The following is a 56784-nucleotide window of genomic DNA, read 5'->3' on the forward strand; positions in this document are numbered from 1 at the left end:
CTGGTAGACGATCTTCTTGGTGCCCAGCTCGCAGCTGCCCACCACCTGTCCGCTCGCCGTGGCGGCGGCATCGACGGTGACGACGCTGAAGTTGGTCACGCCCGAGGCGGCGATCTTGGCCTCGATCTGGGCGCGCAGCGTTTCGCAGTTGCTCAGGCTCGGGTTCTGGGCATGGGCGCTGCCGGCGGCCATGAGCAGGGGCCAGGCGGTGGCGGCAACAGCAAGCCAATGGCGTTTCATGAGGGGCCTGCCTTTCTTTCTTGCGTGCAGTGGGGGCGGGAGAAATCGGAGTCTAGTCGTGCACAAAGACCAACGGCCCGCCGCGCGAGCGACAGGCCGTTGGTGTGGGCACTTCCGGGCCTGGTCAGGCCCGGGAGGCGCAACGCAGCGGAATCAGACCGCCGGTGCCAGCACCGCGTTCAGCGTGGCGCTCGGGCGCATCACGGCTTCGTACTTCTTCGGGTCGGCCAGGTAGTAGCCGCCGATGTCCACGGCCTTGCCCTGCACGGCGGCGAGTTCGTCGACGATCTTCTTCTCGTTGGCGGTGAGCGTCTCGGCCAGCTTCTTGAACTTGGCCTGCAGGTCCTTGTCCTCGGTCTGCGCGGCGAGTTCCTGGGCCCAGTACATGGCCAGGTAGAACTGGCTGCCGCGGTTGTCCAGCTGACCGGTCTTGGGCGACGGGTTCTTGTTGTTGTCCAGCAGCTGGCCGGTGGCGGCGTCGAGCGTCTTGGCCAGGATCTTGGCCTGCGCGTTGCCGGTCTTCAGGCCCAGGTCTTCCAGGCTCACGGCCAGCGCGAGGAATTCACCCAGCGAATCCCAGCGCAGGTGGTTTTCTTCCACCAGCTGCTGCACGTGCTTGGGGGCCGAGCCGCCCGCGCCGGTCTCGTACATGCCACCGCCGGCCATGAGCGGCACGATCGACAGCATCTTGGCCGAGGTGCCCAGTTCCATGATGGGGAACAGGTCGGTGAGGTAGTCGCGCAGGATGTTGCCGGTGGCGCTGATGGTGTCCAGGCCGCGCACGACGCGCTCCAGCGTGTAGCGCATGGCGCGCACCTGGCTCATGATCTGGATGTCCAGGCCCGTGGTGTCGTGCTCGTGCAGGTACATCTTGACCTTGGTGATCAGCTGCGCCTCGTGCGGGCGGTAGGCGTCGAGCCAGAACACGACCGGCATGCCGGAGTTGCGCGCGCGGTTCACGGCCAGCTTCACCCAGTCGCGGATCGCGGCGTCCTTCACTTGGCACATGCGCCAGATGTCGCCCTTCTCCACGTCTTCGCTCATCAGCACTTCGCCGGTGTCCAGGTCGGTGATGTTGGCCACGCCGTCTTCGGGGATCTCGAAGGTCTTGTCGTGCGAGCCGTACTCTTCGGCCTTCTGGGCCATGAGGCCGACGTTGGGCACGGTGCCCATGGTCTTGGGGTCGAAGGCGCCGTGCCACTTGCAGAAGTTGATGATCTCCTGGTAGATGCGGGCAAAGGTCGATTCGGGCATCACGGCCTTCACGTCCTTCAGGCGGCCGTCGGCGCCCCACATCTTGCCGCCGTTGCGGATCATGGCGGGCATGGAGGCGTCCACGATCACGTCGTTGGGCGAGTGGAAGTTGGTGATGCCCTTGGCCGAGTCGACCATGGCCAGCTCGGGGCGGCCTTCGTGGCAGGCGTGCAGGTCGCGCTTGATCTCGTCCTGCGTGCTCTGGGGCAGCGTGGCGATCTTGTTGTACAGGTCGACCATGCCGTTGTTGACGTTGATGCCCAGCTCGTCGAACAGCTTGCCGTGTTTCTCGAAGGCTTCCTTGTAGAAGATCTTCACGCAGTGGCCGAACACGATGGGGTGCGAGACCTTCATCATGGTGGCCTTCACGTGCAGCGAGAACATCACGCCGGTCTTGTGCGCGTCTTCGATTTCCTTTTCATAGAAGGCCAGCAGCGCCTTCTTGCTCATGAACATGGAGTCGATGATCTCGCGGTCGAGCAGGGCGACCTTGGGCTTGAGCACGATGGTCTTGCCGCTCTTGGTGAGCAGTTCCATCTTGACGTTGCGGGCGCGGTCCAGGGTCATGGACTTTTCGCCGTGATAGAAGTCGCCGCCGTGCATGTGCGAGACGTGCGAGCGCGAGGCCTGGCTCCACTCGGCCATGCTGTGCGGGTTCTTGCGGGCGTATTCCTTCACGGCGCGGGGCGCGCGGCGGTCGGAGTTGCCTTCGCGCAGCACGGGGTTCACTGCGCTGCCGGTGCACTTGTTGTAGCGCGTGCGGATGTCCTTGTCCTCGTCCGAGGTCGGGTTCTCCGGGTAGTCGGGGATCTTGTAGCCCTTGCCCTGCAGTTCCTTGATGGCCGACTTGAGCTGCGACACCGAGGCGCTGATGTTGGGCAGCTTGATGATGTTGGCTTCAGGCTTGAGCGTGAGCTTGCCCAGCTCGGCCAGGTTGTCGGGCACCTTCTGGTCGTCGCTCAGGAACTCGGGGAACTCGCCCAGGATGCGGGCGGCCACCGAGATGTCGCTCGTCGTCACGTTGATGCCGGCCGGAGCCGTGAAGGCGCGCACGATGGGCAGGAAGGCGTAGGTCGCCAGCAGGGGCGCCTCGTCGGTGAGGGTGTAGACGATGGTGGGTTGCTTCGTGCTCATGCGCTTGCTTCCGTAGGTTCTGGGTTGTCGAGAGGGCTGAAATTTCATTGGGCGAAATGGACTTTCGCCGGAGCCCCCCATTGTCGCCCGGTCGGGCCGGGGCGCGGCCGGAGAAACCCCGATGACCCCTCTGCCAGGGCTTCCCGCGATGGCTACCATTGCGCCCCATGAAAAAGCTGCCTCTTGCCGGGATCGTCGGTCTTCTCGCGTCGCTGCTGGCCGGCCCCGTGCTCGCTGCGCCTGCCGCGCAGGTCTTCGTTGCCGTCAAGACGCCCGAGGCCGTCGACGCCATGTGGCGCGCTCACCTGTGCGCCTTGCTGCCGCAGCCCTGCGATGCGCAGGCGCTGAAGCTGCACCGCCCGCGCGACGGCGCCGCGCCCGACGACTACCTGCTCACGTCGGAAAAGCCCCTGGCCATGGCGCGCCTGAAGCACGACGCCGGCACCGGTGGCTGGCAGCTCGCGCAGCTGCACGATTTCTCGACCTACGTGGCCTCGCAGCAGCGCGACCGCCCCAGCACCGACCCCGAGCTGCACCTGGCCCTCGCGCCGGTGCTCTACCCGCTGGCCGAAGGCCGTTGGGCCGTGGCCGTGACCCAGCACGAATCGGAAAACTATTCGGGCGGCGGCGCGTCCTATGTGACGGCCGACTTCGTGCCGCTGGACACGCCGCCCGGGCAGCGCGCCAAGGCCGCGCGCGAGAGCATCCCGTACTGGTGCTCGCGGTCGATCCGTGCCTGCTTCAGCGAGAAGGAATACAAGACCTCGAAGCACTGCCACGACGAAAGCCGCGGCAGCCTGCGCATCGCCTACGACGCGCCGGCGAAGGCCGGCGGTCCCTACGTGTGGCGCTACACCTGGCTGCAGAGCGAATGGCCGGCGCACACGGGGCCGGCCGGCAACAAGCGCACCAGCGTCGACTTCACGGACGACAGCGCCCGGAAACCAACCGCCTGCGACGGCGGGCTGCAGTAGGCAGGCAGCAGACTGCGGCTCAGTGCCGCGGCACCGTCACCGCGCCCACGTGCAGCGTGCGTCCCGCGCCCAGCCCCGCCATGACCAGCACCACGCCCAGGCCGACGAACAGCCACGCCGAGGCGCGGAAGCTGCCGGTCCAGCCGTGCAGCAGCCCGGCCAGCAGCGGGCCGAAGGCCGCCACCATGTAGCCCACGCCCTGCGCCATGCCCGACAGGTGCGCGGCGATGTGCGAATCGGGCGAGCGCAGCACGATCATCGTGAGCGCCAGCGCGAAGGTGCCGCCCTGCGAGATGCCCAGCACCACGGCCCAGGTCCACATGCCGCCGGGGGCGTCCAGCGGCGCGAACAGCATGGCCAGCATGGCCGCCACCGTCATCGCCGAGAGCACCACCGCCAGCGCACGCTGGTTGCGCAGCTTCACGGCCAGCGCCGGCACCACGAGGCAGGTCACGACCTGCGTCATGACCGACAGCGACACCACGTAGCCGGCCATTTCGCCGCTGAGCCCGCGCTCGCGCAGGATCGGCGCCAGCCAGCCCATCACGATGTACGCCAGGGCCGACTGCAGCCCCATGAAGAAGGTGACCTGCCAGGCCAGCCGGTCGCGCCACAGGCCGCGCACGGTGAAGCCCGACTCGCTGGCCACCGGCTTGAGCGGCAGCGCCTGCGGTGCCCAGATGAACGTGACCAGCGCGGCCGGCACGGCCCACATGGCGAGCGCCAGCGTCCAGCCGCCGCCCAGTGCGTGCTCCAGCGGCACCGTGAGGCCCGCGGCGCTGGCGGCGCCGCCGCACACGGCCATGGTGTACAGGCCCATCATCAGCGCGGCCTGCTTGGCGAAGTCGCGCTTCACCAGGCCCGAGAGCAGCACGTTCGACACCGCGATGCCGCTGCCCGCGATGGCCGAGGCCAGGAACAGCAGCGGGATGTTGCCGGTGCCGCGCAGCACCGTGCCCACGCCGATCAGCACCATGCAGCCCAGCAGCGTGCGCTCGGTGCCGAAGCGGCGCCCGAGCCAGGGCGCCATCGGCGCGAACACGCCCAGGCAGACGATCGGCAGCGTGGTCAGCAGGCTGGCCGCGGTGGCCGACAGGCCGGTGGCGCGGATGATTTCCGGCAGCACCACCGACAGGCTGGCGAACACCGGCCGCAGGTTGAAGGCGATGAGCACCACCGTCAGGCCGAGCAGCAGCCGGCGGCCCCGGCTGGGGGTGGGTGTGGGGCGCGGCGCGGGCAGGCTGTCGACTTCGGCGTCGATCAGCAGTTCTTCGGCGCCCGATGGCGCCGCCTGGGTGCGCGCCGTGGCAGCGGCACCCGTGGGCAAGGTCATGGCGCTCATGCGGTGCCCAATGCGAGCGCGTTGAGCGTCGGCGCCATCAGCTCGCGCACGGCGGCGGCGGCGCGCTCGGGGTCGCGGCTGGCGATGCCTTCGACGATGGCGCGATGCGCCGCCTCGTCGGGCTCGGGCAGGCTGGCGCTCAGCGTGCTGGCGATGGTTTCCTTGATGTAGCCGGTGATGAAGCGGCAGGTCTCGACCAGCGCCAGGTTGCCCGACACATCGACGATGGCCAGGTGAAAGGCCAGGTCGCGCTCGATGAAGGCCGCGCCGCCGTCGGCCAGGTCGGGCTGGCCGCGCTTGTCGAGCAGGGCGTTCAACCGGCGCAGGTCTTTCGCGGTGTGGCGCACGGCGGCGAGCCGGGCGGCTTCGACCTCGAGCGCGCGGCGCACCTCGAACTGGTCGCGCAGGCTGGCCAGGCGCAGCTTCTGCAGGCTGGCCGAGGGGTCGAAGCCCGAGCGCACGTAGGTGCCCGAACCCTGCCGCACCTCGAGCAGGCCGCGCGAGACCAGCGTCTTCACCGCCTCGCGCACCGTGCCGCGGCTCACGCCCAGCAGCTGCGCCAGCTGGGGCTCGATCGGAATGCGCGAGCCGATGGGCCAGCGACCCGCCGCGATTTCGGTGCGGATGCTGTTCGCGGCGGCGTCGGCCAGGGAGGTGCGGGGCGGTTGGACGAGCATGGGATCAGGGCGGCTTATTCATTCAATGATTGGATGAATTTAACCATTGTCAAAAAGACGCGGTCGGCGGGAGGGGCATGAGGCGGCGCGGCGGGGTGCCTGGCCGCCCGCTTTACCAGCTGCCCGAGGCGCCGCCGCCGCTGCTCGAACCGCCGCTGTCCGAGGAGGACGACGACGACGAGGAAGACGATGATGAACTGCTGCTCCAGCCGCTGTCGTCGTCGTCGCTGCTGCCCGATTCCCAGACGCCGGGCGGCAGGAAGCCGATCAGCATCGAGAAGAACGCCGCCAGCCCAATGGGAATCCACGAGGTGTCCGGTACCGGGCCGGGCGAGGTGATGTGGAACACGTAGCCGCAGATGCCAGCCACGATGACCAGCCGGACGACGAAGCTGATCACGCTGCGCTGAAAGGTGTTGACCATGCAGCGCACGATGATCACCGCGAACAGCGTCACGCCGCCGATGCACAGCGCCCACAAAAAGCCCCACCAGAAGCGGTCGGCGCCGACCGTCCACGCGATGGCGACCAGCGACGCGATCACGAGCACGAAGCCGCCCATGAAGATGGCGGCCGTGCGCGACATGCCGCAGAGAAAGCCCAGGCCGTAGCCGAAGATCGCCGGCATCGCCAGCACCAGCGCGATGGCCGGATTCAGCAGCGCCGCGCCGGCTGCCAGCGGGCCGGCCCCGAGCAGGCCGAGCACCAGGCGAAGGTCGCGTGGGGCAGGGCGCGCACGCGCCGGTTCGGGCTTCATTGCCGCCAGGGCGTCGGCCCAGGGTTCGGGGCCCGCGCCGGCGTTGCGCCGACCCTTGCGTTTTTTCTCTTCGGCACGCCGCGAGGCCGAGCTGCCGCGCGGCGGGTCGCGCTCGATGCCGCGGCCGTGGTAGATGCCCAGGCCCAGGCCCCACAGCACCACGCCCAGCAGGCCCCAGCCTTCGGGCGTGACATGGCCGCCGCTCGTCAGGCTGGTGACCTTCTCGTCGTCGGGTGCGGGGACGGGTGCGGCGGCGTGGTCCACGACGATCTGCTGCGACTCGGGTGCGACAACGCCCACCTCGCCGTCGAGCAGCCGCGCGAGCGCGCCCACGGCCGCCTGCACGCCGCCGGCGAAGTCGCCCTCGCGAAAACGCGGCGCCATCTCGCGGTCGATGATGCGGGCCGCCTGGATGTCGGTCACCGTGCCTTCGAGCCCGGTGCCGACCTCGATGCGCATGCGGCGGTCTTTCTGCGCCACGAGCAGCAGGATGCCGTCGTCGGCGTCGCTGCGGCCCAGCCGCCATTTGGCGAAGACGCGCGTGGCGTAGGCCTCGATGGTGTCTTCGCCCGTGGTCGGCACGATGAGCACGGCGAGCTGGGCCTGGGTGCGGCCCTGGATGTCGGCGATCTGCGCGCGCAGCGCCTCGGCCTCGCCGGGCGGCAGCGCCTGCGCGAGGTCGACCACGCGCGAGCTCATCGGCGGCACCGGCACGGGCTTGGCCTGCACGGCGCGCGGGCCGGCCAGGCACAGCACCAACAGCAGCAGGCCCAGGCACAGCGACAGCCAGCGGGGCATGGACAACGGCGCGTTCGTCGGCGCACTCGTCGGCGCGTTCATCGGCGCGCGCCCTTGGCCGCCACCACGCCCGCGCCGCGCACCTCCACCCGGCGCTGGTCGACCACCTTGCCGCTGGCGTCCACCAGCTCGATCAGGTGCCGGCCCGGCCACGGCAGCCACTGCGCGCTGTTGCCGCGCGCGTGGAACTTGCCGTCGATGCGCCACTGCACGCCGCGCCCTTCGGATTCGAAGCGCACGCGCTGGCGCTGCGGCGGAATGTCGGGGTCGAGCGCCAGGATCGTGCCGTCGGACGGCGCCGTGATGCGCGCCGAGGCGGCGTCGCTCGCCATGCCGGTGTCGAGCGCGAACAGCGGTTGCTCGGTGCCCTGCAAGAACCATTCGCTGCGCGCCGCTTCGAGCGGGTTGCCGTCGGCGCCCGGGCCGAAGCTCACGCGCGCCTCGACCAGCCCGGCGGGCGGCGCGGGCGCGCGGCTGGGTTCGCGTGCGTGCAGGAAGCGCATCACCTCGGCCCACACGGGCGCGGCGCCGCTGGTGCCGCTCACGTCCCACATCGAGGCGCCGCTGGCGTTGCCGACCCACACGCCGACCGTGTAGCGCTGCGACCAGCCCACGGCCCAGTTGTCGCGCATGTCCTTGCTGGTGCCGGTCTTCACGGCGGTCCAGAAGCGGGTCGAGAGGATGCTGTCCAGGCCGAAGGTGCGCGTGCGCGCGTTCGGGTCGGACAGGATGTCGCTGACGATGAAGGCGGCGCGCGGGTCGAGCAATGGCGCGGCTTCAATGGGCTTCGCCTTGGTGGCCGGGGCAGGGCGTGGCGTGAGCGTGGTCGCCCCGAAGCGTCCGCCGTTGGCCATCATGCGGTAGGCATTGGCCAGCGACAGCAGCGACACCTCGGCGCTCCCGAGCGCCAGGCTGTAGCCGTAGTAGTCGCCGCTCTCGCGCAGCGGCAGGCCGGCGGCGCGCAGCTCGCGCGCGAAGGCCTCGGGCGACACCATCACCAGCGTGCGCACGGCTGGCACGTTGAGCGAGGCGGCCAGCGCGGTGCGCGCCGACACCGGGCCCTTGAAGCGGCGGTCGTAGTTCTGCGGAATGTAGAGGCCGCTGGCGGTGCTGATCTGCGCCGATGAATCCTCGATGAGCGAGGCCGCCGTGATGCGCTTCTCGGCCAGGGCCTGCGCGTACAGCAGGGGCTTGAGCGTGGAGCCGGGCTGGCGCAGCGCGGTCACGCCGTCGACCTCGGCGGCCTGGCTCAGCGGGCCGGAGGAGCCGACCCAGGCCAGCACCTCGCCGCTCGCGTTGTCGAGCACCACGAGCGCGCCGTCTTCCACGTGGCGGTCGCGCAGCTCGCGCAGGTGGCGCTGCAGGCTGTCGAGCGCGTAGCGCTGCAGCGGCGCGCGCAGCGTGGTGCGCACGCTGGTGGGGGCGGTGGCTTTTGCATCCCCGGCATCACGCAGTTCGCGCAGCACCCGCCGCGCGGCATGCGGCGCGATGCCTTCGTTGGGCTCGAACGCGCGCCGCTGCACCACGGCGCTGGTGAACATGTCGAGTGCCTCGCAGTCGGTCTTGGCGCCGGGCTCCATCACGCGCAGCACCTCGCAGGCGCGCTGCGCCACCAGCGCGGGGCGGGCGTTGGGCGCGCGCACCAGCGCGGCGGCCACGGCGGCCTCGCGCGCGTCGAGCCCGCTCGGGGCCTTGCTGAAGAGCGTGCGTGAGAGCGCGTCGATGCCGACGATCTCGCCGCGGAAGGGCACCGTGTTCAGGTAGGCCTCGAGGATCTGGTCCTTGCGCCAGCGGCGCTCCAGCTGCGTGGCGGCCACGGTCTGGCCGATCTTCTGCGTGAAGCTGCGCCCGCCCGCCGCGCGGCGCAGGTCGTCGTCGAGCAGGCCCGCCAGCTGCATGGTGATGGTCGAGGCGCCGCGCGTGCGCGTGTTCCACAGGTTGCCCCAGGCCGCGGCCGAGGCGGCGCGCCAGTCGACGCCGCTGTGTTCGTAGAAGCGCTTGTCCTCGCTCAGCACCATGGCCGCGCGCAGCGCGGGCGACACGTCGGCCAGCGCGGTCCACTGGCCGCGCCGTACCGTGGGGTCGGTGCGCACGCGCTGCAGCAGCTCTCCCTGGCGGTCGAGCACGGCGGTCTCGGAGGAACGGGAGTCGCGCTTCACCTCCTCGAAGCTGGCCAGCGCCCAGGCCGAGGGTGCGGCGGCTGCCGTCAGCAGGACCACGGCCAGGGTGCGCCGGGCGGTGGAAGAAAACGAGAACGCAAGAGGCATCGCAGCAGACGGGGCCGCGGGGCGGCAGGCAAAGCGGAGACGGCCCATTCTCCGCCATGCCTTGCGGGGCTCGCCCACGGGCGCGTCAGGTGCCGACGTACGCCGCGAGATGCTGTCCTGTGAGCGTGGCGCGCTTTGCGATCAGATCGGCCGGCGTGCCCTCGAAGACCACGCGCCCGCCGTCGTGGCCGGCGCCGGGGCCCAGGTCGATGATCCAGTCGGCGTGCGCCATCACCGCCTGGTGGTGCTCGATGACGATGACCGACTTGCCCGCATCCACCAGCCGGTCGAGCAGGGCCAGCAGCTGCGCCACGTCGGCCAGATGCAGGCCGGTGGTCGGCTCGTCGAGCACGTACACGCCGCCCTTCTCGGCCATGTGCGTGGCCAGCTTGAGCCGCTGGCGCTCGCCGCCCGACAGCGTGGTGAGCGGCTGGCCCAGGCTCAGGTAGCCCAGGCCCACGTCGGCCAGCCGTTGCAGGATGGCGTGCGCCGCCGGCGTGCGCGCCGGGCCCTCGCCGAAGAAGGCCGTGGCTTCGGTCACCGGCATCGCGAGCACCTCGCTGATGTCGCGCCCGCCGAAGCGGTGTTCGAGCACCGAGGCGTGGAAGCGCTTGCCCTCGCACTCTTCGCAGATGGTGGCCACGCCGGCCATCATCGCCAGGTCGGTGTAGATCACGCCCGCGCCGTTGCAGGTGGGGCAGGCGCCCTCGGAGTTGGCACTGAACAGGGCCGGCTTCACGCCGTTGGCCTTGGCGAAGGCGTTGCGGATCGGGTCGAGCAGGCCGGTGTAGGTGGCCGGGTTGCTGCGCCGCGAGCCGCGGATGGCGCCCTGGTCGACCGCCACCACGCCCGCGCCGGCGGGAATCGATCCGTGCACCAGCGAGCTCTTGCCCGAGCCCGCCACGCCGGTCACGACCACCAGCACGCCCAGCGGAATGTCGACATCGACGTTGCGCAGGTTGTGCGCCTTGGCGCCGCGGATCGGCAGCGCGCCGGTGGGCTGGCGCAGTTTTTTCTTGAGCGCGGCCCGGTCGTCCAGGTGCCGGCCCGTGAGCGTGCCGCTGGTGCGCAGCGCTTCCACGCTGCCTTCGAAGCAGACCGTGCCGCCCGCCGATCCCGCGCCGGGGCCGAGGTCGACGACATGGTCGGCGATGGCGATGGCCTCGGGCTTGTGCTCCACCACCAGCACCGTGTTGCCCTTGTCGCGCAGGCGCAGCAGCAGCTCGTTCATGCGCTGGATGTCGTGCGGGTGCAGGCCGATGGTCGGCTCGTCGAAGACGTAGGTCACGTCGGTGAGCGAGGAGCCCAGGTGGCGGATCATCTTCACCCGCTGTGCCTCGCCACCCGAGAGCGTGCCCGAGGGGCGGTCCAGGCTCAGATACCCGAGGCCGATTTCGACGAACGAATCGAGCGTGTGCGCCAGCTTGGCCAGCAGCGGCGCCACCGAGGGCTCGTTCAGGCCGCCGACCCACGTGGCGAGGTCGCTGATCTGCATCGCGCAGGCCTCGGCGATGTTGAGCTTCTTGATGCGCGACGAACGCGCCGCCTCGCTCAGCCGCGTGCCTTCGCACTCGGGGCAGGTGGTGAAGGTCACGGCCCGTTCCACGAAGGCGCGGATGTGCGGCTGCATCGCCTCGACGTCCTTGGCCAGGAACGACTTCTGCACCTGCGGAATGAGGCCCTGGTAGGTGAGGTTGATGCCGTCGATCTTGATCTTGGTCGGCTCCTTGTGGAGCAGGGCGTCGAGTTCTTTTTTCGTGAACTTGCGGATCGGCTTGTCGGGGTCGAAGAAGCCGCAGCCGTTGAAGATGCGCCCGTACCAGCCTTCCATGCTGAAGCCCGGGATGGTGAGCGCGCCTTCGTTGAGCGACTTGCTGTCGTCGTAGAAGGCGCTCAGGTCGAAGTCCGTGACCGCGCCCCGGCCTTCGCAGCGCGGGCACATGCCGCCGGTGCGGCTGAAGGTCTGTTTCACGGTCTTGGCCGCGCCGCGCTCCACGGTGATGGCGCCGGTGGCCTTCACCGAGGGCACGTTGAACGCGAAGGCGCTGGGCGAGCCGATGTGCGGCTTGCCCAGGCGGCTGAACAGAATGCGCAGCATCGCGTTGGCGTCGGTCGCGGTGCCGACGGTGGAGCGCGGGTCGCCGCCCATGCGCTCCTGGTCCACGATGATCGCGGTGGTCAGGCCGTCGAGCACGTCGACCTCGGGCCGCGCCAGCGTCGGCATGAAGCCCTGCACGAAGGCGCTGTAGGTTTCGTTGATGAGCCGCTGCGACTCGGCCGCGATGGTGCCGAACACCAGCGAACTCTTGCCCGAGCCCGAGACGCCCGTGAACACCGTGAGCCGGCGCTTGGGCAGTTCGACGCTGATGTCCTTCAGGTTGTTCACGCGCGCGCCCTGCACGCGGATGAGGTCGTGGTGGTCGGCGGCGTGCCTGTTCTGCGTGTTTTTCGCTTCCTTCTTCGGTGCCTTGCTGCTCATCGGGTCTTTCTCTGGAAGGGACACGGGGCCGCCACGGCGGCGGCGCCCGTGCAGGAGGTCAGGGGGCTGCGGCGCCGGCGGGCCGGCTCAGCGCGTCTGCTGGATGCGGATCAGGTTGCCCGCCGGGTCGCGCACCGCGCAGTCGCGCACCCCGTAGGGCTGGTCGGTGGGCTCCTGCACGATCTCGGTGCTGCGCGCCTGCAGGCGCTCGAAGGTACCCTCGAGGTCGGGCGTGGCCAGCAGCAGCGAGGCGAAGGTGCCCTTGGCCATCATCTCGGCGATGGTGCGGCGCTCGTCGTCGGTGAGCCCGGGCGTGGCGGCCGGCGGGTACAGCACGATGGAGGTGGCAGGCTGGCCGGCGGGGCCGACCGTGATCCAGTGCATGCCGCCATAGGCGACGTCGTTGCGCACCTCGAAGCCGAGGGTGTCGCGGTAGAAGGCCAGCGAGGCCTGCGCGTCGGTGTGCGGGAGAAAGCTCGAATGGATGCTGAGATTCATGATGGCGAGGGTCCGTGGTTGTGTCGGGCCGTCATGCTAGGTGCGAGGCGGGGTTTCGCGCTTCTCGATTCCTGATCGGCCGTGTCACTTGTTTCGCCACGCACGCCGGCATGCCCGCCGTCGCCTGCGCCGCCTCGCGCCGGTAGACGCCGGGCGACACACCGACCAGCTCCGTGAAGCGCGTGGTGAAGGTGCCCAGCGAGGCGCAGCCGACCTCGAAGCAGACCTCGGTGACGCTCAGGTCGCCGCGGCGCAGCAGCGCCATCGCGCGTTCGATGCGCCGCGTCATCAGGTAGGCGTAGGGCGACTCGCCATAGGCCAGGCGGAACTGGCGGCTCAGGTGCCCGGCCGACATGTTCGCGTCGCGCGCGAGCGCTTCCACGTCCAGCGGCTGTGCGTGCTCGCGGTCGATGCGGTCGCGCACGCGGCGCAGCCGTGCGAGGTCGGGCAGAGAGGGCTGGGGCAGCGTGGCGGTCATCGGCGGGATCGTGCCACGTCGCTACGGCGTGCTCAAGCGCAGGCAAAGGTTCCACATCCGGTAACGAACTTCACACAAGCGCCTGCATCTGGAAACCCGATGCGCACGCGGCGGGGCTTCAATACGGTACGGGCTCGCAGCAGGCGCGCCCGACTGTACAGCCCCACCCAAGGAGAACTCCGCATGACGAAAACACTCGCGCTTCTGCTGGCCGCCTCGGCCATCCTGGCTGGTTGCGTGGTCGCACCCTACGACCGGGGCCCGCCCCCGCGCGGCCATGGCTACGACCGCGACCGTGACGGCGTGCCCAACCGCTACGACCGTGACCGCGACAACGACGGCGTGCCCAATCGCTACGACCGCCGGCCGAACAACCCCTACCGCTACTGACACCGGGACCGAAGCCCCCCAAAGAAAAAGACCGCGAGGCACGCAGCCCCGCGGTCTTTTTTCTTGTGCGTGTGTGGATGTGCTCAGGTGGCGCGGCGCGCCATCAGCGCCCACAGGCCGGCCGCGCTCAGCAGCGAGCCACCAGCGAGGTGGAAGCGCCGCTGCGCGCGCGGCGAGGCGAGCAGCCGGCCGGCCGAGCTGGCGAACACCGCATAGAGCGTGGCGTTGAGCGTGGCCAGCGCCACGAAGGTCAGGGCCAGCACCCACATCTGATGCGACACGTCGGCGCCCGGGCGGATGAACTGCGGCAGGAAGGCCACGAAGAACACGATGCCCTTGGGGTTCAACGCCGTCACCAGGTAGGTGTTGGCGAACAGGCGCCAGCGCGAGGCCGGTGCGGCCGGCGCGGCGGTCTCGGTGGACGAGATGCCCGCGCGCAGCAGCTTGATGCCCAGGTACAGCAGGTACAGGCCGCCGACCCACTTCACCACCGTGAACCAGAACGCCGAGGTGGCCAGCAGCGCGCCCAGGCCCAGCAGCGACACCACGAGCGCGGTCGAATCGCCCAGCGCCACGGCGGCCACCAGCGGCACGTTGGCGCGGCGGCCGTGCGACATTGAATAGCTGATCACCGTGAGGATGGTCGGCCCCGGAATGATCAACAGCAGCGCCGAAGCGGCGACGAAGGCGAGCCAGAGTTCGATGGGCATGGGTGTTCCTGAAAGAGGGAAGGAGAGAGGGAAGGGCGGTGCGCCGTTCAGCGCGGGAACGAAGTCTTTTTCATGCGTCCGAGGTCGAAGCCGGTGCGCCGAAACGCAGCGCAGACCGCGCCTTGGCGCGCTCGGCCTCGATGGCGCGGTCGCGCGGCTCGGCCGTGGTGACCAGCGAGTCGATCAGCCGCGCGGCCGTGGCGGCCACCTCGTCCACGGCGCGCTCGAAGGCCTGCTCGTTGGCGCGCGAGGGCACGCTGAAGCCGCTGAGCTTGCGCACGAACTGCAGGGCGGCGGCGCGGATCTCCTGCTCGGTGGCAGGGGGCTCGAAGTTGTAGAGGGTCTTGATGCTGCGGCACATGGCGAATGCTCCGGTCAGGCGCGGCGCGGGGGCCGCGCGGCCAGTCTAGCGAAATCGCGTTTTCTTGCGCAGCACCCGCCGGGCAAAGGCTACTTCAGGCTCAGGACACCCAGCCCCAGCCCGATCACCCCCAGCACGAAGCTCACGAGGCTGATCTGTAGCGGGATGCGGTAGGCGGGATCGGGGTGGTCCCAGTGCGCGCGCAGCACCTCCAGCGCGGTGGCCCGGCGGATTTCCATCGCGCAGCCGTGAAAGCCCTGCATGTTGATGCTGCTCTTGGGAATCTGCAGCGCGAGCCGGGTCTCGTAGTCGATCTCGATGCCGTCTTCGGGGAAGCCCGGGTCGCGGCCGATGCCCCGGATCATGCGGCAGCAGCGCTTGCCGGCGTTCGTCTTCAGCACCACCCAGGCGTTGCGCCCGCCCAGCGGCGCCAGCCGCTGGTTGTGCACGCGGATCAGCGAGAAAGCCTCGTAGTCCGCCGGGTTGGTGAACGAGCGTTGTTGCGTGACGTGGAGTCCTGTGACCATGATTTCCTCCCTCTGTGAATGAACGCCGGTGCGCCTGCCGGACAGCCCGTGCAGGCGTCGCTTTCGACGTTAGTTCAGAAGGCGGGAGGTGCCCATTGGCGTTGCCATGGAGAGAACGATTCAATCGTCAACAATGGTGAAGCAGACGGGCGATCCGGTCGCGGCGCGCGCCTGCCCGGGCTCAGTCGCCGTCGTAGAAGAACTCTTCGCGCACGATCTTGCCGTCCTTGACGGTGTACAGCGCCATCTCTTCCATCGTGAAGCGCTGGCCCGTGGGCTTCATGGTCACGTCGAAGCGAAAGCCCACGATGAAGCGGTCGTCGTGCGGCCAGGGGCCGGCCACCTGGAACGAATGCACCTCGTGGTTGGCGACCCACCATTCGCCCTTGGCGCGGATGGCCGACAGGCCCACCGACTCGCGCGACATGCCGGGCGGCGCGCTGGCCTCGACGCTGACGGCCTCGGGCGCGTAGAGCGCCTGGGCTTCATCGAATGTCCCTGCTCTGCACAGCGCCACGAGCTTGGCGGCGATTTCCTGGGTGTTCATGCGTTTCTCCAGTGAGTTGGGGGGATGGCGGGAGGCGCAGTGTAGGCCCGCGCACCGTGCGTCGTCGACAGATGTTCAACGCGCTGGTTCGTTGAGCGCGCGCAGGCTGTCGACGCCCTCCGGCGAGAGCCACAGCAGCGTGTTCAGGTAGGTCTCGATGCGGTCGACCAGCGCGCTGCGCGGGCCCTCGCGCCATTCGGTGGAACCGTAGAACGCCGCCTGCTCGGCCTCCAGCGCCTCGCGACTCGCGTAGGCGCGCACGAGGTGGTAGCTCTCTTCCTCGTGGTCCGACCGGCCGTAGCTGACCACGTCCATGCCCTTGCTGCGCAGCATGGGCACCGCGCGTTCATGCATCGCGCGGTGGAAGTCGTCGAGGGTGCCGGGCTTGAGGCGGTAGGTGCGGATTTCGAGGAGGCGGGTCATGAGGCGTCTTTCGCTGCAGCGTGAGTTACGCGTAGAGCAACGTAACCACCGTGAAATACAGAACCAGGAGACATGCCAGGATGCCCTTGGCGTTCTTCGTGACGAAATCAATGTAGCGTGACATGGCCTCGTCGGTGAGCCGAGCCTGCAGCGCATGTTCTGCGGGCAGAACGGCGCGCAGCAGATAGCCGCCGAAGAAGATGACGGCCACGAGCACGACCATGAGGAGCAGTGGCAGAAGGAGGACCATGAGGGCTGGAGGATATCCCCCGTTCGATCACAAGGGGGCGAAAAACCGTCCCATACCAGCTCTTAGCGCCATAGGACACTTCAAAGGATGTGCGTGCCGCGCGCCCGAATGCGAGCGACCCAAGCTTCGGCTCGCGCGTAGCAGTCCGAAAATCTATCGACGTTACTTGGCACATCTCCAATCGAGAAGAACGTGCTGAACAACCGTAAAACGAGACCCTCTTGGTTCCTTCGGTGAATATCGAAAAGTTTGCTTTGAGATAGTTCACGCCTCCCTCTTAATCTCAACTCCTTGTTGATGTTCCGAGCTCGCTCCTGGACGACTCTGCGAGTGCACTTGAACTCCAAATAACCACGAACAGTGGATTCAAACCACCACTCTGCGGGCATAGTGAACCAGCGCCCCTCTCGCAGGGTTCTCACTGCCAACGCTTGTGCTGCTTGTCCCACATCGCGGGTGTCCAAGAACACTCGGTAGAAATCTTCAAAGCCCGCATTTAGCTCTGACGGTTTCACCTGTTTGGTCGTCGAAATCAGCCCATAGCAGGGGCAACGCTCTACGGGACTCATCTGCCCTAAGAAATAGGCGCCAAAGCATGCGGAGACGACTGCGAGGAGATTGAAGCCGGTGGCGATGTTCAGTCTCAACAGATACTCCCCTAGAGTGGGCCACGCGACCATGCTGCTGTTTTCAAACTCTAGGCCTTGCATATCGTCGCCGTGACAGTCGATCTGAAGTATCGGAATCTCACCCTGCGAGGCTTCTTGGATCAGGCGGTTCATTAGCGCCAAGAACTCTGCCGCACTCCAACAGCGCTCCAACTGCACCGGAACGCATATCTTGCGCGCCTCGAGCTCGCGACGAAGAAACTCGGCTGTTTCCGTCCCCGTCTCTCGTTCGTTGGGCTCAAGGGACTGCACGACCACGAATTTCGTGTATCGGAATCCTGCAAGTTGAATTTGCTGCGTCGCCATCGCTTACCTCTGTTCACGGGGGCGGTGGGCGGCGGGTGCCGAGGATGTACTGCGCGACCCATTCCGCCTGTTCCGGTGTGTCGGGCATGTCGACGCCCCGCGAGCGGCTCAGCAGGTGAAAGATGTTCTGGCGCGGAACGCCGAGTCCGTGCAGCAGGCTGCCCGCGATGAGGCCCGTGCGGCCGATGCCTGCGCGGCAGTGGATGGCGATGGCCTTTCCGCTCACCAGTTCGGCGCCCAGTTCGGCAATGAAGGCCGCCGCGTCCTGCTGCGATGCCGGCAGGCCTCGGTCCGGAATCGGGAAATGCCGGAACACGATGCCATGTTCGGCGCACAGCGCAGGCTCTTCCCGGAGTTCAAGTGTCCTGATTTCCTGCGCCTCGAGCAGGGAGACCACCATGTCCAGCGATGCACGCTGCCAGGACGCCACCTCGGCGCGCAGCAAGTCACCGCCGCGCGGGCGTGCCATCAGGCCCAGCCGATGCGGCGGTATGTCGCGGACCCAGTGGATGGTGGTCTCGAACATGGTCTGCGGACCTTACAGCCGATCGATCAGCCGCATCGCCCTCAGGTGAAAACGATCGCCGTCTTGTGCGCGATGCTCAGCCGGGCCGATTCGTACAGCAGCAGCCACGATTCGATTTCCCGGTAGAGGCCTTCGTCCTCGCCCATGCTGTCGGCGAGCCGGGCCGCTTCCTCGTCCGACAGTTCGCCGTCCGAGAGCGTGATGCCGAGCGCGGGGGCGACCAGCACCAGTTCTTCGAACAGGCGGTACGACGAGCCGAGCATGCCGCCGGGCAGGTCGGTCTCGTCTTCCTCGGCAAAGATCACTTCGTCGAAGTCGACCGGCAGGTAGAAGCCTTCCGCGTCGGAGTGGCACAGCAGGTGGCTTTCGAACATGTTGGCCACGTCTTCGAGCGTCTCGTCTTCCGTGGGGTCGGTGTCTTCCGGCAGCGGTGTGGCCATCCACCCGGGCGTCGTGACGCGGTGCGCGTAGGCGCGGCGCAGGTAGTGGATGAACGAGTAGGGCAGGCCGTCGAGTGGCGCGCGGGATTCGAGCGGCGGCAGCGTGCGAGGCTCGACGTGCGGCGGCAGGCCGGTTTCGGCGAGCTTGCGGTTCGCGGCGGCGAAATCCGCCTCGAAGTGTTCGGCGCCTTCGGGATCGTTCTCGATCAGGTCGGCGAGGATGCCGACGCAAATGGCCAGGCCCATGGGGTTCTCCAGGTTGTGGGTTCGCCGCGATGGTGACGAGGCGCGGTGAAGGCGGGATGACGGCCCGCCTTCACCGTGGGGTGCCCCGTTACTTCGCCGCCTCCACCTTCACCCGCGCATTCGGCGTCTCGCCGAACATCTCGGGCGCGTACATCGCTTCCACGCGGCTGGGCGGCAGCGCGAAGTCGCCGACGTTGTTCAGGCGCACGGTGTATTCCATCTTCACGACGCCCTTGGGCAGGTACTCGTAGTAGCTGCGGAAGGCCTCGAAGCTGCGCTCCTCGAAGGCCGGCCAGCCGGCGCCGCTCTTCTTCTCGCCCTGCGTGGCGATCTGCGAGTCGCGGCCCAGGCCGCTGCCCAGGATGGTGGCGCCGCCCGGGACCGGGTCGGTGATCACGACCCAGGTCATGTCGGTGCTGGCGTTGACCTCGATGCTCACGCGCAGCACGTCGCCGCGCGTGTACTTGCCGGCCACGGCCTGCTCGACCGGCGTGATGGTCTTCTTCAGCGCGTAGCCCGCCGCGAACGGCGCCTTCAACTGCACGGCGGCCAGCGACTGCAGCGTGAGCCACGGCTTGCCGGTGCCCTGCTGCGTGACCAGCAGTGTGTCGCGCACGGGCGCACCCGTGGGCGATGCGGACCAGGGCAGGAACATCGTGTTGTTGCGCAGGTTGCCCGGCGAGGCGGGGGCGCCGAACATCGTGGTCTGGTTCGGGGCGCCGGTTGCGTCGCTGGCCTTCACGCGCTCCACCTTGCTCCAGTCGACCTGCGCCTTCACCGCGCCCAGCGTGGCGGCGGTGACGCCGGCCACCGGCGTGCTCTCGAACACCTTGCTGAACTTCTCCAGCGCCAGCCCGCCCCACAGGTTGGCGGTGGTGGTGTGCCAGGCGCCGTTCTGCTGGCGGCCGATGAAGCCGTTGGCGAGCTTGCCGATGTCGTCCTTCCAGGCCGGGTCGTCCATCACCGTGAGCAGCAGGCGCGCGGTGTTGACGTCGCCGTTGGTCATGAGCCACCACCAGTAGTCGTCCTGCTCGGTGCTGAAGATGAGCTTGGTGCCCTGGTACGACAGGCGCGCCTTCAGCACGTTGTTGGCCTCGTCCAGGCGCTGCTGGCGCTGCGGCACGTCGTTCACGCGCTTCAAGATGTTGACCCAGTCGATCACCGCGCTGGTGGGCCACTGGTTCGGCGCGATGGTGATGCTGCCGAGCATGCTGCCCTTGGCCTTGCCGTAGCGCGACAAGGCTTCGAGCGCGGCGAGCTTGCGCACGTCCAGGTCCTTGCGCGGGCTCCAGAACTCGCGCGTGACGCGGCCTTCGACGAACGCGATCAGGCCCGACTCCATCGGTGCGCGCGCGTCGTCGGCGAGCGCGAAGGCCGGGTTGAGCTGGGCCGCTTCGTGCGTGGCCGCGAGCAGGTACGACGTGAGGATGTCGCTGCCGCGGTTGGCTTCGCCGTCGCGCGGCGGGAAGTAGCTGGCCAGGCCGTCGCTGTCCAGGTAGGTGGGCAGCGTGGCCAGCACGCCCTGCCACATCTTCGCGTCGCGCAGGCCGACCGCCTTGCTGGTCTTCTGTTCGAGGCAGCTGAAGGGGTAGTTGGCGAACCAGTCGCGCACGCCCGGCAGGCCTTCGGCCAGCTTGGGTTGCAGCGATATCTTCAGGCCGCCGCGGCCGGGCAGGGCGTCGGCGGGCGGTGCCACGTCGAGCGTGAACGGCCCGTCGACCTGCACCAGCGTGGCCTGCTGCACCGTGAGCGGCACGGCGGGCACGATGCGCTGGCGCACCTTGAGCGCGTCGCGCGCGCCACCGACCGTGTCTTTCGCCTCGATCTCCCACAGGATGGCTTCGGCGCGCGTCTGCGCGAGCTGCGCGGGCGCGGTCACGTTCCAGGCCACCTCGCGCGATTCGCCGGCGGGAATGTCGACGGTCTGCGTTTCGAGCGTGAGCAGCGTGGCGCGCGGCGTGGCTTCCACCTTCATCGGTTTCTGCGTGGTGTTGCGCAAGGTGATCTGCGCGCGGAACTGGTCGTCCTCGCGCACCAGCGGCGGCAGGCCGCTGATGATCTGCAGGTCTTGCGTGGCCTGGATGCTGGCCTGGCCGGTGCCGAACAGGCTGGTGCCCGCATCGGCCACGGCCACGATCTTGAAGGTGGTGAGCGCGTCGTTCAGCGGCACCGTCACCACGGCCTGACCGTTGGCGTCGAGCACGATCTTCGGGTTCCACACCAGCAGGGTGTCGAGCAGCTCGCGCGTCTGGCCCTTGCCGCCGCCGCCGCCCGCGGGCACGGCCTTGCGCCCGTAGTGGCGCCGGCCGACGATTTCCATCTGCGCGGTGGAGGTGCTCACGCCCCAGCTGCGCCGCTGCAGCATCGCGTTGAGCAGGTTCCAGCTGTCGTTGGGCATGAGCTCCAGCAGGGCCTGGTCAACCGCGGCCAGCGCCACTTCGGCGCCGGCGGCCGGCTTGCCGTCGGGCAGCTTGGCGGTGATGGTGACCTGCGCCTTGCTGCGGATCGGGTAGCTGGGCTTGTCGCTGGTGACGGTCACGTCGATCTGGTGCGCGCGCGTGCCGACGCGGATCTCGGCCATGCCCAGGCGGTAGGCGGGCTTGCTCAGGTCGACCATCGCGGTGGGCGCGACGTATTCCTTGCCCTCGTACCAGAAGGCGGTCCACCACTCGCGCGGCGCCTTGAAGCCCCAGGTGAAGAAGCTGTACCACGGCACTTCGCGCAGGCGCCCGCGCAGCGCGAGCACGCTCACGTAGGCGTTCGGGCCCCACTCGGGCTTGACCTGCAGGCTGACCGTCGGGTCCTTGCCGTCCAGCTGCACCACGTGCGTCTCGATGATGCCTTCGCGTTCCACGGCCACGAGCGCGGTGGCAAAGCGGAAGGGGCTGCGGACCTGGAACTTGGCGACCTCGCCGGGCTGGTAGCTCTTCTTTTCGGGCAGCACGTCGATGCGGTCGTTGTCCTCGCCGCCGAACCACAGTTCGCCCTGCCTGGTCACGTAGACCGAGCTCACGGCGCTGGCGCTGCGGCCGTCGCTGTCGGTGGCGCTGGCCACCAGCTCGACCTCGCCGGCCTCCTTCAGCTCCGACTCGCACAGCAGCAGGCCGCGCGAGTCGCTCTTGCCGGAGCAGACGGTGCCGATGTCCTTGGTCTCGGTCTTGTTGTCGTAGGTGTAGAAGCCGCCCACCATGCGCTTGCGGCTGGTGGTGGTGATGCGCGCCACGGCGCGCACGTTGAGCGTCACGCCGGCCTGGGGCTTGCCCGTGAGGTCGAGCGCGAGCGCCTGGAACTTGAGCTTCTGGCTGGTCGAGACCCAGCCCTCGGTCTTGATGCCGGCGATGACCGACGCGGGCCACAGCGTCTGCGTGCTGCGAATGGTCTGCACCTCGCCGTTCGGGTCGGCGTAGGTGGCTTCGAGCAGCAGCTCGCGCGCCGCCTTCACCTTGGGCACCTTGTCGATCGTGACCTTGCCGGCGCCGTCCTTGTTCAGCGTGAGCGGCAGCTTGTCGGCGATCACGCGGGTGTCGTTCACGCTGTTGAGGTCTTCCTCGCCGGCGCTGGTGTCGGCGGCGGTGGCGGCTTCGCTGCCATCGCCCGAGGCGCGCGGCGGGTTGAAGCTGAAGGCGTCGTAGTCGGAAAAGCTCAGGCCCTTGCCGCGCACCATGGCCGACACGCGCACCGGCAGGTTGGCGGCGCCGCCGCCGGCCACGTAGTTGATCTGCACGTCGGTGGGCACGCTCGTGGCGGCCACCAGCGGCTTCTTCTCGGTGGGCGCGATGCGGCCTTCGAGCACGGGCAGTCGGAATTCCTCGACGCGGAAGATGCCGGTCGAGTAGGTGCGGTTGTTGCCTTCGTCGCTGGTGCCGTCGCCGCTGCGCAGCTCGACCTGGTACACGCCGAGCTTGGCGGCCGGCGGAATGGCAAAGCTGTTCTCTGCGCTCAGGCCGCCGGTGGCGGTCTTGCGCCAGGCCAGCGGCTGGGTGAAGCGCTGGCCGCTGCCCATGTGGGTGACGACCAGCGTGTCGGGCCGGTCTGCCGGCAGGCCGAAGCCCTTGCTGGTCTGCGTGCGCAGCAGGCTCTTCATCGACACCGTCTCGCCGGCGCGCAGCAGCGTGCGGTCGAAGATGGTGTGGGCGATGCCGTCGGGGCGCACGTCCAGGCTGGTGGGCACGTTGAAGCGCCAGGGCTCGATGCCGCGCTGCCAGTCGCTCCAGGTGAAGGCGAGGTCTTCCACGCCCTTGTCGTCCTTGGCGCGCGCGCTCACGAACCAGGCGCTGGTCTCGTACTCGTTCGGGCCGTTGCAGCTCGGTGCATCGGGCGACACGCCGTTGAGCATCACGATGCCGCTGGCGTCGGTGGTGCCGGTGGCCACGGCCTTGCCGTCGCAGCTGGACACGCGCACCTCGGCGCCCGCCACCACCTTGCCCTTGTCGAGCGTGGTGACCCAGGCCATCGAGTTCTCGCGGCCCAGCTTGAAGTGCACGGCCAGGTTGGTGGCCAGCGCGGTGGTGCGCACGTACATCGTGCGCCCGGCGTTGTAGCGCTCGTCGAGCAGGGCTTCGCCGAGTTTCTGCGAGGCGATCTCCAACACGTGGAAGCCCGGCGTGAGCGGGATGCCGACGACCTCGAAGGGGCGCGGGTCGCCGCTCTCGGCCTTGGGCATGTCCAGGGCCTTCACGCCCGGCTGGCCGCCGAGCAGCGACACCATGCGCGTCTGCACGTGCGAGCGTTCGTTCTTGTCGATCACCGGGGGCAGGGCGCCCTTCACGTCGCGGCGCGCGGTGTCGCGGCTGACCGTGTAGCTGTCGTAGCGGCGCACCTTGCGGTACCACGCGATGATCTCGGCGTCGGTCTTGGGGTTGAGGTCGCTCACCTTGCCGGGCGTGAGGGCCTGCACCATCAGCTGCGGCTCCACGCGGCGCACCGTGACCGGCATCATGGCCGGGGTGCCGGGCTCGGCCAGGCGCTCGATCACGCCGAAGGGCGAGGCCGCGAACTTGGCCAGCGGCGGCATCGCGCCGGTCGCCACCTTCAGCGGAAAGCTGCCGGGCGTGCCCAGCGCGCGGCCCGAGGCGTCCTGGAAGCCGGAAGGCAGCTCGATGCTGAACTGCGTGCTCTCGGCCAGCGGCGGGCCGAAGCTCGCGCTGTTGACCACGTCGTCGTCGTTCTGCGAGCCGCCGCCGCTTTCGAGCGTGGCCTTGATCGTCTTGCCGTCGCCCTTGAGCACGATCTGCGACGCCACCTTGCGCGTCACCGGCGCATTGAACTGCAGCTGCATCGGGCGCAGCGGCAGGCAGGCGGCCTGCGCGTTCTCGCGCTCGCAGCTGAAGGACACGGCGAAGGGCTCGCGCACCTGGTAGTCGAAACGGCGTTCCACGTTGTTGGCCACGCCCGACGGCGTGGCCACGCCCTTGCCGTAGACGACCTGCACCTTGGCACCCGGCGTGAGCGTGCGGTTGCACTGCATCGTGATGAAGCGCAGCGGGTCTTTGGCGGCTTCCTTCTCACGGTGGAAGGCCTTGAGCAGTTCGGTGCGCGCCTCGCCCTCGAGCAGCTTGGCCGGAATGCGTTCGCCGACACCGTCGGCCGCGCACCAGACGTTCTGGCGCACGCTGTCGATCGTGGCCGCGCCGTTGAGCTCGAGCACGAACATCTGCTGCTCGTCGATGCGGGCGTAGGTGCCCGGCATGTAGTTGCGCACGAACGGGCCACCGCTATTGAATTGATAGCGTTCGGGGCCGGTCAGCTCGCCGCCGCCGGCCGGCTTGAAGGTGGGAATGCGGGTGACCGAGCAGCGCACGCCGGGCGGCAGGTCGTTCTCGAAGTCGTAGACCCAGGCCTTGGCGTCGGTCCAGCGGCCGGTGCCCTTGCCGGCCTGCGCGTCGGAGCAGCTCACGGTGAGCGGCGCGGGCGCCTTGGGGTCGCCGAAGTTGACCGCCGCCTGATCGAATTTGGCGACGACCTGGCGCACGCGCGCCACTTCGCCCTGCGGGGTCAGGCTGGTGATCTGAAGTGCATGGCCCGGGCCCGCCGCGAGCGCGCCGGCGGCCAGTAGCAATGTCGGAATGAAACGGTTCACGGAGTTCTCCACCTTGAGGCAGCGCGCAGCGTAGCCGATTTGCATGGCGCTTCGGGAGTGCCAAGCGTCATAGGCCGTCCGTGTTTGAAGCGCGCGTTCGGTCGACGTACGCCGGTCTTCTTACAATCGCTGACGTCGTGCGTGCGCTGCGCAGACCGCCACCAAGACCTCGCCGCCGACCGAATGAAACGCTACTGGGAAATAGACGCCTTGCGCGGGCTGATGCTCGTGCTGATGACCGTCACCCACCTGCCCACGCGGCTGACCGATCCACTGGGCCAGCCTTTCGGCTTCGTGTCGGCCGCCGAGGGCTTCGTGCTGCTGTCGGCCTTCGTGGCGGGGCTGGTCTACAGCCGCATCGGCCACGTGCGTGGCGTCGACTCGATGCGCCAGGCCTTCTGGCGGCGTGTGCTCAAGGTCTACCTGTGCCAGGCGGCGATCCTGCTGTTCTTGTTCACCGTGATCGCGGCGCTCGGCGTGCACATCGACCAGCCGGCGGTCAAGAACCTCGTGTCGTACTACCTGGCGGAGCCGCGCGACGGCTTCCTGTTCGGGCTGCTGCTGATCTACGAGCCGCCGCTGCTGGACATCCTGCCGATGTACATCTTCTTCATGCTCATGAGCCCCTGGGTGCTGGCCTTTGCCATGCGCCACGGCTGGACGCTCGTGATGGTGGCCAGCGCCACGGTCTGGGCGATGGCGCAGTTCGGGCTCAGCGAATGGGTCTACGGGCTGGCGGTGCGCTACCTCGGCGTGCCGGTGCCGTTCCACGAGATGGGCGCCTTCAACACCTACGCCTGGCAGTTCCTGTGGTTCACCGGCCTGTGCCTGGGCGCCAGCCGCAATGCGCCCGAGGCCCGGCCGCTGCGCTTTCCGGCCTGGCTGCTGGTGCTGGCGGCGGGCATCGCGCTCTACGGTTTCTACTGGCGCCACACCGGCATCAACGGCCAGGCGCCGTTCGGCGGCGATGTGGAAATGAACCTGCTGTTCGACAAGTGGCAGCTCGGCCCGCTGCGGATCGTGAACCTGGTGGCGCTGGGCATCCTGGCGGTGCGCTTCGGGCCCTGGCTCATGCGCAAGATCCCGCGCCTGCACTGGCTCGAGGCCATGGGCTCGGCCTCGCTGCCGGTGTTCTGCGCGCACCTCGTGGCGGTGCTGCTGGTGCTGGCCTTCTACGGCGACAACCAGATGGCGCGGCCCTGGTGGGGCGACGGCCTGCTGCTGGCGGCGGTGTTCGCGGGCATGTACTTCGTGGCACGCTTCACGCGCGGCGCCGACGTGCCGCCGCCGGCGGACGATGTGCCTTCGGAGCCTGCGCCGGCGTGAAAGAACTCGCCCCCAGGCTTCGCGCACTTCGTGTCGCTTCTCCTACCCCCTACCGGGGGCGACACCTGCAGCCCGGCAAAGCCGGTTCCGCGGTGTCTCGCGACTGAATCGCGCCCGCTTCATGCCATGCGGACAGCGGGAGGTCCGCTCAGGGTTGTACCGCTGGCGGCATCGGAAGATGCGGCGCCACCACCGACTGCCACAGCCGGTAGCCCTCGTCCGTCAGGTGCAGCCGGTCGCCGCGGAACAGTTCGGGGCGCGGGCGGCCGTCGGCGCCGAGCATCGGCGTGTGGATGTCGATGTACTCGCTGTTGGGCAGCAGGTTCAGGTAGGCCGAGATCACGTGGTTGGTCTCGCGGATCTGCGGCATGAGCTGCTCGCGCGACGGGCTGGGCTTGACCGAGATGAAGCTGATGCGCGCGTCGGGCAGCTCGGCGCGCACCGCGTTGGCAAAGCGCGCGAAGCTGTCCAGCACCTGCAGCGGCGTGCGGCCCTCGGCCAGGTCGTTGTCGCCCGCATAGAGCACCACCTGCCGGGGCTTGTAGCGCACCACGAGGTCGCGTGCGAACAGGGCGCAGTCGGCCAGCGTCGAGCCGCCGAAGCCGCGGTTGACGATGCCGCCCGGCACGCGGGAAAAGTCCTGCGACAGGCGCGTCCACATGCGCACGGTCGAGCTGCCCACGAACACCACGCCGCCCGGGGCCGGAAAGCGCTCCTGGTCGGCGCGCGCGAAGGCGGCCAGCTCGTTGTGCCAGCGGGCCTTGGCGGCGAGGTAGGCGGAGGCGGTGTCGGCGGCCGTGGCGCCGTCGGCTTCGTAGGGGAAGGCGGCGGCCGCGGTCTGGGCCTGGGCGGTGAAGGCAGCGGTTGCCAGCAGCAGGGCGGCGGTGGCCGCCAGCGCGGATTTCATCGAAGGCATCGGAAAGAGAACGGAAGCGGAGAAATTCAGGACAGGGTCAGAGCGTTTTTTCGATCAGCGGGCCATGGAACAGCACCGGCCCGGTCGGGCCGCCCGCGCTCGGGACGCCGCCCTTGGGCTCCAGGCTGATCGCCAGCGCCGGTACGCGCACATCGGATTCCGAGGCGGCCAGCCGCAGCGCCGGTGCATTGTCCAGCACGCCGAGCGAGCGCGGCGCGCCGCCGGGCGGCAGGGCCCACAGCTGCAGCGACTTGTCGGCGCCTTCGCGGAAGCTGCCCACGCGCTGCAGCACGAGCTGCTTCTTCTTCGGGTCGAAGGTCACGAGCATGGAGGCGGCGGCCTTGTCGTCGGACAGCACGGCCACGTACTGCACGGCGGGCGCGTTGATCAGCTGCTCGCGCAGGTTCAGGCCCACGCCCACGGCCAGCACGGCCACGAGCGCGCCGGCTGCGGCGGCGCCGCGCCACAGCGCAAGGCTGCGCAGCCAGCCGCCCGTCGATGCAGACGCAATGGGCGCGGCGTTGTCGCGCTGCCGCTCGAGGGCCTGCTGCGCTTGCTCGGCGTCGATCAGGTTGCGGATGCGGGTCCAGACGGCCGGGTCGGGCGTGACCGGCTGCTGCAGCTCGGTCATGCCGGCCAGCCGGCCCTGCCAGACCAGCGCGGCGGCGCGCACGGGCGCCTGCTCGCGCGCCAGGGTTTCGAAGCGGCGGCGGGCGCCGCCGCGCAGCGTGCCGAGTGCATGGCTGGCGGCCAGCAGTTCGAGCAGTTCGGGGTGGGCAAGGAGGTTCATGGGGCGGGTCTCATGATCAGGCGAAGCGGCCCATGCAGGTGCGCAGCTTGTCGAGCCCGCGCCGGATCCAGGTCTTCACGGTGCCCAGCGGCAGCTTGAGCTGTTCGGCCAGTTCGCCGTGGCTCATCTCGCGCAGGTAGGCCAGGCTGACCACCTCGCGCTGGCGGCCCTCGAGCTGGCTCAGGCACTGGTGCAGCGCCCAGGCCTGCTCGCTCGCATCGGCCATGTCGGCCGGGTTGGGCGTGTCGGATTCGAAGGTGTCGGCCATCAGCTCGTCGAATTCCTGCGTGAGCTGGGCGCGGTCGGCGGTGCGGCGGCGCAGCAGGTCGAGCGAGCGGCTGCGCACGATGAGCCCCAGCCAGGCCAGCGGCGGACTCAGCGAGGCACGGTAGTCGCCGGCCACGCGCCAGATGGTGAGGAAGGACTCCTGCAGCACGTCTTCGGCCCACTCGCGCTGGCGCACCACCCGCATCGCCAGCCCCATGAGGCGGGGCGCGGTGCGGTCGTACAGCTGTCGCAGGGCGGCTTCGTCGCGATGGCCGATCCGGTCGATCAGCGCCATCAGTTCGGCGTCGGGGCTGGGTGCGGTCATCGGCGGATTGTGGGGCATCGGTGCGCATGTCCGAGGTACGGCCCGGCGGTGCGGGCGGATTCAGCGCGACCGGTCTGAATCCAACAGCCCTCGGGCTGCGTACAGGGGGCAGGGGGGCGTCGACATGCAGAACTCCAGACGGCGGCTCTTTCTTTTTCACCACCGATCCGACACCGAGGAAACGACCATGCACATCCGCACCCTGACCGTCCTGGCTTCCACCACCGCAGCGGCGCTTGGCCTGGCCGCCTGTTCCGGCATGGGCGCCAAGCCCCTGCCGATGTTCTCGCAGGCCAGCCTGCCCGACGCCGTGAAGGTGCCCGCCGGCCACCGCGTGGCCATGGAAACCGTGGGCGCGGGCGACATCACCTACGAGTGCCGCGCCAAGGCCAACACACCGGGCGCGCACGAGTGGGTCTTCGTCGGCCCCGACGCCAAGCTGATGGACCGCGCCGGCAAGCAGGTCGGCAAGTACTACGGCCCGCCCGCCACCTGGGAGAACGCGGACGGCTCGAAGCTCACGGCCACGCAGGTGGCGGTGGCGCCGAACGGCACCGGCAACATTCCCCACCAATTGGTGAAGGCCAACCCCGCCACCGGCATGGGCGCGATGCAGGGCGTGAGCTACATCCAGCGCGTCGCCACGCAGGGCGGCGTGGCCCCCGCTGCCGCCTGTGGCGCCACGAACCTGGGCCAGAAACAGGTCGTGAAGTACCAGGCCGACTACATCTTCTACCGCGCCGGCTGAAGCGCTGAAATCCCCCGCTGCGCCGCCGTTTGGAAACATTCGGCAACGTATACTGCGCCGCAAAACGGAGCGGGACCGCGTGCGCGCGGGGGCGGGAATGAAGCAAATTGCGATCGTGATCGCGCTCTGCGTGGGCGCGTGGTTCTTCTTTGTCGGCGGCCGCAAGCTCGACGAGGCGATGGTGCGCGACTACTACCGGAAGGACGCCCACGCCGTGTACTCGCGCGACGCCGAGGCGATCTGCAAGCAACTCAGCCGCAAGGCGGTGATCGAGAGCAAGGTCACGGCCATGGGCCGCACCCTCGAGACCACCCAGAACCGCGACGAAGCCTGCGACACGGTGAAGGAAAACATCGAGCTGTTTCGCACCGTCGGCGACCGCATGGGCGGCATCCTCACCATCGAGTACGACTACCACATCGACAACATCGAGGTGGCCACCGACCGCAAGAGCGCCACCGTCACGGGCACCAGCGTGCTGAAGATGGGCGAGTCGGTGCTGCAGTACAAGAGCAGTTTCACCCAGCGTCTGGAGCGCGAACTCGGCCAGATGCGCCTCGTGCATTCCAACGGCGTCACCGTGGTGCGCCTGGGCGGCGCGGGCGCGATGAGCCAGAGCGACTTCTTCCGCAAGTAGCCGCATCAGCACCCCAGGCCCCGCCATGATCGACCGCGACTCCCTGCCGCCGCCCCCGCCGTTCTGGCACCGCCTCAACAGCTTCTTCGCCTTTCCGCTCCAGCTGCGGCCGCTGGCCTACGGCCTGGTCCTGTCGTTCTGCAGCCTGCTGTTCGAGGCCGTGTTCTTCCTGCCCGATGCGCTGGCCTTCGTCGTCATCGAGGTCGGCATCATCCTGGCGGCCAGCCGCTACGGCTTCAAGGTCATTGCGCTGGGCGCGCGCGGCATCCGCGACTCGGCCGACTTCGGGCGCGAAGCCAGCGACGAGTGGACCTACCTGCCGTGGAAGCTCTTCGCCATCTCGCTGGTGCAGACGATGCTCATCGGCTGGCTCGCCTGGTACGAGCCGGTGCTGGGCACGGTGGGCCTGTTCATCATGTCCTTCACCTTCCCGGCGGCGGTGATCGTGCTGGTGCAGTCGGGCAGCTTCTTCCAGGCCATGAACCCGGGCTACGTGATGGACGCGATGCGCACCATCGGCTGGCCTTATGCGCTGCTGTGCTTGTTCCTGTTCCTGCTGAGCACGGGCGCGCAGGTGGCGATCTCGATGGTGCTGCCGGTGTTCGACGGGCGCATCGTGCTGCCGATCGTCAACTTCGCGTTCATCTACTTCGGCTGGGTGATGGCGAGCCTCCTGGGCTACGTGATGTACCAGCACCACGACGCCTTCGGCATCGACCTCGTGCCCGGCGCGGGCGCCGACATCGGCGCCCCGGTCGACCGCCGCACGCCCGCGCAGATCGCCGCGCAGCGCACCGACGCCGAGGTGGCGCAGTGCATCACCGACGGCGACCTGGCCGCCGCGCTGGGCATTGCCTACGAGGCGCAGCGCACCGCCGACGCCGACGACCTGGCCGCGCAGCGCCGCTACCACCGCGTGCTGGCGCTCATGCCCGAGAAGAAGGACACGCTGTTCGACCACGCACGCCGCTTCATTCCGCTGTTGATGCGGCGCGACCTCGCATCGGACGCGCTGAAGGTTTTCAAGGCCTGCCGCGCCATCGACAAGAGCTTCGTGCTCGACGACCCGGCGATGGTCATCGCGATGGCCCGCGCCGAATGGCGTGGCGGCGACGCCCACGGCACGCTGGCGCTGCTGTCGGGCTTCGACAAGCGCTTCCGCGGCCACGCGGCGATTCCGCAGGCCTACGAGCTCGCGGCCCGCGCGCTGGTGCAGGGGCTGGGCCGCGCGGACATGGCGCAGCCGATCCTCACCACGCTCGAGGCCCGCTACCCCGAGAGCGAGCAGACGCAGGAAGTGCGCTGGCTGCTGCGGCCGGCGGCCTGAGAGAGGGCCGGCCCGCGGATCAGGGCAAAATTCCGCACGCCGCGCCGGCCGGACCTGCGGATCTGCCTCCCATGCCGCCCCTTTCGCCCGAACCGTCCCTTTCTGCTTCCTCTTCTTCTGCATCGCCGGCGCGCTCCCGCCGCCGCGCACTGGTGGCCTGGGCGGGCGCCGTGGCGCTGGCGCTGCTGCTGATCGCCGTGGCCGGCCAGTGGGCCGCGCGGCGCGAGGCGAACTTCCAGGCCGACTCGATCCGCCGTGCCATGGAAGTGCACGTGCTCGGCCTGCGCGACGCCGCCGGCAAGTACGGCTACCTGCCGTTCACCGCCGGCATGCACCCCGACGTGCTCGCCGTGCTGGCCCATCCGCAGGACCCCGCCGCGCGGCAGCGCGCCAACCACCACATCGAGGAAGTGAACCGCCTCGCGGGCTCCGACGCGCTGTACCTCACCGACCCGCAGGGCCTCACGCTGGCCGCGAGCAACTGGGCCACGCCGCAGAGCTTCGTGGGCGAGTCGTACGCCAACCGGCCGTACTTTCTCGACGCGCGGGCCGGGCGGCGCGGCCTGTTCTACGGCGTGGGCCAGACCACGGGCGAGCCGGGGCTGTTCATGTCGGCACCGGTGCGCGCCGAGGGCGGCGGCGAGGTGCTGGGCGTGGTCACCGTCAAGGTCAGCCTGCGCCAGCTGCACGACGCCTGGGCCTTCGTGCGCGATCCGATCCTGCTGACCGACGCGCGCGGCATCGTGTTCCTGAGCTCGGTGCCGGGCTGGATGTACCAGGCCACGCGGGCGCTGAGCCCCGCCGACCTGGCCGGCATCGAGCACGACCAGCAGTACGGCACGCGCACCCGCTTCGCGCCGTTGCCCTGGCGCGTCGAGCACATCGAGGGCGCACCGGGCTACCTGGTGCGCACCACGGTCGGCGGCAAGGCGCGCCGCTTTCTCGCCGTGGACGAGCCGCTGCCCGACCTGGGCTGGACCCTGACGGTGATGGCCGACCACGCCGAAGTCACCCGCGCGCGCGAGCGCACCTGGATGCTCGGCCTGCTGGGCGCCGGCGTGCTGTTGCTGGGCGCGCTGTACTGGCGGCTGCGCGAGCGCCGCTTCGCCGAGCAGCGCGACGCGCGGCGCGACCTGGAACTGCGCGTGCGCGAGCGCACCCACGAGCTGGACCAGGCCCACGCCTTCCGCAAGGCGATGGAAGACTCGCTGCTGGTCGGCATGCGTGCGCGCGACCTGCAGGGCCGCATCATCTACGTCAACCCGGCCTTCTGCGAGATGACCGGCTACGGCGCCGACGAGCTGCTGGGGCGGCTGCCGCCGTACCCCTACTGGCACCCCGACGACGTGACGCAGCACTGGTTCCACTACGAGGCCATGATGAGCGGGCAGCCCGCGCGCTCGGGCTTCGAGTCGCGCCTGCGGCACCGCGACGGGCACGAGGTCATCACCATGGTCTACACCGCGCGGCTCATCGACGCCGACGGCCGCCACAGCGGCTGGATGAGCTCGGTGGTCGACATCACCGAGCAGAAGCGCGCCGAGCTGCGCCAGCGCCAGAACGACGAGCAGCTGCAGCACGCGCAGCGCCTGGCCAGCCTGGGAGAGATGGCCTCCACGCTGGCGCACGAACTCAACCAGCCGCTGATGGCGCTGAGCAACTTCGCCAGCGCCGCCAAGGCCTTCGCCGCGCAGGGCAATCAGCCGCTGCTGGCCAGCAGCCTCGACGAGACCGTGGCGCAGGCCAAGCGCAGCGCCGAGATTGTGCGACGCATCCGCGGCTTCGTGCGCCAGCGCACCGCCGGCACCGAGGACTGCGCCGTGGCCGCGCTGGTGACCAATGCGCTGGCGCTGCTGCAGGGCGAGATGCGCCAGCGGCAGGTGCGCGCCGAAGTGCGCATTCCGCCCGCACTGCCGCCGGTGCGCGGCGACCGCGTGCTGCTCGAGCAGGTGCTGCTGAACCTGCTGTCCAACAGCCTGCAGGCGATGCAGCAGGGCACGCCGCCCGAGCGGCGCGTGGTCGAGGTCGAGGCCGAGCTGTGCGAAGGCCGCGTGCACATCCGCATCGCCGACCACGGCCCCGGCATCGACGCCGCGCTGGCCGAGCAGGTCTTCGCGCCCTTCTTCACCACCAAGGCCGGCGGGCTCGGGCTGGGCCTGAACATCTGCCGCACCATCGTGGAGGCCCACCGCGGCCGCTTGTCGTTCGCCGACCGGCCCGACGGCGGCACGGTCTTCACCCTCGAACTGGAGGCTTCCCCGTGAACGCACCCCTGCTTGCCAACCACCTGTGCGTCGTCGACGACGACGAGGCCGTGCGCCGCTCTTTGGGCCTGCTGCTGCTGTCGCGCGGCCATGCGGTACAGGCTTTTGCCTCGGGCGAGGCCTTCCTGGCCGGTGCCGACCTGCAGCGCCCGGGCTGCGCCATCCTCGACCTGCGCATGGAAGGCATGAGCGGGCTGCAGGTGTTCGACGCGCTGCGCGCGCAGGACAGCCCGCTGGTCGTGATCTTCCTGTCCGGGCACGGCGACATCCCGATGGCGGTCGAGGCGGTGCAGAACGGTGCCTTCGGCTGGCTGGAAAAGCCCTGTAACGACGAGCGCCTGCTCGACAGCATCGCGAAGGCGTTGCACAAAGCCGAAGAGATCGCCGTGCGCCGCCAGGCCCGGCAGGCCGCGCAGGCGCTGTGGGCCAAGCTCACGCCGCGCGAGATGCAAGTCGCCCGGCTCGTGGCCGAAGGCCTGCCCAACAAGCGCATCGCGCAGGAACTCGCGCCGCTGGAGCTGCGCACGGTGGAAACGCACCGGGCGCACATGTTCGCGAAGCTGGGCTTTTCCAGCAGCCTGGAGCTGGATCGCTTCCTGCGCGAGCACGGGTTGTAGGTCTGTTCGGGGCGCGTGCCCAGGCCACCGGGTACTTCCCTCCGCGAATGTCCCCCGCCTTCGGCTCCTCCTTGATTTCGCTGCGGGAAGCACCCGGTGGCCTGGGCACCGGGCACGCTGTGGGTGCTCGCCGATCAACGACTGCACTGATGACGCTCACGCCGATGGGGTGCCTTGCGCAGCGAAATCAAGGAGGAGGGGCGAAGCCCGGGGGACATTCGCGGAGCAAGGTGCCCCATCGGCGGGAGCGTCGCCCTGAAGGCGCCCCAACCTCTGGCTAGAACTTAGGGTTTACCCCTGCGTACCGGTACGCAGTCCCGCGGCGGGGGCCCTACGGACGACAGCGCGCCCCCGGCGGACCAGACTCCCCGGCACGGCTTTCCGCGGGCTTCGCGGGGGCTGCAGCCAGAGACAAGGACCCCCCGCATGACCGCCATTGCCAGCAGCAGCACGAGCGCCGGCGCTTCCATCCCGGACGCGACCCGCGACACCACTCCCTACACCTTCGAGGAAAAGCGCAAGCGCATCTTCGCCATCTTTGCCGCCTCGTCCGGCAACCTGGTGGAGTGGTTCGACTTCTACGTCTACGCCTTCTGCGCGATCTACTTCGCGCCCTCGTTCTTCCCCAAGTCGGACCCGACGGTCCAGCTGCTGAACACCGCCGGCGTGTTCGCCGCCGGCTTCCTGATGCGCCCGATCGGCGGCTGGCTGTTCGGCCGGCTGGCCGACCGCAAGGGCCGCAAGACGTCGATGGTGACCTCGGTCGTCATGATGTGCGTCGGCTCGCTGGTCATTGCCTGCCTGCCCACCTACGCGCAGATCGGCGCCTGGGCGCCCGCGCTGCTGCTGGCCGCGCGCCTGCTGCAGGGCCTGTCGGTCGGCGGCGAGTACGGCACCACCGCCACCTACATGAGCGAAGTGGCGATGCGCGGCCAGCGCGGCTTCTTCTCGTCGTTCCAGTACGTCACGCTGATCGGCGGCCAGCTGCTGGCCGTGGTGGCCGTGGTGGTGCTGCAGCAGCTGCTCACCGAGGCCGAGCTCAAGGCCTGGGGCTGGCGCATTCCCTTCGTGCTGGGCGCCCTGGCCGCCGTCGTGGCGCTGATGCTGCGCCGCACGCTGACCGAAACGGCCAGCACCAAGACCCGCGCCGCCAAGGGCGCCGGCAGCGTCGCGGAACTGTTCAAGCACCACAAGCGCGCCTTCCTCGTGGTGCTGGGCTACACGGCCGGCGGCTCGCTGATCTTCTACACCTTCACCACCTACATGCAGAAGTACCTGGTGAACTCGGCCGGCATGTCGATCAAGACGGCCAGCAACGTGATGACGGCGTGCCTCTTCCTGTACATGTGCATGCAGCCGCTGTTCGGCGCGCTGTCGGACCGCATCGGCCGGCGCAGCAACATGCTGCTGTTCGGCGCCCTGGGCGCGCTGATGACGGTGCCCGTGCTGAGCAACCTGCAAAGCGTGAGCAGCCCGCTGATGGCCGGCGTGCTGATCACGCTGGCCCTGGCGGTGGTGAGCTTCTACACCTCGATCAGCGGCATCGTGAAGGCCGAGATGTTCCCGCCCGAAGTGCGCGCGCTGGGCGTGGGCCTGTCGTACGCGGTGGGCAATGCCATCTTCGGCGGCAGCGCCGAGTACGTGGCGCTGGGCCTGAAGTCGATCGGCCACGAGTCGTATTTCTACTGGTACGTGACGGCGATGATGGGCGTGGCCTTCCTGGTCAGCCTGCTGCTGCCGAAGCAGGCCACCTACCTGCACAACGACAAGTAAGCGCAGCGGCGCTTCATCAACGAACCCGGCCTTGCGCCGGGTTTTTTACGTGCGTTGCAACGCGCGCGTGACCATGTCGTTGGGCGCCAGCCGCAGCAGGTGCGGCAGCAGGCCCAGGGCGCGATCGCGTTCGCCCGCGTGCAGCAGCCCGTTGGCGCACACCGAGAGCGTGTCGGCCAGCTCGGGGTGGTCGGGCGCGGTCTTCAGCAGGATGCGGCAGAGCTTGTCGGCATCGCCGAACTGGCGGATGCGCGCGAAGCGGCGCGCCAGCCGGGCCATGTCGTCGGGCTTCAGGCGCACGCCCGGCCTGGCCTGGTCGAGGTAGGTCGTGAAGCTGGCGTGCTGCAGCGCCAGCGTGTCGGCGTCGGTGGCGGGCAGGCGGAAGATGCGGCGCGCGGCCTGGTGGAAGTCGTCGCTCGCGGGCTGCAGGCGCGCGGTGTGGAACCAGGCGCGCAGCGTGTCGGTGTCGCCGGGGCGCAGGGCGGCGGCGGCGCGCCATTCAACGCACGCGGGCTCGAACTTCATGGCCGCCGACAGCTTGCGCGCGGCGGCCACGTGCTGGTCGAAGCGGTGGTCGTCGGTCACCATTTCCGACTTCACAGTCTCGGGCGTTTTCACGCGGCCCAGCCACATCGCGCCGGCCATCAGCGCCGCGCCCGTCAGCAGGCCGCCCAGGTGGGCCATGTAGGCGATGCCCTGGCCGCCGATCCAGTGCTGCACCAGCTCGTTGGCGATCCAGGCCGGCAGCAAGAGCAGGGCGGGCGCCGTGACGTAGTTGAAATAGAAGAACAGCTGGTAGAAAAAGCGGATGCGCCGCAGCCGGTACATCACGGCGTACATGCCCATCAGCGCCGAGATCGCGCCCGAGGCGCCCAGCCCGTAGCCGCCCTTGCCCGCATAGGCCCAGCCGGCCAGCAGCGCGGAGCCCACGCCGCCCAGCAGGTAGAAGCTCAGGTAGGTGCCGCGCCCCAGCGCCAGCTCGACCGAGAAGCCGAACAGGAAGAGGAACAGCATGTTGCCCAGCAGGTGGCCCGTGCTGCCGTGCAGGAAGGCGGCGGTGAGCCAGGTCCAGGGCTTGAACTCGGCGTCCTTGCCGTAGTCCTGCGACCAGCGCGCGGTGAACGGCGCGGGCAGCATCGCCTCGTACTGGCGGCGATCGCGCTGCCATTCGTCGAAGCGCGGGTTCGCGGGCGTCACGACCTGGTCGGCGCGCAGTTTCTTCAGGAAGGGTTGGTCGTTCTGCAGGCCTTCGAGCAGCTGCGGGTAGGCCTCTTCATGCGCCAGCATGCGGCGCGCCAGCTTGCCGCGCTTGGGGTCGGTTTTCTCGAGCCACTCGACGAAGGGCGGCAGCTCCAGCTCGGGCAGCACGCTCTGCACGTAGAACTGCGCCGCGCGCTCGCGGCCGTTGTCTTCGCTGCGCTGCGGCCCCCAGAACACGAGCATGTTCAGGAGGATCAGCAGCACCGTCATCCACGGCGGGTTGCGCCAGCTCGGCTTGTTTTCGAGCGGGATGGCGTAGAACATGAAGCGCGGCCCTCGGTGGCGTGGCCGCGGGCTTCAGCCCAGGCGCGCGCGGTGGCGGGCGACTTGGGCCTTCACCTGCACGGGCGCGGTGCCGCCCAGCACGTTGCGGGCGTTGAGCGAGCCGCGCAGGCTCAGCACGTCGTACACGTCCTTCTCGATGTTCGGGTTGAACTGCTGCAGCACGGCCAGCGGCAGCTCCGACAGGTCGACCTGGTGCGAGGTGGCGGCCTTCACGGCGTGGGCCACGGTTTCGTGCGCGTCGCGGAAGGGCAGGCCCTTCTTCACGAGGTAGTCGGCCAGGTCGGTGGCGGTGGCGTAGCCGCGCAGCGCGGCGGCTTCCATGGCCTGCGGCTTCACGGTGATGCCGCCGATCATCTCGGCAAAGATGCGCAGGGTGTCCTTGAGCGTGTCGACGGTGTCGAACAGCGGCTCCTTGTCTTCCTGGTTGTCCTTGTTGTAGGCCAGCGGCTGGCCCTTCATGAGCGTGATGAGCGCCATCAGGTGGCCAACCACGCGCCCGGTCTTGCCGCGCGCCAGCTCGGGCACGTCGGGGTTTTTCTTCTGCGGCATGATCGACGAGCCCGTGGTGAAGCGGTCGGCGATGTTGATGAAGCCGAAGTTCTGGCTCATCCAGATGATGAGTTCTTCGCTCAGGCGGCTCACGTGCACCATGCACAGGCTGGCGGCGGCGGTGAACTCGATCGCGAAGTCGCGGTCGCTCACGGCGTCCAGGCTGTTCTGGCAGACGCTGTCCATCTTCAGGGTGCGCGCCACGAGTTCGCGGTCCAGCGGGTAGCTGGTGCCGGCCAGGGCGGCGGCGCCCAGCGGCAGGCGGTTGACGCGCTTGCGCACCTCGCCCATGCGCTCGGCGTCGCGGCTGAACATTTCCACGTAGGCCAGCATGTGGTGGCCGAAGCTCACGGGCTGGGCCACCTGCAGGTGGGTGAAGCCGGGCAGGATCACCTCGACGTTCTTCTCGGCGATGTCGACCAGCGCCTTCTGCAGCTCGACCAGCAGGTCGCCGATGAGGTCGATTTCGCCGCGCAGCCACAGGCGCACGTCGGTGGCGACCTGGTCGTTGCGGCTGCGGCCGGTGTGCAGGCGCTTGCCGGCGTCGCCGACCAGTTGGGTCAGGCGGGCCTCGATGTTCAGGTGCACGTCCTCGAGGTCGAGCTTCCACTCGAAGCTGCCGGCCTCGATCTCGCTGCGGATCTGCGCCATGCCACGCTCGATGGCGGCGTGGTCCTGCACGCTGATGATGCCCTGGGCCGCGAGCATGCCGGCGTGCGCCAGCGAGCCCTCGATATCGGCCTGCCACAGGCGCTTGTCGAAGAAGACGCTGGAGGTGTAGCGCTTCACCAGGTCGCTCATCGGTTCGGAGAACAGGGCCGACCAGGCTTCGGATTTCTTGTCGAGTTGGTTTTGGGTCATGGGAGCCGTCCAGGAAGGCAATAATGGGTTGGTCACCCGATGGATCTGATGTCTGCGATGCGCAACCCGGCGATTTTATCGGCCAGCTCCCCCTCCACGTCCGCTTCGTTGCCGGAACGCGCCCGCGCGCCCGTGCGCGGCGGTCCGGCGCTGTTCGACGCCTGCCAGATCGGCGTGGTGCTGCGCACCGTGGTGTTCGTCGAAGCGGTGGTGGCGGTGGCCACGCTGTTCGTGGTCGGCTCCTTCGGCGAATGGCTGGTGCAGGCGGCCACGGTCACCGGCGGCGCGCTGCCCGCCACGCTGCTGTGGCTGGTGGCGGCCTGCGGGCTCAAGAAGCAATTGCGGCGCCTGCCGCCCCCGGGGCAGTACGCCGCGGGCGCCGTGCTGGGCGCGGTGGCGTCGCTGTACGGCTGCGGCCTGCTGCGCCTGACGGGCGTGATCGCCAGCGCCCCCTGGCTGGCCAGCGCGCTGGCCGGCGCCCTGTTCGCGGGGCTGGTGATGGCGGCGATGGTGCTGCGCGCGCGCGGCCAGACGCCGGCCGCGACCACGGCCCGGCTCGAAGAGCTGCAGTCGCGCATCCGCCCGCACTTCCTGTTCAACACGCTCAACAGCGCCATCGCGCTGGTGCGCGAGGAGCCCGCCAAGGCCGAGACCATGCTCGAAGACCTGGCCGAGCTGTTCCGCCAGGCGCTCACCGTGCCCGGCGAATCGGGCACGCTCGCCGACGAGATCGCGCTGGCCGAGCGCTACCTGGCCATCGAGCAGGTGCGCTTCGGCGAGCGCCTGCGCATCCGTTGGGACCTCGATGCCGCCGCCAGCGACGCGCGCCTGCCGCCGCTGCTGCTGCAGCCGCTGGTCGAGAACGCCATCAAGCACGGCGTGGAGCCCAGCCCCGAGGGCGGCAAGCTGCGCATCCGCACCGAGCGGCGCGGCGGCATGGTCGTGATCGAGGTGGTCAACAGCCTGCCGCCGCTGCGCTGGGCCGACGAGCCGCTGCCGCGCGGCCACGGCATCGCCTTGGACAACGTGCGCGAGCGGCTGCGCCTGCTGCACGACATGCAGATGCAGTTCAGCGCCGGCATGGACCAGAAGAACTACCGCGTACGCATTGCCATTCCCGCCGAATCCTCATGAGCCTCAAGACCCTGATCGTTGACGACGAAGCCCTGGCCCGCTCGCGCCTGCGCACGCTGCTGCGCGACTGCAGCTCGCCCGCCGCCGAGGTGACGGCCGAGGCCGCGCAGGGCGAGGAGGCGCTGGCCCACCTGGCCGCGATGGACCTCGACCTCGTGCTGCTCGACGTGCACATGCCCGGCGTCGACGGCATCGAGGTGGCGCGCGCGCTGCGCAGCCGGCCCGACGCGCCGGCCGTGGTGTTCGTGACGGCGCACGCCAGCCACGCGGTCACGGCCTTCGAGCTGGAGGCGGTCGACTACCTCACCAAGCCCGTGCGCGCCGAGCGGCTGCAGCAGGCGCTGCAGAAGGTCGAACGCTTCCTGAAGGAGCGCCGCGCCGCCCAGCCGGCGGCTGAGGCCACGCCCGAGTGCGTGCTGATCCAGGACCGGGGCCGCGCCGAGCGCGTGCCGCTGTCCGAAGTGCTGTACCTCAAGTCCGAATACAAGTACCTCACGGTGCGCACCGCCACGCGCAGCCACATCCTCGATGGCTCGCTGAACGATTTCGAGGAGCGCTACCCGAACCGCTTCCTGCGCGTGCACCGCAATGCGCTGGTGGCGCGCGCGGCGATCCGCGCGCTCGAGCGCTACGACGACGGCGAGGACGCCGAAGGCTGGGCGCTGCGGCTGGACTCGGTGCCCGAGCCCGTGGCGGTGTCGCGCCGCCAGCTGGCCGCCGTGCGCGAGATGCTGAAGGAATCGCGATGACCGACGACACCCCGGCCGGCCCGAAACCGGCGCCCGAACGGCCGGTGGCTGCGGATGAGCCGCCGCCTGCGCCTGCACCCGCTCCGGCGCCACCGCCACCGGTCGAACCCGTCGAGCCCGCAGCGCCGGTCGAGCCGAGCGCGACCGCCGAAGAGGCGACCTCCGCCCTGCGCAGGCGCTTCGTGCTGCACATGCCGGTCGACGTGCGCAGCGCCTCGCTGGTGGTGCTGGCCGTGCTCGCCAGCGTCTTCGCGTTGCGCTGGGGGCAGGCCGTGTTCGTGCCGCTGATGCTGAGCCTGCTGCTGAACTACGCGCTGTCGCCGCTGGTCGAGCGCCTGCACCGCTGGTACGTGCCGCGCTGGATCGGCGCGGCGGCGATCCTGCTGGGCCTGTTCGGCGGGCTCGGGTGGACGGGCTATTCGCTCTCGGGCAGCGCCTCGCAGCTGCTCGACTCGCTGCCGGTCGCCGCGCAAAAACTCGGCCAGGCCATGCGCCGCGACAAGAACGCCAGCGCCACGCCGCTGGACAGCGTGCAGCAGGCCGCCGCGCAGCTCGAGAAGGCGGCCGAGGAAAACTCCGCGCGCGTCGCCTCGCGCAAGGGCGTGGCGCGCGTCGTGATCGAGCGGCCGGGCTTCAATGTGCGCGACTACCTGGTGAGCGGCACGGTCGGCCTGCTCAACGCGATGGGGCAGCTCACGCTGGTGGCCTTCCTCACCTACTTTGCGCTGTGCTCGGGCGACACCTTCCGGCGCAAGCTCATCAAGATCACCGGGCCCAGCCTGCAGAAGAAGAAGGTCACGGTGCACGTGCTGGACGACATCACGCGAAACATCGAGCGCTACCTGCTGGTGCAGATTTTGGTGAGCGGGCTGGTGGGGCTGACCACCGGCCTGGCGTTCTGGCTGCTCGGCGTGGAGAACGCGGCCGTGTGGGGAATCATCGCGGCCGTGACCAACCTCATTCCCTACATCGGCTCGGTGATCGTGCTGGTGGCGGCGGGGCTCATGGCCTTCCTGCAGTTCAGCAGCATCGAGATGGCGCTGCTGGTGGGCGGCGTCTCGCTGGCCATCCACACGGTGGTGGGCAACCTGCTGATGCCCTGGCTCACCAGCCGCACCAGCCGCATGAACCCGGTGGCGGTGTTCGTGGGTGTGATCTTCTGGGGCTGGCTGTGGGGCATCTGGGGGCTGCTGCTGGGCATCCCGATCACCATGGTCATCAAGTCGATCTGCGACCGGGTGGAAGACCTGCAGCCGATCGGCGAACTGCTGGGCGAATAAACCGGCCCTTCAAACCCTTCAGGAGGGTGCATCGTCCGATGCTGTAAATTATTGCGAATCAATTCGCAATAATTAAATGCCCGACGTTTCATCCGCTTCCTTGCCACCCGGGGCCGGCGCCCCGGCCCGGCTGCTCTCCATCGACGCGCTGCGCGGCCTCGTGATCCTGTTCATGCTGCTGGACCACGTGCGCGAGACCTTCTACCTGCACCACCAGGTGCCCGACCCGATGCTCGTGGCGCAGACGCCGCCGGCGCTGTTCTTCGGCCGCCTGCTGGCGCACCTGTGCGCGCCGGTGTTCGTGTTCCTGACCGGGCTGTCGGCCTTTCTCTACGGCGCGAAGCAGGCGGACGGCCGCGCGGCGGCGTCCTCGTTCCTGTGGAAACGGGGCCTGTTCCTCGTGCTGCTGGAGGTCACGGTCGTCAACTTTGCCTGGACCTTCCAGTTCCCGCCGGCGACGGTGTTCCTGCAGGTGATCTGGGTGATCGGGCTGTCGATGCTGGCGTTGTCGGCGCTGGTGTGGCTGCCGCGCCGGGCGCTGGTCGTGTTGGGCGTGGTGCTGGTGGCGGGGCACAACCTACTCGACGGCGTGCACTTTCCCGTCGGCCATGTGCTGCACGTGCCTTGGGCGGTGCTGCACGACCGGGGCTGGATCGAGCTGTCCGACGCCTTGAGGCTGCGCACGTCGTACCCGCTGCTGCCGTGGATCGGCGTGATCGCGCTGGGCTACGTCGCCGGGCCGTGGTTCCTGCCCGGCGCCGATGCGCCGCAGCGCCAGCGGCGGCTGCTCGTGTGGGCCGTGGGCCTGCTCGTTGGCTTCGTGGGGCTGCGTGCGCTCGACGTCTATGGCGACAAGCCCTGGGCAGCAGGCGACAGCGCGCTGACGACCGTGATGGCCTTCCTCAACGTCACGAAGTACCCGCCGTCGCTGCTGTTCATCGCGCTGACGCTCGGCGCGGGGCTGTGGCTGCTGCGCCTGTTCGAGCGCCGGCAGGGCGCGGCCTGGCTCGCGCCGCTGGCCGTGTTCGGCGCGGCGCCCATGTTCTTCTATGTGCTGCACCTGTACGTGCTCAAGTTCCTCTACCTGGGGGCCGAGGCGGTCTGGGGCCCCAACCAGGGCCGCCTGTTCGGCTTCGACGCCGTCTGGATGGTGTGGCTGGTCACCGGGGTGCTGGCCTTTGCGCTGTATCCGGCGGTGCGCGCCTTCGCCGCCCTGAAGGCGCGGCGCCGCGACATCGCGTGGCTCAAGTACCTGTGAAGGGCCGGCGATGAAGCGGGTCTGCGGCGCGGCCCTCGCCATGCTGGGCACGTCCACCCTCGCGGCCGAAGGCGGCGGCTTCGTCGAGGACACGCGCTGGCACGTGCTCCAGCGCAGCGTGTACGAGCACCGGAGCTACCTGCACGGCGATCGCAGCAACGGCGGGCGCAACGCCACGCTGCCGAAGGCGCGGCGCAGCGACTACGCGCAGGAGTGGGGCTACGGCGTCATGGGCACCCTCGCGTCCGGCTTCACGCCGGGCTGGATCGGCTTCGGCGTGGACGCGCATGCCTCGCTCGCGCGCAGCCTCGACGGCGACGATCTGCGCGTCGGCAAGATCCGCATGCTGCCGGTGGACGGCGCGGGCTACGCGCAGGACGGCATCGCGCGCGGCGGCGTGGCGCTGAAGGCGCGCATCTCCGCCACCGTGCTGACGGTGGGCGAGCAACGCGTCAAGACGCCGGTCTTCAGCGCGTCCGATTCCCGCCTGCTGCCCGAGACCATGCGCGGCTGGCTGCTGACGAGCCGCGAGTTCGACACGCTCACGCTGCAGGCCGGCCGCTTCACCGGGTCGACCGACCGCCATGCGCGCGGCACGAACCACCCGTTGATCGTCAATTACCTCGACCCGAAGTCACCGCGCGGCGACGTGTTCGACTTTGCCGGCGGCACCTGGAAGGGCAGCGCTTCGCTGTCGCTCACGGCCTATGTCGCACGCCTGAAGGACACCTGGCGCACGGGCTACCTGGGCGCCCACTACACGGTGCCGCTCCCGCAGAAGCGTGCGCTGTCCTTCGACCTGCAGGTGTACCGCAGCAAGGACACGGGCCGCGCGTTGGCCGGCCCGGTGGACAACACCACCGCGAGCCTCATGACCAGCTACACCCACGGCCCCCACCGCGTGGGCCTGGGCTGGCAGAAGGTCGCGGGCGACACGCCGTTCGACTACGTGACGCGCGGCGCCGTCTGGCTCGGCAATGCAGCGCAGCTGTCCGACTTCAACGCGCCGCATGAGCGGTCGTGGCAGCTGCGGTACGAAGTGGATGCCGCGCGTTGGGGCGCACCCGGGTTGAGCCTGGGCGCGGCCTACATCCGCGGCAGTGGCATCGACGGCAGCCGGGTGCCGCCGAGCGGAGGCTACGCATGGCTGGGCTACGGGCAGGGCGGCCGGCACTCGGAGCGCGACCTCTGGCTGCGCTACACGGTCCAGCAAGGCAGCGCCAAGGGCCTGGCCTTCCTGCTGCGCTACGGCGAGCACCGCAACAACAAGGCGCAGGCCGAACTCAACACGCGCCAGATCCGCGTCGCGCTGGAGTACCCGATCGGCAACGACTGAGCGGGCGGCGCTGTCAGGGGGCCGTGACGGGCAGCTTCTTCACGAAGGTCGCGGCGGGGTCGAGCGGCTGGCCGTCGCGCGTGCGCAGGTCGATCGGCGCGACCGGCTCACCGTTCTCGCGCTCCAGCAGCACCGAATGCGGCTCGCCGGGCGCGAACAGGTTCGCCTCGCCCCAGTGCCGCAGGCCGACCACCACGGGGAACAGGCCGCGGCCCTTGGCCGTCAGCGCGTACTCCTGGTAGAGCGAGCCGTCCGAGGCCGGCACGAGGTCGAACACGCCTTCCTGCACCAGCCACTTCAGCCGGTCGGCCAGGATGTTCTTGGCCACGCCCAGGCTCTGCTGGAACTCGCCGAAGCGCCGCATGCCGTCGAAGGCGTCGCGCACGATCAGCAGCGACCACTGGTCGCCGACGATCTCGAGCGCGCGCGCCATCGGGCAGGCGTCGAACCTCAGACTTTTTCTCCTGGCCATCGTGTGTTTCCTGTGCGTCCCTGGGATGGCGGGATTAGACCGTAGCGTTGGATTGGTTGCAAATTAAAACTGATGCGGCTAGCATCCATCTGGTTTTAATTTGAAACCTGAAATGACCATGACCGTCCCAGTAAGCATTCCCTCCGGCGGCGACGCCGTGCCCGGCCTGCGCGCCAGCCCTGTGCGCGTGGCCGTCGTGCAGTTCGACCCGCAGGTCGGCGTCGAGAACCTCGCGCGCAACGCTGCCGCCGTGCGCCAACAGCTCGAGGCTGCGGTGGCCGGCGGCGCGCAGCTCATCGTGCTGCCCGAGCTGGCGACCACCGGCTACTGCTTCAACGGCCGCGCCGAGGCCTTCGCCCACGCCGAGCCCGTGCCGCACGGCCCCACGGTGCAGGGCTGGGTCGCGTTCGCGGCGCAGCACGGCGTGTACCTCGTCGGCTGCCTGGCCGAGCAGGACGGCATGCAGCTGTTCGACACGGCCGTGCTCGTCGGCCCCGAGGGCTACATCGGCCGCTACCGCAAGACGCATCTGTGGAACAACGAGAAGCTGTGGTTCACGCCCGGCAACGAGGGCTACCCGGTGTTCGAGACGAAGATCGGCCGCATCGGCCTGCTCGTGTGCTGGGACATCTGGTTTCCCGAGGCGCCGCGCATCGTGGCGCAGCAGGGTGCCGACATCATTTGCGTGCCCACGGGCTGGGTCTGGACGCCGCCGCCGCTGTACGACGCCAGCGGCGTGTGCATGGCGGCCTACCTGACGATGACGGCCGCGCACGCCAACAACGTCTTCATCGCCACCGCCGACCGCGTGGGCCGCGAGCGCGGCACGGGCTTCATGGGCAACTCGCTGATCGCGGGCACGAGCGGCTGGCCGATGGGGCGCATCGCCGGGCCCGAGGAAGAAACCATCCTCTACGCCGACGTCGACCTGGGCGCCGCGCGCTCCGCGCCGATCTGGACGCCGCTCAACGACCTGCACCGCGACCGGCGAACCGATCTGTACGACGCGATGCTGGGCTATCGGGGGGCGCCGGCCCTGCCACGCTAAGGCGGGAAAAACGGAGGATCATCCACGGCCCGAGCAGCGCCCCGAGCCCGACCGAACTCCACGCCGCCACCCACGCATACGTGCTGCCGAAGCCGAACCGCGCCTGCCCCCAGTCGAGCGCCAGCCCGAACACCCAGGGGCTGAGCGCGCCCGCGCCGAAGCCCATCACCGAGCGCACCGAGAAGGCCACGCCGAGCCGGTGCGGCGCCACCACGTCGGCCAGCGCGGTCGAGTAGACCGACGAATCGGCGATGGCCAGCAGGTTGTACAGCGCCGCCATCGCGGCCAGCGCCCACAGCGGCCAGGTCCACATCCAGCCGAAGGTGAACGACAGGCTCAGGCTCGCGAGGGTGGCGATCATCATCACGCGCGCGCGGCCCAGCCGGTCGGAGGCCGCGCCGCCCACCACGCTGCCGAACACGCTCACGAGGTGCGCGAACGCCGCCAGCGCGATGCCCGCGGCCGGCCACGCGGTCGCGCCGCCGCGCGACGAGGCCATGAGGTAGGCGGGCAGCCAGGCCCACAGCGCCATGAGCTCCCAGCAGTGGAAGGCATAGGCCCAGTTGCCGGCCATCGCGGGTCGGTCGCGCACGGTCGCGCTTAGCGCCTGCAGCACGCCTTCGCGCGGCGCACCGGCGACCTGTACGGCAGGCGGTGCCATGCGCCGCAGCGCGAGCTGGGCCAGCAGCACGCCCATCACCGTGCAGCCCGCCGCCACCAGCAGCCCGGTGCGCCAGTGCGCCACCACGCTGAAGCCCGCCACCACCGCGAGCGACAGCGCATAGCCCATCGACGCGGCCCCGAGGAACAGCCCCATCGCGCGCCCGCGCACCGCCGGCCCGGCGTTGAGCGACAGCAGTTGCAGCCCCGGCGTGTACGAGGCACCCGCGCACAGCCCCGCCAGGCCGTACAGCAGCAGGGCCGAGCGATGGTCGTGGGCGAAGAGGGCGAAGGCCAGCGAGGCGGCCGCGCCGATCGCGCCACCGACCGCGAAGATGCGGTGCGGGCCGAAGCGGTCGGCCAGCAGGCCCACGGCGAACAGCGAGCTCATGTAGCCCACGTGCCAGGCGCTCTGGATGGAACCGGCCTGCGCGGCCGTCATCTGCCAGTCGTCGCGCATGAACGGCAGCACGCCCGAGTAGGCCGTGACGATCATTCCCTGCAGCAGGCGGCTGGCGCACAGCAGCGCCAGCCATCCGCGCTGCGGCGCCGCTGGGGTGGGGTCAGCGCAGTGCACGCTGCATCAGCACGGTGTCGACCCACTGGCCGAACTTGAAGCCGACGTGGCGCAGCACGCCGACCGGCTCGAAGCCCAGGCTCGCATGCAACCGTTGCGAGCCTGCGTTGCCGCTGTGGCCGATGCACGCGACCATCTGCGTGAAGCCGGCCTCGGTGCAGCGGTGGATCACCGCCTGCAGCAGCGCCGTGCCGATGCCGTGGCCGTGCATGTCGGGCGCGACGTAGATCGAGTCTTCCACCGTGTGCCGGTAGGCCGAGCGCGCGCGGTAGGGGCCGGCGTAGGCGTAGCCGGCCACCTCGCCATCTTTCAGGGCCACGAGGTAGGGCAGGCCGCGTTCCTGCACGTCGATGCGGCGCGCCTGCATCTGCGCGACGGGGGGCACTTCTTCTTCGAACGAGCACAGGTCGTGCTGCACGTAGTGGCTGTAGATGGCCTGCACGCGGGCCATGTGGTGGGGCTCGGCATCGGCGATGTCGAGCGCGGTGAAAGCAAGGGTGGGGGAGGACATGACTCGATCTTGACGAGCCAGGATCGATAAGTGAAGCTTGGTCAACCTATGCAGCGCATAAGGAATACTTTGGAAAAGAACCTCAACCTCGACCAGCTCGCCACCTTCGCCCTGGTGATCGACACCGGCAGCTTCTCCGCCGCGGCCGACCGGCTCGGCCTGTCGCAGCCGGCCGTGAGCCTGCAGGTGCGTCAGCTCGAACGCCGGCTCGCCGTGCGGCTCATCGAGCGCGTCGGCAAGCGCGCGCGGGCCACGCCGGCCGGTGCGGAGCTGCTGCGCCACGTGCCGCAGATCGAGGCCGCGGTCGAGAACGCCGTCGACGCGGTGGCCGACCATGCGCGCGGCGTCACGGGCCGCGTGCGGCTGGGCACGGGTGCCACGGCCTGCCTGTATTTCTTGCCGGCAGTGCTGCGCCAGCTGCGCGAGGAATTCCCCGCGCTCAGCGTGGTGGTGAGCACCGGCAACACCGACGAGCACGTGCGCAAGGTGGAAGACAACAGCATCGACCTCGCACTGGTCACGCTGCCCGCGGCGGGGCGTTCGCTGAGCGTGATGCCGGTGTGCGACGACGAGTTCGTCGCCATCGGCCGCGCCGACCTCGCGCCGCTCAAGGCCCGCGTCACGCCGGCCGACCTGGCGACGCTGCCGCTGGTGCTGTTCGAGCCCGCGGCCAATACGCGCAAGCTGGTCGATCGCTGGTTCGCGGCCGAGGGCCTGCAGCCGCAGCCCGTGATGGAGCTGGGCAGCGTCGAGGCGATGAAGGAGATGGTGGCCGCGGGGCTGGGCTACGGCCTGGTGCCCGGCATGTCGATGGCGGGGCGCGGTGCCCATCCGGCGCTGAAGGCCAGCCGCCTGGCCCCGCGCATGCACCGCACGCTGGCGGTGGTGATCCGTCGCGACAAGCCGCTCAACAAGGCGCTGCGCACGGTGCTCGAGGCGATCGTGGCGGCCGGCAAGAAGCCCGGCCGCCGTTGAAGGTACTTACTCCGGAATGGCCGCCAGCGGCGCCGCACCGCCGCGTGCGCGGCCCAGCGTGCCGACGATGAGCGCGGCGATCAGCACCAGCACGCCGCTGAGCACCATCGTGGGCGAGATGCCGCGGCTGTCGACCATCAGGCCGCCGATCAGCGCGCCCGAGGCGATCGCCACCTGGAAGCCCGTCACCAGCAGGGCCTGGCCGGCTTCCTGCGCGTCTGGCACGGCTTCCATCATCCAGCCGGTGAGCGCCACCGGGATCAGGCCGAAGGCCACGCCCCAGATCACCACCACCACCGCGCCGGCCACCATGCCGGTGCCGATCACCGTGGTCAGCAGCAAGGCCGTCGCGAGCATCAGCGCCGCCAGCAAGGTGGTGCCGCGCACGCTGCGCGCCACCAGGCTGCCACCCAGGAAGGTGCCGATGAAGCCCACCGCGCCGTAGACCAGCAGCAGCGTCGAGACCGCGTTGGCCTGCAGGCCGAACACCTGCTGCAGCAGCGGCTTCAGGTAGGTGTAGGCCGCGAAGTGGCCGGCGATGAAGAACAGCACCGCGAGCAGGCCGACCTGCGCCATGCGGCGCGTGAGCGGCGTGAGCAGGTCGCGCGCACCGATGGCGCGTTGCGGCGGAATCGCGGGCAGCAGCCACAGCTGCACCAGCAGCACCGCCGCGGCCAGGGCGCCAGTCACGGCGAACGAGGCGCGCCAGCCGAACATCGTGCCCAGCCACGAGCCCGCGGGCACGCCGAGCACCGTGGCGGCCGACACGCCGGCCAGCACCAGCGACATGGCGCGCGCCTTCGAGGCGTCGGGCACCAGCTGCGTGGCAGCGGCGGGCGCGAAGGTCCAGAAGCCGCCCACGGCCAGGCCGAGCATCAGGCGCGCGACCAGCATGGTCGTGAAGTTGGGCGCGAACGCGGCCAGCAGGTTCGAGGCGATCAGAAGCAGCGTGAGCGCGATCAGCACCGTGCGCCGGTCGAGCCGGCCCGAGGCGACGATCAGCGCCGGCCCGGCGAAGGCGGCGAGCACGCCGGGCATGGTGATCATCAGGCCGGCCGTGCCGTCCGACACGTTCAGGCCGCGCGCGATGTCGGTGAGCAGGCCGATGGGCATGAACTCGGTCGACACCATCGCGAAGGTGCCGACGGCGATGGAGCCGACCGCGAGCCACGCGGAGCGGGTGGGGGCGGCCACGGCGTCGCGCGCGGGCGCCGCCAGGTCGTCGATGCAGGGGTTGCTGCCGGAAGAATTCATCATGGAGATGCAGTCCTTGAACGCATCGGCGATGAAGGCGCCAATGCCGGTGAGGGGGCATTGGAGTGTGCGAGCCGGCCGCCTTGCGACCAAGGGGCGGTGGAGCAGTAGACAGTTTCCCTGCGGCGAACAATCGACCCCTTTGGTGACTGCAGCCATCCGGGGATGCGGCAATGGCGCCTTTCGCCATCACCGTCTTTTTGAGTTGCCGAGATTAAGTGTGGGCGGGGCGCAACTCGAGCGCCCGTCCATCGGCCACGAACGCCTCGTCGACCAGCACGCGGAAGGCCGTGCCCTGCGGAAACTTCGGCTGCGCGACGGCCGGCGAGAGGAATTCGATGTCGAGCGCGATGGGCGTGCCGCGCACCAGCGATTCGCCCTGCGGCACGCGCCAGCGCGCCGAGAAGCCTTCTTTGTCGAGCACCAGCGCGCCCCGGTATTCGCCGGGGCCTAGCGGCACGTCCTGCGCCGGCACCGAGGGGCGGCGGAAGGTGAGTTCCACGGCCAGGTGCGGCGTGAACTCGGGCAGCGCGTCGAAGCCCGCGGGCGGCGCCTGCTTCGGCGTGCGGCGCGGCAGCTTGCCGATGAGCCACCCGATCACGTTGCCGATGATCGGCACCCACAGCACCATCAGCAGCGTGGCGATGTCGCGCGTGGTGGTGCCGGGCGCCGCGTAGTGCCGCACGATGCCGCCGCCCACGGCCACGCACAGGAGGATCAGGACGATGACGCGTCGGCGGAACTGGATTTTGGTCATGAATGCGCGGCGGGGCGGGGGGTGAAAGCGGCTTCGGACCTTACCCTACCCGCAGCACCGCATCCGCCGGCAGCGCCTGCCAGTCGATCCATTCGCCCATCGCCACATGGTGCGTGGGCGCGGTGGCGCCTTCGACGGTGCCCCACTGCAGCGTGAGCCGGTGCTGGCCGAGCCGCAGCGCGAGCTCGAAGCCCGGCCAGTGCGCAGGCACATGCGGCGTCATCGACAGCTGCCTGCCCTTCACGTTCAGGCCCAGCAAGGTCTCGACCGCCGCGCGGTGCAGCCACGCGGCCGAGCCGGTGTACCAGCTCCAGCCGCCCCGGCCCACATAGGGCGCGGCGCCGTAGACGTCGCCCGCCATCACATAGGGCTCCAGCTCGTAGACCGGGCCGCGCACGGGGTGCTGCGAACGGTGGGCTGGGCTCAGGCCCTCGAAGCTCTGCCAGGCCGCTTCATGGTCGCCCTGCAGCGCCTGCGCCATCAGCGCCCACACGGCGCCGTGCGAGTACTGGCCGCCGTTCTCGCGCACGCCCGGCGGGTAGGCCTGGATGTAGCCCGGGTTGGGGGTCGACTGGGCAAACGGCGGCGCCAGCAGCCGCAGCAGGCCGGCCGGCTCGTCGTGCAGGTGCTTCTGGACGGCGGCCATGGCCGGGCCGGTGTGGGCCGCGTCCGAGGCGCCCGACAGCACCGACCAGGCCTGTGCGATCAGGTCGATGCGGCACTCGCTGTTGATCGACGAGCCCAGCGGCGCGCCGTTGTCGAAGAAGGCGCGGCGGAACCAGGCGCCGTCCCAGCCGGCGTCGTGCAGTGCGGCGATCCAGCCCGTGCGCGCTTCGGTCCAGCGCGCGGCGCGTTCGTGTTCGCCGCGCGCCTGCGCGATGGGCGCGAAGCGCTCGACCACGCTGCACAGGAACCACGCGAGCCACACCGATTCGCCACGGCCTTCATGGCCGACGCGGTTCATGCCGTCGTTCCAGTCGCCGGTGCCCATCAGCGGCAGGCCGTGCACGCCGGTCTTCAGGCTGCGGTCGATGGCGCGCGCGCCATGGTCGAACACGGTGGCCATGCGGCCGCTGTTCTGCGGCGCGTAGTAGGCGTCTTCGGCGCCCTCGGGAATGCCGGGGCCTTCGATGAAGCCGACCATCTCGTCGAGCAGCGAGGCGTCGCCCGTCACCTCGACGTAGTGCGCCGACGCGTAGGGCAGCCACAGCAGGTCGTCCGAGAAATGCGTGCGCACGCCGGCGCCGCCGGGCATGTGCCACCAGTGCTGCACGTCGCCTTCGGGGAACTGGCGCGCCGCGTTCACGAGGATCTGTGCGCGCAGGCGCGGCGGGTCGGTGAGCGCGAAGGCCATCGCGTCCTGCAGCTGGTCGCGGAAACCGAAGGCACCGCCGGCCTGGTAGAAGCCGGCCTTCGACCAGAGCCGGCAGGCCAGCGTCTGGTACACGAGCCAGCGGTTGACCAGCGCGTCGAACAGCGGGTCGGGCGTGCGCACCTGCAGGCGGCCCAGCAGCTCGTCCCAGAAGCCGCGCACCTGCGCCAGCGCCTCGGGCACGTCGCGCTGCCGCCAGCGGCGCGCAAGCTCGAGCGCCGTGTCGGCATTGCCCGCGTGGCCCAGCACGAAGCTGAAGCGCGCGGTCTCGCCCGCCGCCACGACAAACTCACCGCCAATCGCCGCGCAGGCATCGAGCCCGCTGCCCGCGCGCCGCGCCAGCGTGTCGGGCACTTCGACGATGCCGCGGCCGGCGAAGAATTCGCTGCGGTCGCAGGTCCATTGCGTGGCCCCGGTGGTCGCGCTCTGCAGGCCGGCGAGCAGCAGGAAGGCCGCGCTGCCGCCGAAGCCCGCGCTCGATTCGCGCTGCTGGCCGAACACGGCCGGCTGGTCTTCGGGCTTCCAGCAATGCACGGTGCGCCGTTCGCCGCGCGCGGCGCCCAGTTGCCACTCGACCATCGCGAGCGCGCGCAGGCGGCGCTGGCCGGCGCCTTCATTGCGCACGCGCACATGCACCAGCTTGACGGCCTCGTCGCGGTCCGCGAAGAAGGTGGTTTCGAATGCGAGGTCGCCGTGGCGGCACTCGAAGACGGTGTAGCCCTGGCCGTGCCGCACGCGGTGGCGGGTGGCGCCATCGCTGCCACCGGCGGGCGTGAGCGGCAGCATCTCGCGCGTCGCCACGTCCTGCAGCAGGTAGTGCTCGAAGGCCGGGTCCTGCACCGGGTCGTTCGACCACGGCGTGACCTGGTGCATGCGGCTGTTGCCGGCCCAGGTGTAGCCGGTGCCCCATTCGGACACCTGGAAGCCGAAGGTGGCGTTGGCGATCACGTTGATCCACGGGCGCGGCGTGCGGCGGTCGGGGCCGACCTCGAAGCGGAACTCCCCGCTCTCGGCGTCGAAGTCGCCAGTGGGGGCCGTGTGGGCCGGCGAGGCTGCCTGCCGGCTCAACAGCGGCGTGCGGTGTTGAATCGGTGCGCTGCTGTCGTCGGCGATCGTCGGGCTGCGTGCCTCATGCAACGCCGCCACCTGCACTTCGAGCGCGCGGCCGTCGGCCGTGAACACCACGCGTGCCAGGCTGGAGAGCGCGGCCTTTTCCGACGGCACCACGTCCTGGTCGCGCAGCAGGTAGAAGCCGGCGGTGTCGTTGCGCGGAAAGCTGTTCTGCGTCTGCTGTGCGACGCGCGTGCGCAGCATCTCGATCTCGCGCTGCAGCGGCATGAGGTACGAATTCGGTTCGCTGTTGAGCACCACCAGGTCGCAGGCCACGCCGCCGAAGCCCCACCACGGCTGCGCGCGCAGCAGCGTGTTGATGAGGCCCATGCCGTTCATCGAGTGGATGTACACGAGCACGATGGGCTTGTCGCCCGAGATGCCGAAGCGCCAGATCTGGCGCAGGTCGATCAGCCCGCGGTCGCTCATCACGCGGGGCGTGGTGTAGGTGAGGATGGTCGTCAGGTCCTGCAGCGCCAGGTTCTGCGCGGGCGCGATGCTCAGGTCGCGCAGCCGCACCTGCGCCAGCGTGGCCGCCATGCGGGTGGCGCGCTCCACGTGCATGGGCTGCAGGTAGCGGTCGATGCAGGGCATCAGCGCCTCGATGCTCTCGTCGGCGGCGGTGGCGAAGCTCAGGCGCGCGGTGGTGCCCGGCGCGATCGACAGGCGCACGCGCAGGCAGGCGATGGGGTCCAGGCCGTTCACCGGCTTGCCCTGGGCCGTGAGCGGTTGCCTGTCGAGCGCAGGGGCGGCCAGCGTGCGGTTGCGGCCGATGAAGGCGCGCCGGTCGGTCATGCAGTCGATCGACAGCACGTGGGCATCGACCGAGGCCACGAAGTGCACCGCGGCCACCACCGCATCGCCATGCAGGCGCGGCTTGCGCGACAGCAGCAGCGCGCGCCACGTGGGCTCCCAGCGCGATTCGACGAACAGGTTGGCGAAGGCCGGATGTGCCTCGTCGGCCTTGGGGTTCGACAGCACCGGCTCGAAGTACGAGATGAGTTCGAGCGTGCGCGTTTCGTCGCCCGAGTTGTGCAGCGTGATGTGGCGCAGCTCGGTGTCGTCCTCGGGGCTGATCAGCACCGTGGTGCGCACCTGCAGGCCGGGGCCGGTCGCATCGAACTGCACCTGGTCGGCCAGGAAGCGGGTGCGGTAGTGCCAGTCGGCGCCGGGCGCGGGCAGGGCGGTGAGCGAGGTGAGCTCGGCTTGCCCTCCGTCTCTTTCGATATCGCGCACATAGAAGAAGGTGCCGTAGCTGTCGCGCAGCGGATCGTCGCGCCAGCGCGTCACGTTGAACGAACGCCAGCGGCTCACGCCCGCGCCGTTGGCCCGCAGCGCCACCGTGTAGCGGCCGTTCGACAGCAGGTGCGTGGGCTGGAAGCCCGGCCCCGTCGGATCGACCACGCGCGGCTGGAACAGCGGCGCCAGCTCGGCCTGGCTGGGCTCGGGCGGCGTGCGCGGGTCGGCGCTGCCGATGATCTGGCGCGGCGTGCGCTCGTGCAGCAGCGACTCGTGCGCCTGCACCAGCGCGGCGCTGCCGAACCAGCGGCGCGGCGCGTCGTCGCGCAGCACGTTGCACAGCGCCACCAGCGACATGCCCTGGTGGTGTGCCATGAAGTTGCGCACCACGGTGAAGTCCTGGCCCTCGGCCTGGCGCGAGGTGGTGAAGTCGATCGCGTCGTGAAAACCGAACTCGCCGCGCGCGCCGAGCGATTCGAGCAACTCGAGGTTGCGCACCGCCGCTTCGGGCGCGAACGGTGCGGCCATCAGGCTGGCGTAGGGCGCCACCACGCGGTCGGTCGGCGGCGTGCGCCGCAGCGCCAGGCGCGGCACGCCGAAGGGCGAGTACTGGTACGCCAGCGAATGGTCTTGCGCGAAGTAGGCCGACTCGGACACGCCCCACGGCATGTTCTGCGCGCGGCCGAAGGCCTGTTGTTCGGCGATGGCCGCGGCGTTGGCGACCTGCAGCAGGCCGTCGGTGGGCTCGGTCATCACGAGCGCGGGCATGAGGTACTCGAACATCGAGCCCGACCACGACTTCAGGCTGGGCTGGAAGCCCACCAGAAGGAACGGGCGGCCCAGCGCCATCCAGTGGCGGCGCGGCACGTCGCCCTTGGCAATCGCCAGGAAGCTCAGCAGGCGCGACTCGGAGGCCAGCAGGTCGTAGTAGCTCGCGTCGAGCACGTTCTCTTCGACGCGCAGGCCGATGTGGAACAGGTGGCGCTTGGCGTCGTAGAGGCCGCTGAAATCCATGCCGTCGTGCAGCGCGCCGCAGCGTCGGGCCAGTGCTTCCAGCGCGGGGGCTTCATGGCTCTGGCAGCTTGCGTCCGCTGCGAAGGCGCGGCAGGCCTGCGCCACGGCCACGAGGTGGCCCGCGAAGTTGCCGCTGTCCACGCTGGACACATAGTCCGGCGGCAGCGGCTTGAGCGTCTGCGTGTCGTACCAGTTGAACAGGTGGCCGTTGTGCTTGTGCATGCGGTCGACGGTGTCGAGCGTGGCCGTGAGGCGCGCCAGCAGGGCTTGTGTGTCGATCCATCCGAACTCGCGCGCGCAACAGGTGGCCAGCAGGTACATGCCGATGTTGGTCGGCGAGGTGCGGTGCGCGAGGGTCGGCTGCGGCTCGAGCTGCAGGTTGTCGGGCGGCAGGTGGTGGTCGTCCGGGCCGACCACGTGCTCGAAGAAGCGCCAGGTGTCGTGCGCCAGCGTCTCGAGGTAGCTGTGCTGCGCGGGCGCGAGCGGGTCTTCGGCGTGTGCGTCGACACGGCTGCCCCACCAGGCCGCAATGGGCGCCAGCGACCACAGCACGAAGAGCAGGGGGCCGAGCACCGGCCAGGCGCTCCAGTTGGCGAGCACGGCCAGCACCAGGCACACCGCGCTGCTGAGGGCCGCGCTGCGCACGAAGGGTTTCAGGCGCTGGCTCGATTGCGCCTGCGCCTGGTCGGCCGTCGTCCACTGCAGCAGGTGCCTGCGACTCACGACCAGCCGCCAGGTGGCGAGGAAGGCCGCGTCGAGGAGCAGGCGCGTCTGTGCTGCCAGCTGCACGAACTGCCAGGCCGCACCGGCCAGGGCGCGCAGCAGCTCGACCGCGCCCACATCGAAGAAATGGCGCAGCTCGATGGCGCGCCGTGTCGGCACCAGGCCGGCCAGCGCGCCCAGCAACGGGCCCAGTGTGAGCGCCGCGCCGACGGCCGCCAGCGCCCAGCCGAGCGGCATGGCCTGCGTGAAGATCACCAGCACCAGCAGCGCGAAAGACGCCGGCACCACCAGCGAGCGGCGCAGGTTGTCGCTCATCTTCCACAGGCCCAGCGCGTCGATGCCGAAGCGGCGCGCGCGCCACATCAGCGGCAGCAGCTGCCAGTCGCCGCGCACCCAGCGGTGCACGCGCGAGGCGGCCACGCCGGCATGGTGCGGATGGTCTTCGACCAGCACCACGTCGCTGACCATCGCGCAGCGCGCGACGCTGCCTTCGAGCAGGTCGTGGCTCAGCACGGCGCTGTCGGGCAGGCGGTCGTTCAGCGTGGCGTGCACCGCGCGCACGTTGAGCAAGCCCTTGCCGGTGAAGGAGCCGCTGCCGAACACGTCCTGGTAGATGTCGGACGCGCCGCTGCCGTACGGGTCGAGCCCGCACTGCCCGGCGAACACCCAGTGGAAGAACGAGCGCTCGCTGCGCATCGGGAACGGCGTGACGATGCGCGGCTGCAGGATGCCGAAGCCCGCGACCACGCGCCGGCTCGGCATGTCGATCTCGGGCGCGTTCAGCGGATGCGCGGCAATGGACACGAGGTCGCGCAGCGCGCCGGGCGGCAGGCCCGTGTCGCTGTCCAGCGTCAGCACATAGGGCGTGCGGCCGGGCGCGAGCTGCCGGCCCGGTGCGAGCGGCAGAAAGCCGCTGGCGTCGCCGCTGGCCAGCAGGCGCATCAGCATTTCGAGCTTGCCGCGCTTGCGCTCCCAGCCCATCCAGCGCTGCTCGGTCTC

At 69.7% G+C, this 56784-nt stretch carries 46 protein-coding genes (2 of these 46 running past the window's edge); 16 read left to right on the top strand and 30 right to left on the bottom strand.

The features are described from left to right. Together VHAB30_RS01625 and VHAB30_RS01630 are read right to left on the bottom strand one after the other, a co-directional pair. Positions 1–240, bottom strand: the 5' portion of a protein-coding gene (locus tag VHAB30_RS01625) for a DUF1161 domain-containing protein (RefSeq protein ID WP_159275586.1). It extends 123 nt beyond the left edge of the window; the window shows 240 of its 363 coding nt (coding positions 1–240); it begins with the start codon at positions 238–240; the stop codon falls past the left edge of the window. 153 nt (positions 241–393) lie between these two features. After that, entirely contained in the window at positions 394–2628 is a 2235-nt protein-coding gene (locus VHAB30_RS01630) for an NADP-dependent isocitrate dehydrogenase (RefSeq protein ID WP_159275587.1), read from the bottom strand. Positions 2629–2795: 167 nt separating this feature from the next. Here VHAB30_RS01630 and VHAB30_RS01635 point away from each other — a divergent pair, with 167 nt between their 5' ends. Next, on the top strand, positions 2796–3602 hold the full coding sequence (locus tag VHAB30_RS01635) for a hypothetical protein (RefSeq protein WP_159275588.1): 807 nt from the start codon (positions 2796–2798) through the stop codon (positions 3600–3602). 19 nt (positions 3603–3621) lie between these two features. Here VHAB30_RS01635 and VHAB30_RS01640 read toward each other — a convergent pair whose 3' ends face one another. The 7 genes from VHAB30_RS01640 to VHAB30_RS01670 all read right to left on the bottom strand — a co-directional run bounded on the left by VHAB30_RS01640 (position 3622) and on the right by VHAB30_RS01670 (position 12898). Then, complete coding sequence (locus VHAB30_RS01640) at positions 3622–4935, bottom strand: CynX/NimT family MFS transporter (protein ID WP_070062195.1); 1314 nt, start codon at positions 4933–4935, stop codon at positions 3622–3624. 5 nt (positions 4936–4940) lie between these two features. Next, positions 4941–5621 carry a FadR/GntR family transcriptional regulator gene (locus tag VHAB30_RS01645; RefSeq protein ID WP_095949614.1) on the bottom strand — a complete coding sequence of 227 codons (681 nt, stop codon included), beginning with the start codon at positions 5619–5621 and terminating at the stop codon, positions 4941–4943. 112 nt (positions 5622–5733) lie between these two features. Next, on the bottom strand, positions 5734–7176 hold the full coding sequence (locus tag VHAB30_RS01650; protein ID WP_174250199.1) for a TPM domain-containing protein: 1443 nt from the start codon (positions 7174–7176) through the stop codon (positions 5734–5736). 38 nt (positions 7177–7214) lie between these two features. Next, entirely contained in the window at positions 7215–9443 is a 2229-nt protein-coding gene (gene pbpC, locus VHAB30_RS01655; protein WP_159275589.1) for a penicillin-binding protein 1C, read from the bottom strand. Positions 9444–9528: 85 nt separating this feature from the next. Continuing rightward, positions 9529–11922, bottom strand: a complete 2394-nt coding sequence (locus VHAB30_RS01660; RefSeq protein ID WP_159275590.1) for an ATP-binding cassette domain-containing protein — start codon at positions 11920–11922, stop codon at positions 9529–9531. 87 nt (positions 11923–12009) lie between these two features. Continuing rightward, complete coding sequence (locus VHAB30_RS01665) at positions 12010–12420, bottom strand: VOC family protein (RefSeq protein ID WP_095949610.1); 411 nt, start codon at positions 12418–12420, stop codon at positions 12010–12012. 31 nt (positions 12421–12451) lie between these two features. Further along, positions 12452–12898, bottom strand: coding sequence for a helix-turn-helix transcriptional regulator (locus VHAB30_RS01670; protein WP_159275591.1), 447 nt, complete (start codon positions 12896–12898; stop codon positions 12452–12454). Between the two features lie 183 nt (positions 12899–13081). On the opposite strand from VHAB30_RS01670, the gene VHAB30_RS01675 reads away from it, so the two are divergent. After that, complete coding sequence (locus VHAB30_RS01675; RefSeq protein ID WP_062474353.1) at positions 13082–13288, top strand: hypothetical protein; 207 nt, start codon at positions 13082–13084, stop codon at positions 13286–13288. An 83-nt stretch (positions 13289–13371) separates the two neighbouring features. On the opposite strand, the gene VHAB30_RS01680 is transcribed toward VHAB30_RS01675, so the two are convergent. The 10 genes from VHAB30_RS01680 to VHAB30_RS01725 form a co-directional block, all read right to left on the bottom strand. Continuing rightward, on the bottom strand, positions 13372–13998 hold the full coding sequence (locus VHAB30_RS01680) for a LysE family translocator (RefSeq protein ID WP_159275592.1): 627 nt from the start codon (positions 13996–13998) through the stop codon (positions 13372–13374). Positions 13999–14068: 70 nt separating this feature from the next. Then, a complete protein-coding gene (locus tag VHAB30_RS01685) occupies positions 14069–14359 on the bottom strand; it encodes a DUF2277 domain-containing protein (RefSeq protein ID WP_159275593.1) in 291 nt (96 codons plus the stop codon). An 89-nt stretch (positions 14360–14448) separates the two neighbouring features. Continuing rightward, positions 14449–14886, bottom strand: coding sequence for a hypothetical protein (locus VHAB30_RS01690; RefSeq protein WP_062474348.1), 438 nt, complete (start codon positions 14884–14886; stop codon positions 14449–14451). A 181-nt stretch (positions 14887–15067) separates the two neighbouring features. Next, the gene (locus VHAB30_RS01695; protein WP_159275594.1) at positions 15068–15433 is read right to left on the bottom strand and encodes a nuclear transport factor 2 family protein; all 366 of its coding nucleotides are present in this window, start codon (positions 15431–15433) and stop codon (positions 15068–15070) included. A 75-nt stretch (positions 15434–15508) separates the two neighbouring features. Further along, complete coding sequence (locus VHAB30_RS01700) at positions 15509–15856, bottom strand: NIPSNAP family protein (protein WP_159273158.1); 348 nt, start codon at positions 15854–15856, stop codon at positions 15509–15511. A gap of 25 nt (positions 15857–15881) precedes the next feature. Beyond that, complete coding sequence (locus tag VHAB30_RS01705) at positions 15882–16079, bottom strand: hypothetical protein (RefSeq protein WP_159275595.1); 198 nt, start codon at positions 16077–16079, stop codon at positions 15882–15884. Between the two features lie 107 nt (positions 16080–16186). Continuing rightward, a complete protein-coding gene (locus VHAB30_RS01710; protein ID WP_159275596.1) occupies positions 16187–17080 on the bottom strand; it encodes a hypothetical protein in 894 nt (297 codons plus the stop codon). 13 nt (positions 17081–17093) lie between these two features. After that, on the bottom strand, positions 17094–17606 hold the full coding sequence (locus tag VHAB30_RS01715) for a phosphatase domain-containing putative toxin (RefSeq protein WP_159275597.1): 513 nt from the start codon (positions 17604–17606) through the stop codon (positions 17094–17096). A 41-nt stretch (positions 17607–17647) separates the two neighbouring features. Then, positions 17648–18292 carry a hypothetical protein gene (locus VHAB30_RS01720; RefSeq protein WP_159275598.1) on the bottom strand — a complete coding sequence of 215 codons (645 nt, stop codon included), beginning with the start codon at positions 18290–18292 and terminating at the stop codon, positions 17648–17650. An 88-nt stretch (positions 18293–18380) separates the two neighbouring features. Next, complete coding sequence (locus tag VHAB30_RS01725) at positions 18381–24371, bottom strand: alpha-2-macroglobulin family protein (protein WP_159278251.1); 5991 nt, start codon at positions 24369–24371, stop codon at positions 18381–18383. A 183-nt stretch (positions 24372–24554) separates the two neighbouring features. Between VHAB30_RS01725 and opgC the strand changes: the two genes are divergently transcribed. Then, a complete protein-coding gene (gene opgC / locus VHAB30_RS01730) occupies positions 24555–25697 on the top strand; it encodes an OpgC domain-containing protein (RefSeq protein WP_159275599.1) in 1143 nt (380 codons plus the stop codon). Between the two features lie 148 nt (positions 25698–25845). On the opposite strand, the gene VHAB30_RS01735 is transcribed toward opgC, so the two are convergent. From VHAB30_RS01735 to VHAB30_RS01745, 3 genes are read right to left on the bottom strand one after another with little or no spacing between them, the layout of a single operon-like run. After that, positions 25846–26604 carry an SGNH/GDSL hydrolase family protein gene (locus VHAB30_RS01735; RefSeq protein ID WP_159278252.1) on the bottom strand — a complete coding sequence of 253 codons (759 nt, stop codon included), beginning with the start codon at positions 26602–26604 and terminating at the stop codon, positions 25846–25848. Positions 26605–26650: 46 nt separating this feature from the next. After that, on the bottom strand, positions 26651–27403 hold the full coding sequence (locus VHAB30_RS01740) for an anti-sigma factor (RefSeq protein WP_070062210.1): 753 nt from the start codon (positions 27401–27403) through the stop codon (positions 26651–26653). 16 nt (positions 27404–27419) lie between these two features. After that, positions 27420–27995 (bottom strand): RNA polymerase sigma factor, encoded by a 576-nt coding sequence (locus tag VHAB30_RS01745; RefSeq protein WP_235926388.1) that lies wholly within the window; start codon positions 27993–27995, stop codon positions 27420–27422. 187 nt (positions 27996–28182) lie between these two features. Here VHAB30_RS01745 and VHAB30_RS01750 point away from each other — a divergent pair, with 187 nt between their 5' ends. The 6 genes from VHAB30_RS01750 to VHAB30_RS01775 all read left to right on the top strand — a co-directional run bounded on the left by VHAB30_RS01750 (position 28183) and on the right by VHAB30_RS01775 (position 35361). Continuing rightward, the gene (locus VHAB30_RS01750; protein ID WP_159275601.1) at positions 28183–28743 is read left to right on the top strand and encodes a DUF3455 domain-containing protein; all 561 of its coding nucleotides are present in this window, start codon (positions 28183–28185) and stop codon (positions 28741–28743) included. Between the two features lie 97 nt (positions 28744–28840). Beyond that, positions 28841–29380 (top strand): hypothetical protein, encoded by a 540-nt coding sequence (locus tag VHAB30_RS01755; protein ID WP_159275602.1) that lies wholly within the window; start codon positions 28841–28843, stop codon positions 29378–29380. Between the two features lie 25 nt (positions 29381–29405). Further along, positions 29406–30707: a hypothetical protein gene (locus tag VHAB30_RS01760; RefSeq protein ID WP_159275603.1), complete on the top strand. Its 1302-nt coding sequence runs from the start codon at positions 29406–29408 to the stop codon at positions 30705–30707. 71 nt (positions 30708–30778) lie between these two features. Further along, entirely contained in the window at positions 30779–32971 is a 2193-nt protein-coding gene (locus VHAB30_RS01765) for an ATP-binding protein (RefSeq protein ID WP_159275604.1), read from the top strand. Then, the gene (locus VHAB30_RS01770) at positions 32968–33588 is read left to right on the top strand and encodes a response regulator transcription factor (RefSeq protein WP_139702402.1); all 621 of its coding nucleotides are present in this window, start codon (positions 32968–32970) and stop codon (positions 33586–33588) included. Before VHAB30_RS01765 ends, VHAB30_RS01770 begins: the two co-directional genes overlap by 4 nt. 426 nt (positions 33589–34014) lie before the next feature. After that, positions 34015–35361, top strand: a complete 1347-nt coding sequence (locus tag VHAB30_RS01775; protein WP_159275605.1) for an MFS family transporter — start codon at positions 34015–34017, stop codon at positions 35359–35361. Between the two features lie 45 nt (positions 35362–35406). Here the strand turns inward: VHAB30_RS01775 and VHAB30_RS01780 are convergent, their stop codons facing one another. Both VHAB30_RS01780 and argH read right to left on the bottom strand, forming a co-directional pair. Beyond that, positions 35407–36885, bottom strand: coding sequence for a rhomboid family intramembrane serine protease (locus VHAB30_RS01780; RefSeq protein ID WP_159275606.1), 1479 nt, complete (start codon positions 36883–36885; stop codon positions 35407–35409). Between the two features lie 33 nt (positions 36886–36918). Beyond that, a complete protein-coding gene (argH, locus tag VHAB30_RS01785; RefSeq protein WP_159275607.1) occupies positions 36919–38316 on the bottom strand; it encodes an argininosuccinate lyase in 1398 nt (465 codons plus the stop codon). A gap of 57 nt (positions 38317–38373) precedes the next feature. Between argH and VHAB30_RS01790 the strand changes: the two genes are divergently transcribed. The 5 genes from VHAB30_RS01790 (at position 38374) to VHAB30_RS01810 (ending at position 44073) form a co-directional block, all read left to right on the top strand. Beyond that, positions 38374–39450, top strand: coding sequence for a sensor histidine kinase (locus VHAB30_RS01790; protein ID WP_159278253.1), 1077 nt, complete (start codon positions 38374–38376; stop codon positions 39448–39450). After that, positions 39447–40199, top strand: coding sequence for a LytR/AlgR family response regulator transcription factor (locus tag VHAB30_RS01795; protein WP_159275608.1), 753 nt, complete (start codon positions 39447–39449; stop codon positions 40197–40199). The genes VHAB30_RS01790 and VHAB30_RS01795 overlap by 4 nt, the downstream gene beginning before the upstream one ends. Beyond that, positions 40196–41479 (top strand): AI-2E family transporter, encoded by a 1284-nt coding sequence (locus VHAB30_RS01800; protein WP_159275609.1) that lies wholly within the window; start codon positions 40196–40198, stop codon positions 41477–41479. Before VHAB30_RS01795 ends, VHAB30_RS01800 begins: the two co-directional genes overlap by 4 nt. A 76-nt stretch (positions 41480–41555) precedes the next feature. Further along, the gene (locus tag VHAB30_RS01805) at positions 41556–42737 is read left to right on the top strand and encodes a DUF1624 domain-containing protein (RefSeq protein WP_159275610.1); all 1182 of its coding nucleotides are present in this window, start codon (positions 41556–41558) and stop codon (positions 42735–42737) included. A gap of 10 nt (positions 42738–42747) precedes the next feature. Next, positions 42748–44073 carry an OprD family outer membrane porin gene (locus tag VHAB30_RS01810; RefSeq protein ID WP_159275611.1) on the top strand — a complete coding sequence of 442 codons (1326 nt, stop codon included), beginning with the start codon at positions 42748–42750 and terminating at the stop codon, positions 44071–44073. A 13-nt stretch (positions 44074–44086) separates the two neighbouring features. Here the strand turns inward: VHAB30_RS01810 and VHAB30_RS01815 are convergent, their stop codons facing one another. Beyond that, a complete protein-coding gene (locus VHAB30_RS01815; RefSeq protein ID WP_095746483.1) occupies positions 44087–44545 on the bottom strand; it encodes a winged helix-turn-helix transcriptional regulator in 459 nt (152 codons plus the stop codon). A gap of 118 nt (positions 44546–44663) precedes the next feature. Here VHAB30_RS01815 and VHAB30_RS01820 point away from each other — a divergent pair, with 118 nt between their 5' ends. Beyond that, entirely contained in the window at positions 44664–45593 is a 930-nt protein-coding gene (locus VHAB30_RS01820) for a nitrilase family protein (RefSeq protein ID WP_159275612.1), read from the top strand. On the opposite strand, the gene VHAB30_RS01825 is transcribed toward VHAB30_RS01820, so the two are convergent. Together VHAB30_RS01825 and VHAB30_RS01830 are read right to left on the bottom strand one after the other, a co-directional pair. Next, on the bottom strand, positions 45511–46830 hold the full coding sequence (locus tag VHAB30_RS01825; RefSeq protein WP_159275613.1) for an MFS transporter: 1320 nt from the start codon (positions 46828–46830) through the stop codon (positions 45511–45513). The two genes, VHAB30_RS01820 and VHAB30_RS01825, sit on opposite strands and share 83 nt — an antisense overlap. Next, positions 46817–47341 carry a GNAT family N-acetyltransferase gene (locus tag VHAB30_RS01830; RefSeq protein WP_159275614.1) on the bottom strand — a complete coding sequence of 175 codons (525 nt, stop codon included), beginning with the start codon at positions 47339–47341 and terminating at the stop codon, positions 46817–46819. Before VHAB30_RS01830 ends, VHAB30_RS01825 begins: the two co-directional genes overlap by 14 nt. Positions 47342–47389: 48 nt before the next feature. Between VHAB30_RS01830 and VHAB30_RS01835 the strand changes: the two genes are divergently transcribed. Continuing rightward, positions 47390–48316 (top strand): LysR family transcriptional regulator, encoded by a 927-nt coding sequence (locus VHAB30_RS01835; RefSeq protein ID WP_159275615.1) that lies wholly within the window; start codon positions 47390–47392, stop codon positions 48314–48316. A gap of 6 nt (positions 48317–48322) precedes the next feature. Here the strand turns inward: VHAB30_RS01835 and VHAB30_RS01840 are convergent, their stop codons facing one another. The 3 genes from VHAB30_RS01840 to VHAB30_RS01850 all read right to left on the bottom strand — a co-directional run. Next, complete coding sequence (locus VHAB30_RS01840) at positions 48323–49573, bottom strand: MFS transporter (RefSeq protein ID WP_095746480.1); 1251 nt, start codon at positions 49571–49573, stop codon at positions 48323–48325. Positions 49574–49784: 211 nt separating this feature from the next. Further along, positions 49785–50327: a hypothetical protein gene (locus VHAB30_RS01845; protein ID WP_159275616.1), complete on the bottom strand. Its 543-nt coding sequence runs from the start codon at positions 50325–50327 to the stop codon at positions 49785–49787. Between the two features lie 40 nt (positions 50328–50367). Next, a protein-coding gene (locus VHAB30_RS01850) for a GH36-type glycosyl hydrolase domain-containing protein (protein WP_159275617.1) crosses the window boundary here: on the bottom strand, positions 50368–56784 show its 3' portion. 1776 nt of this gene lie beyond the right edge of the window; the window shows 6417 of its 8193 coding nt (coding positions 1777–8193); its start codon lies beyond the right edge, outside the window — the gene reads right to left on this strand; its stop codon occupies positions 50368–50370.

It is taken from the genome of Variovorax boronicumulans, assembly GCF_009811375.1.
GTDB lineage: Bacteria > Pseudomonadota > Gammaproteobacteria > Burkholderiales > Burkholderiaceae_C > Variovorax > Variovorax boronicumulans.

What these genes read in the sequence shown, in the direction of transcription:
- opgC (WP_159275599.1), top strand. Translation starts at nt 24,555, where the DNA reads ATGAAACGCTACTGGGAAATAGACGCCTTGCGCGGGCTGATGCTCGTG.
- VHAB30_RS01795 (WP_159275608.1), top strand. Translation starts at nt 39,447, where the DNA reads ATGAGCCTCAAGACCCTGATCGTTGACGACGAAGCCCTGGCCCGCTCG.
- VHAB30_RS01650 (WP_174250199.1), bottom strand. Translation starts at nt 7,176, where the DNA reads ATGCCCCGCTGGCTGTCGCTGTGCCTGGGCCTGCTGCTGTTGGTGCTG.
- VHAB30_RS01665 (WP_095949610.1), bottom strand. Translation starts at nt 12,420, where the DNA reads ATGAATCTCAGCATCCATTCGAGCTTTCTCCCGCACACCGACGCGCAG.
- VHAB30_RS01740 (WP_070062210.1), bottom strand. Translation starts at nt 27,403, where the DNA reads ATGAACCTCCTTGCCCACCCCGAACTGCTCGAACTGCTGGCCGCCAGC.
- VHAB30_RS01780 (WP_159275606.1), bottom strand. Translation starts at nt 36,885, where the DNA reads ATGTTCTACGCCATCCCGCTCGAAAACAAGCCGAGCTGGCGCAACCCG.
- VHAB30_RS01835 (WP_159275615.1), top strand. Translation starts at nt 47,390, where the DNA reads ATGCAGCGCATAAGGAATACTTTGGAAAAGAACCTCAACCTCGACCAG.
- VHAB30_RS01675 (WP_062474353.1), top strand. Translation starts at nt 13,082, where the DNA reads ATGACGAAAACACTCGCGCTTCTGCTGGCCGCCTCGGCCATCCTGGCT.
- pbpC (WP_159275589.1), bottom strand. Translation starts at nt 9,443, where the DNA reads ATGCCTCTTGCGTTCTCGTTTTCTTCCACCGCCCGGCGCACCCTGGCC.
- VHAB30_RS01765 (WP_159275604.1), top strand. Translation starts at nt 30,779, where the DNA reads ATGCCGCCCCTTTCGCCCGAACCGTCCCTTTCTGCTTCCTCTTCTTCT.
- VHAB30_RS01715 (WP_159275597.1), bottom strand. Translation starts at nt 17,606, where the DNA reads ATGTTCGAGACCACCATCCACTGGGTCCGCGACATACCGCCGCATCGG.
- argH (WP_159275607.1), bottom strand. Translation starts at nt 38,316, where the DNA reads ATGACCCAAAACCAACTCGACAAGAAATCCGAAGCCTGGTCGGCCCTG.
- VHAB30_RS01845 (WP_159275616.1), bottom strand. Translation starts at nt 50,327, where the DNA reads ATGACCAAAATCCAGTTCCGCCGACGCGTCATCGTCCTGATCCTCCTG.
- VHAB30_RS01760 (WP_159275603.1), top strand. Translation starts at nt 29,406, where the DNA reads ATGATCGACCGCGACTCCCTGCCGCCGCCCCCGCCGTTCTGGCACCGC.
- VHAB30_RS01670 (WP_159275591.1), bottom strand. Translation starts at nt 12,898, where the DNA reads ATGACCGCCACGCTGCCCCAGCCCTCTCTGCCCGACCTCGCACGGCTG.
- VHAB30_RS01745 (WP_235926388.1), bottom strand. Translation starts at nt 27,995, where the DNA reads ATGACCGCACCCAGCCCCGACGCCGAACTGATGGCGCTGATCGACCGG.
- VHAB30_RS01775 (WP_159275605.1), top strand. Translation starts at nt 34,015, where the DNA reads ATGACCGCCATTGCCAGCAGCAGCACGAGCGCCGGCGCTTCCATCCCG.
- VHAB30_RS01820 (WP_159275612.1), top strand. Translation starts at nt 44,664, where the DNA reads ATGACCGTCCCAGTAAGCATTCCCTCCGGCGGCGACGCCGTGCCCGGC.
- VHAB30_RS01735 (WP_159278252.1), bottom strand. Translation starts at nt 26,604, where the DNA reads ATGAAATCCGCGCTGGCGGCCACCGCCGCCCTGCTGCTGGCAACCGCT.
- VHAB30_RS01720 (WP_159275598.1), bottom strand. Translation starts at nt 18,292, where the DNA reads ATGGGCCTGGCCATTTGCGTCGGCATCCTCGCCGACCTGATCGAGAAC.
- VHAB30_RS01790 (WP_159278253.1), top strand. Translation starts at nt 38,374, where the DNA reads ATGCGCAACCCGGCGATTTTATCGGCCAGCTCCCCCTCCACGTCCGCT.
- VHAB30_RS01705 (WP_159275595.1), bottom strand. Translation starts at nt 16,079, where the DNA reads ATGGTCGTGCTCGTGGCCGTCATCTTCTTCGGCGGCTATCTGCTGCGC.
- VHAB30_RS01750 (WP_159275601.1), top strand. Translation starts at nt 28,183, where the DNA reads ATGCACATCCGCACCCTGACCGTCCTGGCTTCCACCACCGCAGCGGCG.
- VHAB30_RS01710 (WP_159275596.1), bottom strand. Translation starts at nt 17,080, where the DNA reads ATGGCGACGCAGCAAATTCAACTTGCAGGATTCCGATACACGAAATTC.
- VHAB30_RS01695 (WP_159275594.1), bottom strand. Translation starts at nt 15,433, where the DNA reads ATGAACACCCAGGAAATCGCCGCCAAGCTCGTGGCGCTGTGCAGAGCA.
- VHAB30_RS01685 (WP_159275593.1), bottom strand. Translation starts at nt 14,359, where the DNA reads ATGTGCCGCAGCATCAAGACCCTCTACAACTTCGAGCCCCCTGCCACC.
- VHAB30_RS01690 (WP_062474348.1), bottom strand. Translation starts at nt 14,886, where the DNA reads ATGGTCACAGGACTCCACGTCACGCAACAACGCTCGTTCACCAACCCG.
- VHAB30_RS01645 (WP_095949614.1), bottom strand. Translation starts at nt 5,621, where the DNA reads ATGCTCGTCCAACCGCCCCGCACCTCCCTGGCCGACGCCGCCGCGAAC.
- VHAB30_RS01815 (WP_095746483.1), bottom strand. Translation starts at nt 44,545, where the DNA reads ATGGCCAGGAGAAAAAGTCTGAGGTTCGACGCCTGCCCGATGGCGCGC.
- VHAB30_RS01805 (WP_159275610.1), top strand. Translation starts at nt 41,556, where the DNA reads ATGCCCGACGTTTCATCCGCTTCCTTGCCACCCGGGGCCGGCGCCCCG.
- VHAB30_RS01800 (WP_159275609.1), top strand. Translation starts at nt 40,196, where the DNA reads ATGACCGACGACACCCCGGCCGGCCCGAAACCGGCGCCCGAACGGCCG.
- VHAB30_RS01755 (WP_159275602.1), top strand. Translation starts at nt 28,841, where the DNA reads ATGAAGCAAATTGCGATCGTGATCGCGCTCTGCGTGGGCGCGTGGTTC.
- VHAB30_RS01830 (WP_159275614.1), bottom strand. Translation starts at nt 47,341, where the DNA reads ATGTCCTCCCCCACCCTTGCTTTCACCGCGCTCGACATCGCCGATGCC.
- VHAB30_RS01840 (WP_095746480.1), bottom strand. Translation starts at nt 49,573, where the DNA reads ATGATGAATTCTTCCGGCAGCAACCCCTGCATCGACGACCTGGCGGCG.
- VHAB30_RS01700 (WP_159273158.1), bottom strand. Translation starts at nt 15,856, where the DNA reads ATGACCCGCCTCCTCGAAATCCGCACCTACCGCCTCAAGCCCGGCACC.
- VHAB30_RS01635 (WP_159275588.1), top strand. Translation starts at nt 2,796, where the DNA reads ATGAAAAAGCTGCCTCTTGCCGGGATCGTCGGTCTTCTCGCGTCGCTG.
- VHAB30_RS01640 (WP_070062195.1), bottom strand. Translation starts at nt 4,935, where the DNA reads ATGACCTTGCCCACGGGTGCCGCTGCCACGGCGCGCACCCAGGCGGCG.
- VHAB30_RS01810 (WP_159275611.1), top strand. Translation starts at nt 42,748, where the DNA reads ATGAAGCGGGTCTGCGGCGCGGCCCTCGCCATGCTGGGCACGTCCACC.
- VHAB30_RS01680 (WP_159275592.1), bottom strand. Translation starts at nt 13,998, where the DNA reads ATGCCCATCGAACTCTGGCTCGCCTTCGTCGCCGCTTCGGCGCTGCTG.
- VHAB30_RS01630 (WP_159275587.1), bottom strand. Translation starts at nt 2,628, where the DNA reads ATGAGCACGAAGCAACCCACCATCGTCTACACCCTCACCGACGAGGCG.
- VHAB30_RS01660 (WP_159275590.1), bottom strand. Translation starts at nt 11,922, where the DNA reads ATGAGCAGCAAGGCACCGAAGAAGGAAGCGAAAAACACGCAGAACAGG.